Origin of the sequence: Aquabacterium humicola, assembly GCF_030167915.1 — a bacterium.
Lineage (GTDB): Bacteria > Pseudomonadota > Gammaproteobacteria > Burkholderiales > Burkholderiaceae_C > Pseudaquabacterium > Pseudaquabacterium humicola.
In genome coordinates this window covers 167,872-221,313 of record NZ_JARGNB010000008.1, presented here as the reverse complement: position 1 = coordinate 221,313, position 53,442 = coordinate 167,872, and the positions used below count along the sequence as shown (strand labels likewise).

Annotated in this window: 58 protein-coding genes (2 of these 58 cut by a window edge); 18 read left to right on the top strand and 40 right to left on the bottom strand. The window is 72.2% G+C overall.

The features are described from left to right. On the top strand, nt 1-1,215 hold the 3' portion of the coding sequence (locus P1K89_RS27965) for a D-amino acid dehydrogenase (protein ID WP_284619821.1). 39 nt of this gene lie to the left of the window's left edge; 1,215 of the gene's 1,254 nt are visible here — the last part of the coding sequence; the start codon falls outside the window, past its left edge; it ends in the stop codon at nt 1,213-1,215. Between the two features lie 39 nt (nt 1,216-1,254). Next, on the top strand, nt 1,255-1,857 hold the full coding sequence (locus tag P1K89_RS27960; RefSeq protein WP_284619820.1) for an NUDIX domain-containing protein: 603 nt from the start codon (nt 1,255-1,257) through the stop codon (nt 1,855-1,857). A 6-nt stretch (nt 1,858-1,863) separates the two neighbouring features. Here the strand turns inward: P1K89_RS27960 and P1K89_RS27955 are convergent, their stop codons facing one another. Both P1K89_RS27955 and P1K89_RS27950 read right to left on the bottom strand, forming a co-directional pair. Next, the gene (locus tag P1K89_RS27955; protein WP_284619819.1) at nt 1,864-2,112 is read right to left on the bottom strand and encodes a hypothetical protein; all 249 of its coding nucleotides are present in this window, start codon (nt 2,110-2,112) and stop codon (nt 1,864-1,866) included. Nucleotides 2,113-2,420: 308 nt separating this feature from the next. Next, nucleotides 2,421-2,615 (bottom strand): hypothetical protein, encoded by a 195-nt coding sequence (locus tag P1K89_RS27950; RefSeq protein ID WP_284619818.1) that lies wholly within the window; start codon nt 2,613-2,615, stop codon nt 2,421-2,423. Nucleotides 2,616-2,770: 155 nt separating this feature from the next. Between P1K89_RS27950 and P1K89_RS27945 the strand changes: the two genes are divergently transcribed. After that, a complete protein-coding gene (locus tag P1K89_RS27945) occupies nt 2,771-3,877 on the top strand; it encodes an NAD(P)/FAD-dependent oxidoreductase (RefSeq protein WP_284619817.1) in 1,107 nt (368 codons plus the stop codon). 28 nt (nt 3,878-3,905) lie between these two features. Here the strand turns inward: P1K89_RS27945 and P1K89_RS27940 are convergent, their stop codons facing one another. Then, nucleotides 3,906-4,541 (bottom strand): LysE/ArgO family amino acid transporter, encoded by a 636-nt coding sequence (locus P1K89_RS27940; RefSeq protein ID WP_284619816.1) that lies wholly within the window; start codon nt 4,539-4,541, stop codon nt 3,906-3,908. Between the two features lie 107 nt (nt 4,542-4,648). Between P1K89_RS27940 and P1K89_RS27935 the strand changes: the two genes are divergently transcribed. Next, nucleotides 4,649-5,101 (top strand): Lrp/AsnC family transcriptional regulator, encoded by a 453-nt coding sequence (locus P1K89_RS27935; protein ID WP_284619815.1) that lies wholly within the window; start codon nt 4,649-4,651, stop codon nt 5,099-5,101. A gap of 6 nt (nt 5,102-5,107) precedes the next feature. Here the strand turns inward: P1K89_RS27935 and P1K89_RS27930 are convergent, their stop codons facing one another. The 8 genes from P1K89_RS27930 to P1K89_RS27895 form a co-directional block, all read right to left on the bottom strand. Then, nucleotides 5,108-5,614, bottom strand: coding sequence for a response regulator (locus P1K89_RS27930; protein ID WP_284619814.1), 507 nt, complete (start codon nt 5,612-5,614; stop codon nt 5,108-5,110). 52 nt (nt 5,615-5,666) lie between these two features. Further along, nucleotides 5,667-6,125 (bottom strand): type II 3-dehydroquinate dehydratase, encoded by a 459-nt coding sequence (gene aroQ / locus P1K89_RS27925; RefSeq protein ID WP_284619813.1) that lies wholly within the window; start codon nt 6,123-6,125, stop codon nt 5,667-5,669. 128 nt (nt 6,126-6,253) lie between these two features. Then, on the bottom strand, nt 6,254-6,433 hold the full coding sequence (locus P1K89_RS27920; protein WP_284619812.1) for a hypothetical protein: 180 nt from the start codon (nt 6,431-6,433) through the stop codon (nt 6,254-6,256). 131 nt (nt 6,434-6,564) lie between these two features. Beyond that, nucleotides 6,565-8,268, bottom strand: a complete 1,704-nt coding sequence (locus tag P1K89_RS27915) for an MFS transporter (protein ID WP_284619811.1) — start codon at nt 8,266-8,268, stop codon at nt 6,565-6,567. A 296-nt stretch (nt 8,269-8,564) separates the two neighbouring features. Further along, nucleotides 8,565-9,209, bottom strand: a complete 645-nt coding sequence (locus tag P1K89_RS27910; RefSeq protein ID WP_284619810.1) for a 2-hydroxychromene-2-carboxylate isomerase — start codon at nt 9,207-9,209, stop codon at nt 8,565-8,567. Then, nucleotides 9,206-9,463: a DUF1289 domain-containing protein gene (locus P1K89_RS27905; RefSeq protein WP_284619809.1), complete on the bottom strand. Its 258-nt coding sequence runs from the start codon at nt 9,461-9,463 to the stop codon at nt 9,206-9,208. The genes P1K89_RS27910 and P1K89_RS27905 overlap by 4 nt, the downstream gene beginning before the upstream one ends. Next, nucleotides 9,460-9,951: a YbaK/EbsC family protein gene (locus P1K89_RS27900; RefSeq protein ID WP_284619808.1), complete on the bottom strand. Its 492-nt coding sequence runs from the start codon at nt 9,949-9,951 to the stop codon at nt 9,460-9,462. Before P1K89_RS27900 ends, P1K89_RS27905 begins: the two co-directional genes overlap by 4 nt. Further along, entirely contained in the window at nt 9,948-10,874 is a 927-nt protein-coding gene (locus tag P1K89_RS27895) for a hydroxymethylglutaryl-CoA lyase (RefSeq protein ID WP_284619807.1), read from the bottom strand. Before P1K89_RS27895 ends, P1K89_RS27900 begins: the two co-directional genes overlap by 4 nt. Nucleotides 10,875-11,081: 207 nt before the next feature. Between P1K89_RS27895 and P1K89_RS27890 the strand changes: the two genes are divergently transcribed. Next, the gene (locus P1K89_RS27890; protein ID WP_284619806.1) at nt 11,082-11,447 is read left to right on the top strand and encodes a hypothetical protein; all 366 of its coding nucleotides are present in this window, start codon (nt 11,082-11,084) and stop codon (nt 11,445-11,447) included. A gap of 61 nt (nt 11,448-11,508) precedes the next feature. Here P1K89_RS27890 and P1K89_RS27885 read toward each other — a convergent pair whose 3' ends face one another. From P1K89_RS27885 to P1K89_RS27850, 8 genes are all read right to left on the bottom strand, one after another. Then, nucleotides 11,509-13,533 (bottom strand): acetyl/propionyl/methylcrotonyl-CoA carboxylase subunit alpha, encoded by a 2,025-nt coding sequence (locus P1K89_RS27885; RefSeq protein WP_284619805.1) that lies wholly within the window; start codon nt 13,531-13,533, stop codon nt 11,509-11,511. Nucleotides 13,534-13,547: 14 nt separating this feature from the next. Further along, the gene (locus P1K89_RS27880) at nt 13,548-14,171 is read right to left on the bottom strand and encodes a DUF4126 domain-containing protein (protein ID WP_284619804.1); all 624 of its coding nucleotides are present in this window, start codon (nt 14,169-14,171) and stop codon (nt 13,548-13,550) included. Between the two features lie 72 nt (nt 14,172-14,243). Next, nucleotides 14,244-15,029, bottom strand: a complete 786-nt coding sequence (locus P1K89_RS27875) for an enoyl-CoA hydratase/isomerase family protein (RefSeq protein ID WP_284619803.1) — start codon at nt 15,027-15,029, stop codon at nt 14,244-14,246. 5 nt (nt 15,030-15,034) lie between these two features. Further along, nucleotides 15,035-15,925 (bottom strand): alpha/beta hydrolase family protein, encoded by an 891-nt coding sequence (locus tag P1K89_RS27870; RefSeq protein WP_284619802.1) that lies wholly within the window; start codon nt 15,923-15,925, stop codon nt 15,035-15,037. Further along, nucleotides 15,922-16,428: a DinB family protein gene (locus tag P1K89_RS27865; RefSeq protein ID WP_284619916.1), complete on the bottom strand. Its 507-nt coding sequence runs from the start codon at nt 16,426-16,428 to the stop codon at nt 15,922-15,924. Before P1K89_RS27865 ends, P1K89_RS27870 begins: the two co-directional genes overlap by 4 nt. 14 nt (nt 16,429-16,442) lie before the next feature. Then, nucleotides 16,443-17,378 (bottom strand): GNAT family N-acetyltransferase, encoded by a 936-nt coding sequence (locus tag P1K89_RS27860; RefSeq protein WP_284619801.1) that lies wholly within the window; start codon nt 17,376-17,378, stop codon nt 16,443-16,445. Nucleotides 17,379-17,402: 24 nt separating this feature from the next. Next, nucleotides 17,403-19,025, bottom strand: a complete 1,623-nt coding sequence (locus tag P1K89_RS27855; RefSeq protein ID WP_284619800.1) for a carboxyl transferase domain-containing protein — start codon at nt 19,023-19,025, stop codon at nt 17,403-17,405. Nucleotides 19,026-19,065: 40 nt separating this feature from the next. Further along, nucleotides 19,066-20,742, bottom strand: a complete 1,677-nt coding sequence (locus P1K89_RS27850; protein ID WP_284619799.1) for an AMP-binding protein — start codon at nt 20,740-20,742, stop codon at nt 19,066-19,068. A gap of 110 nt (nt 20,743-20,852) precedes the next feature. On the opposite strand from P1K89_RS27850, the gene P1K89_RS27845 reads away from it, so the two are divergent. Continuing rightward, complete coding sequence (locus P1K89_RS27845) at nt 20,853-21,929, top strand: AraC family transcriptional regulator (RefSeq protein WP_284619798.1); 1,077 nt, start codon at nt 20,853-20,855, stop codon at nt 21,927-21,929. A gap of 63 nt (nt 21,930-21,992) precedes the next feature. Continuing rightward, complete coding sequence (locus P1K89_RS27840; RefSeq protein ID WP_284619797.1) at nt 21,993-23,921, top strand: hypothetical protein; 1,929 nt, start codon at nt 21,993-21,995, stop codon at nt 23,919-23,921. Between the two features lie 15 nt (nt 23,922-23,936). On the opposite strand, the gene P1K89_RS27835 is transcribed toward P1K89_RS27840, so the two are convergent. The 4 genes from P1K89_RS27835 to P1K89_RS27820 all read right to left on the bottom strand — a co-directional run bounded on the left by P1K89_RS27835 (nt 23,937) and on the right by P1K89_RS27820 (nt 26,477). Continuing rightward, entirely contained in the window at nt 23,937-24,356 is a 420-nt protein-coding gene (locus P1K89_RS27835) for a hypothetical protein (RefSeq protein WP_284619796.1), read from the bottom strand. Between the two features lie 5 nt (nt 24,357-24,361). Continuing rightward, the gene (gene sodC / locus P1K89_RS27830) at nt 24,362-24,898 is read right to left on the bottom strand and encodes a superoxide dismutase [Cu-Zn] SodC (RefSeq protein WP_284619795.1); all 537 of its coding nucleotides are present in this window, start codon (nt 24,896-24,898) and stop codon (nt 24,362-24,364) included. Between the two features lie 80 nt (nt 24,899-24,978). After that, nucleotides 24,979-25,761, bottom strand: a complete 783-nt coding sequence (locus P1K89_RS27825) for an EcsC family protein (protein ID WP_284619794.1) — start codon at nt 25,759-25,761, stop codon at nt 24,979-24,981. Then, nucleotides 25,761-26,477 carry a glycine-rich domain-containing protein gene (locus P1K89_RS27820; RefSeq protein ID WP_284619793.1) on the bottom strand — a complete coding sequence of 239 codons (717 nt, stop codon included), beginning with the start codon at nt 26,475-26,477 and terminating at the stop codon, nt 25,761-25,763. The genes P1K89_RS27825 and P1K89_RS27820 overlap by 1 nt, the downstream gene beginning before the upstream one ends. Before the next feature lie 47 nt (nt 26,478-26,524). On the opposite strand from P1K89_RS27820, the gene P1K89_RS27815 reads away from it, so the two are divergent. Beyond that, complete coding sequence (locus P1K89_RS27815) at nt 26,525-27,343, top strand: DUF72 domain-containing protein (RefSeq protein ID WP_284619792.1); 819 nt, start codon at nt 26,525-26,527, stop codon at nt 27,341-27,343. Between the two features lie 34 nt (nt 27,344-27,377). Here P1K89_RS27815 and P1K89_RS27810 read toward each other — a convergent pair whose 3' ends face one another. The 5 genes from P1K89_RS27810 to P1K89_RS27790 all read right to left on the bottom strand — a co-directional run bounded on the left by P1K89_RS27810 (nt 27,378) and on the right by P1K89_RS27790 (nt 30,505). Beyond that, nucleotides 27,378-28,043: a glutathione S-transferase family protein gene (locus P1K89_RS27810; RefSeq protein WP_284619791.1), complete on the bottom strand. Its 666-nt coding sequence runs from the start codon at nt 28,041-28,043 to the stop codon at nt 27,378-27,380. Between the two features lie 8 nt (nt 28,044-28,051). Then, complete coding sequence (locus P1K89_RS27805) at nt 28,052-28,498, bottom strand: GNAT family N-acetyltransferase (RefSeq protein ID WP_350082279.1); 447 nt, start codon at nt 28,496-28,498, stop codon at nt 28,052-28,054. Between the two features lie 86 nt (nt 28,499-28,584). Beyond that, on the bottom strand, nt 28,585-29,007 hold the full coding sequence (locus tag P1K89_RS27800) for a nucleotide triphosphate diphosphatase NUDT15 (RefSeq protein WP_284619790.1): 423 nt from the start codon (nt 29,005-29,007) through the stop codon (nt 28,585-28,587). Then, entirely contained in the window at nt 29,004-29,918 is a 915-nt protein-coding gene (locus P1K89_RS27795) for a LysR substrate-binding domain-containing protein (protein WP_284619789.1), read from the bottom strand. The genes P1K89_RS27800 and P1K89_RS27795 overlap by 4 nt, the downstream gene beginning before the upstream one ends. A gap of 20 nt (nt 29,919-29,938) precedes the next feature. After that, nucleotides 29,939-30,505, bottom strand: a complete 567-nt coding sequence (locus tag P1K89_RS27790) for a hypothetical protein (RefSeq protein WP_284619788.1) — start codon at nt 30,503-30,505, stop codon at nt 29,939-29,941. On the opposite strand from P1K89_RS27790, the gene P1K89_RS27785 reads away from it, so the two are divergent. Then, nucleotides 30,504-31,523, top strand: coding sequence for a Gfo/Idh/MocA family protein (locus P1K89_RS27785; protein ID WP_284619787.1), 1,020 nt, complete (start codon nt 30,504-30,506; stop codon nt 31,521-31,523). The two genes, P1K89_RS27790 and P1K89_RS27785, sit on opposite strands and share 2 nt — an antisense overlap. 3 nt (nt 31,524-31,526) lie before the next feature. On the opposite strand, the gene P1K89_RS27780 is transcribed toward P1K89_RS27785, so the two are convergent. Continuing rightward, complete coding sequence (locus tag P1K89_RS27780; RefSeq protein ID WP_284619786.1) at nt 31,527-32,582, bottom strand: asparaginase; 1,056 nt, start codon at nt 32,580-32,582, stop codon at nt 31,527-31,529. 62 nt (nt 32,583-32,644) lie between these two features. On the opposite strand from P1K89_RS27780, the gene P1K89_RS27775 reads away from it, so the two are divergent. Beyond that, entirely contained in the window at nt 32,645-33,526 is an 882-nt protein-coding gene (locus tag P1K89_RS27775) for an EamA family transporter (RefSeq protein ID WP_284619785.1), read from the top strand. 12 nt (nt 33,527-33,538) lie between these two features. On the opposite strand, the gene P1K89_RS27770 is transcribed toward P1K89_RS27775, so the two are convergent. Next, a complete protein-coding gene (locus P1K89_RS27770) occupies nt 33,539-33,994 on the bottom strand; it encodes a hypothetical protein (protein ID WP_284619784.1) in 456 nt (151 codons plus the stop codon). A 156-nt stretch (nt 33,995-34,150) separates the two neighbouring features. Here P1K89_RS27770 and P1K89_RS27765 point away from each other — a divergent pair, with 156 nt between their 5' ends. From P1K89_RS27765 to P1K89_RS27745, 5 genes are all read left to right on the top strand, one after another. Then, the gene (locus P1K89_RS27765; protein ID WP_284619783.1) at nt 34,151-35,620 is read left to right on the top strand and encodes a sensor domain-containing diguanylate cyclase; all 1,470 of its coding nucleotides are present in this window, start codon (nt 34,151-34,153) and stop codon (nt 35,618-35,620) included. Nucleotides 35,621-35,633: 13 nt separating this feature from the next. Then, on the top strand, nt 35,634-36,440 hold the full coding sequence (locus P1K89_RS27760; protein ID WP_284619782.1) for a DUF429 domain-containing protein: 807 nt from the start codon (nt 35,634-35,636) through the stop codon (nt 36,438-36,440). 51 nt (nt 36,441-36,491) lie between these two features. Then, complete coding sequence (locus P1K89_RS27755) at nt 36,492-38,279, top strand: chorismate-binding protein (RefSeq protein WP_284619781.1); 1,788 nt, start codon at nt 36,492-36,494, stop codon at nt 38,277-38,279. 166 nt (nt 38,280-38,445) lie between these two features. Further along, complete coding sequence (locus P1K89_RS27750; RefSeq protein WP_284619780.1) at nt 38,446-38,667, top strand: CsbD family protein; 222 nt, start codon at nt 38,446-38,448, stop codon at nt 38,665-38,667. Next, entirely contained in the window at nt 38,649-39,383 is a 735-nt protein-coding gene (locus P1K89_RS27745) for a phosphatase PAP2 family protein (protein ID WP_284619779.1), read from the top strand. Before P1K89_RS27750 ends, P1K89_RS27745 begins: the two co-directional genes overlap by 19 nt. Before the next feature lie 10 nt (nt 39,384-39,393). Here the strand turns inward: P1K89_RS27745 and P1K89_RS27740 are convergent, their stop codons facing one another. The 4 genes from P1K89_RS27740 to P1K89_RS27725 all read right to left on the bottom strand — a co-directional run bounded on the left by P1K89_RS27740 (nt 39,394) and on the right by P1K89_RS27725 (nt 42,078). Continuing rightward, nucleotides 39,394-39,615 (bottom strand): hypothetical protein, encoded by a 222-nt coding sequence (locus P1K89_RS27740; RefSeq protein ID WP_284619778.1) that lies wholly within the window; start codon nt 39,613-39,615, stop codon nt 39,394-39,396. Then, nucleotides 39,612-40,427, bottom strand: coding sequence for a sensor histidine kinase (locus tag P1K89_RS27735; protein ID WP_284619777.1), 816 nt, complete (start codon nt 40,425-40,427; stop codon nt 39,612-39,614). The genes P1K89_RS27740 and P1K89_RS27735 overlap by 4 nt, the downstream gene beginning before the upstream one ends. Nucleotides 40,428-40,559: 132 nt before the next feature. Next, a complete protein-coding gene (locus tag P1K89_RS27730; protein WP_284619776.1) occupies nt 40,560-41,261 on the bottom strand; it encodes a VIT1/CCC1 transporter family protein in 702 nt (233 codons plus the stop codon). A 34-nt stretch (nt 41,262-41,295) separates the two neighbouring features. Further along, nucleotides 41,296-42,078 (bottom strand): Crp/Fnr family transcriptional regulator, encoded by a 783-nt coding sequence (locus P1K89_RS27725; RefSeq protein ID WP_284619775.1) that lies wholly within the window; start codon nt 42,076-42,078, stop codon nt 41,296-41,298. 189 nt (nt 42,079-42,267) lie between these two features. Between P1K89_RS27725 and P1K89_RS27720 the strand changes: the two genes are divergently transcribed. Both P1K89_RS27720 and P1K89_RS27715 read left to right on the top strand, forming a co-directional pair. Next, a complete protein-coding gene (locus tag P1K89_RS27720; RefSeq protein WP_284619774.1) occupies nt 42,268-44,829 on the top strand; it encodes a chemotaxis protein CheB in 2,562 nt (853 codons plus the stop codon). Nucleotides 44,830-44,873: 44 nt separating this feature from the next. Then, nucleotides 44,874-45,488, top strand: coding sequence for a PAS domain-containing protein (locus tag P1K89_RS27715; RefSeq protein ID WP_284619773.1), 615 nt, complete (start codon nt 44,874-44,876; stop codon nt 45,486-45,488). A 27-nt stretch (nt 45,489-45,515) separates the two neighbouring features. Here P1K89_RS27715 and bioF read toward each other — a convergent pair whose 3' ends face one another. The 5 genes from bioF to P1K89_RS27690 form a co-directional block, all read right to left on the bottom strand. After that, complete coding sequence (gene bioF, locus P1K89_RS27710; RefSeq protein ID WP_284619772.1) at nt 45,516-46,736, bottom strand: 8-amino-7-oxononanoate synthase; 1,221 nt, start codon at nt 46,734-46,736, stop codon at nt 45,516-45,518. After that, nucleotides 46,717-47,424, bottom strand: a complete 708-nt coding sequence (gene bioD / locus P1K89_RS27705; RefSeq protein ID WP_284619771.1) for a dethiobiotin synthase — start codon at nt 47,422-47,424, stop codon at nt 46,717-46,719. The genes bioF and bioD overlap by 20 nt, the downstream gene beginning before the upstream one ends. Before the next feature lie 4 nt (nt 47,425-47,428). Next, nucleotides 47,429-48,763 (bottom strand): adenosylmethionine--8-amino-7-oxononanoate transaminase, encoded by a 1,335-nt coding sequence (gene bioA / locus P1K89_RS27700; RefSeq protein ID WP_284619770.1) that lies wholly within the window; start codon nt 48,761-48,763, stop codon nt 47,429-47,431. A gap of 99 nt (nt 48,764-48,862) precedes the next feature. After that, nucleotides 48,863-51,166, bottom strand: a complete 2,304-nt coding sequence (locus P1K89_RS27695) for a M6 family metalloprotease domain-containing protein (RefSeq protein ID WP_284619769.1) — start codon at nt 51,164-51,166, stop codon at nt 48,863-48,865. Nucleotides 51,167-51,271: 105 nt separating this feature from the next. Next, the gene (locus P1K89_RS27690; protein ID WP_284619768.1) at nt 51,272-52,030 is read right to left on the bottom strand and encodes a hypothetical protein; all 759 of its coding nucleotides are present in this window, start codon (nt 52,028-52,030) and stop codon (nt 51,272-51,274) included. Between the two features lie 193 nt (nt 52,031-52,223). Here P1K89_RS27690 and P1K89_RS33400 point away from each other — a divergent pair, with 193 nt between their 5' ends. Next, the gene (locus tag P1K89_RS33400) at nt 52,224-52,625 is read left to right on the top strand and encodes a YkvA family protein (RefSeq protein WP_439898041.1); all 402 of its coding nucleotides are present in this window, start codon (nt 52,224-52,226) and stop codon (nt 52,623-52,625) included. Nucleotides 52,626-52,663: 38 nt separating this feature from the next. Here the strand turns inward: P1K89_RS33400 and P1K89_RS27680 are convergent, their stop codons facing one another. Then, nucleotides 52,664-53,442 carry the end of an ABC transporter substrate-binding protein gene (locus P1K89_RS27680; protein WP_284619767.1) on the bottom strand. 811 nt of this gene lie beyond the right edge of the window, so 779 of the gene's 1,590 nt are visible here — the last part of the coding sequence; its start codon lies off the right edge, out of view — the gene reads right to left on this strand; it ends in the stop codon at nt 52,664-52,666.

Genomic DNA, 53,442 nt, shown 5'->3' with positions numbered 1-53,442 from the left:
ACCGCCGCGTGGTACCTCGCGCGCGCCGGCCACGAGGTCGAGGTGATCGAGCGCGAGCGCGGGCCCGCGCTGCAGACCAGCTTCGCCAATGCCGGCGAGGTGTCGCCGGGCTACTCGGCACCCTGGGCCGGCCCCGGCGTTCCGGTCAAGGCGATCAAGTGGCTGCTGATGGAGCACAGCCCGCTGGTGATCAAGCCGATGCTCGACCCCGCGATGTGGCGCTGGGGCGCGGCGATGCTGCGCAACTGCACCGAGGCGCGCTATGCGATCAACAAGGCGCGCATGGTGCGCGTGGCCGAATACAGCCGCGACTGCATGAAGGCGCTGCGCGCCGAGACCGGCATCCGCTACGACGAGCGCATGCAGGGCACGCTGCAGCTCTTCCGCACGCAGCAGCAGCTCGACGGCACCGCGAAGGACATCGAGATCCTGAAGCAGTACGGCGTGCCGTACCAACTGCTCGACCGCGCCGGCTACCTGCAGTACGAGCCGGCGCTGGCCGAGCAGCAGCACAAGTTCGTCGGCGCGCTGCGCCTGCCCGGCGACGAGACGGGCGACTGCTTCGTCTTCACCAACGCGATCGCGCGCCTGGCGCAGGAGGCGGGCGTGCGGTTCCGCTTCGGCGTGCGGGTCAAGGCGCTGCAGCGCGACGGCGATGCGATCGGCGCGGTCGACACCGATGCCGGCGCCCTGCGCGCCGACCGCGTGCTGCTGGCCGCCGGCAGCTATTCCACCGGCCTGCTGAAGAGCCTGGGCGTGCGGCTGCAGGTCTACCCGGTCAAGGGTTTCTCGATCACCGTGCCGATCACCGATGCGGCGCACGCGCCCGAGTCGACGATCATGGACGAGACGCACAAGGTCGCGGTGACGCGCCTGGGCGACCGCATCCGCGTCGGCGGCACGGCGCAGCTGTCGGGCTTCGACCTGGCGCTCGACCCGCGGCGGCGCGAGACGCTGGAGTTCGTCGTCACCGATCTCTTCCCGCGTGGCGGCGACGTGCACCAGGCGACCTTCTGGACCGGCCTGCGGCCGATGACGCCCGACGGCACGCCGCTGATCGGCCCGTCGCCGATCAGGAACCTGTGGCTGGCCACCGGCCACGGCACGCTCGGCTGGACGATGGCTGCCGGCACCGGCGCGCTGCTGGCCGACTGGATGTCGGACCGCCGACCGGCGATCGATACCGAAGGGCTGACGCTGGCACGCTACGGCTGAGGCCGACCGCTTCTTTCAATCGTTAGGAGTCTTTCACCGATGAGTGTTTCCGATCGCCTGCGCGTCAAGGAGGTCCGGCTGCTGTCGGACCACTGGTCGACGCTGAAGACGACGACCTTCGACTGGCTGCGCAGCGACGGCCGCTGGCAGGAATGCCGGCGCGAGACCTACGACCGTGGCAACGGCGCCGTGCTGCTGCTGTACAGCCGCGAGCGCGGCACAGTGATCCTGACGAAGCAGTTCCGCTACCCGGTGTACGTCAACGGCCATGACGACCTGCTGATCGAGGCGCCGGCGGGCAAGCTCGACGACGCGACGCCCGAGGAGTGCATCCGCGCCGAGGCCGAGCAGGAGGTGGGCTTCCACGTGCGCACGCCGCGCAAGGTGTTCGAGGTCTACATGAGCCCGGGCTCGGTGACCGAGCGGCTGCACTTCTTCGTCGCCGAGTACGACCCCGGCGATCGCATCGGCTTGGGCGGCGGGCTCGAGCACGAGGGCGAGGACATCGAGGTGCTGGAGCTGACGCTCGACGACGCGCTGGCAATGGTCGCGCGCGGCGAGATCTGCGACGCGAAGACCATCATGCTGCTGCAGCACGCGGCGCTCGCCGGACTGGTGCCGACCGGCCGGCCGTCGCGCTGAAACGCGTCAGGTGCGCGGCGCGCGCTGGCCGACCACGAACACCTGCTGCGGCGCGCGCTGGCCCACCACCAGCACGCGCTGCGGCGTGACGTCGACCAGCGGCGCCGGCGCCTGCGCGATGTCCTCGGGCGCGGCCTGCTGCGTCTGGGCCAGCGTGCCGATGCCGGCCATCACCGCCAGCGTCATCGTCGTCGCGGCGCCGAAGGCGGCCAGGCGTTCCTGAAGGCGGGGCTGGGGGGCTTGGCGGCGGTTCATCATCGGCTCCTGGGTCTTCGGTGCGTTCGCTTGGGATGGTGTGACTCTAGGCAGCGCACCTTCACGCGGCCACCGGTTTGCGACGAGCCGCCGTGCCGCGGGGACCAACTGCAGCCGCGCCCGCCGGAGCGTGCGCAGCATCACGGACCAGCGCGGTCCGGTCCCGTGAACCGCCGGCACATTGCCGTGTCATTAACCTGTTATTGGCGTGCCTCACCGCACCGGAATGGCTCGCCGGCCCCAAAAAGAAAACGAGCCCCGCACGGCGGGGCTCGTTCACGAGGAGTCAGGAAGGGGCGGGGACGTGCTCAGCCTTGCGCACGCTTGCCGGTCACGACCACCACCTGCACCGGCGTCGGCACGGCTTCGGCCGTCTGCGCATCGGCATGCTGGTGGTCGGCGATCTGCGCCACGCTGCCCAGCACCGCCAGCGTCATCACTGCGGCCACGCCGAACGAGGCGGCTTGTTCGCGCAGGGTGGACAGGGAAAGGCGGCGGGTCATGGTGGGCTCCTGGGGGTGGTCAGTCAGTGGCGATGGTTGGACTCTAGGAAAAACCCTCCCCGGGTGCATCCGGATTGCGACGAGCCGCGTCCGGCGCGTGATGAACGGCGGGCCAAACGCGATGAGCTGCAGCGGCATCGCTAGGATCGGCGGCCATGGAGCAGGTCCAGAGCGTGGTGATCGGTGCCGGCGTGGTCGGGCTCGCGGTGGCGCGGGCGCTGGCGCAGTCGGGCCGCGAGGTGGTCGTGCTCGAGGCCGAGGAGCGCTTCGGCAGCGCCACCAGCGCGCGCAACAGCGAGGTGATCCACGCCGGCCTCTACTACCCGCCCGGCTCGGCGCGTGCGCGCCTGTGCGTGCGCGGCAAGGCGCTGCTCTATGACTTCTGCGACACCCACCAGGTCGGCCACCGCCGCTGCGGCAAGCTGATCGTCGCCACCGCACCGGACGAGCTGCCGGCGCTGCACGCGCTGCAGGCCCAGGCCGCGGCCAACGGCGTGCACGACCTGCGGTGGCTGTCGGCCGACGACGCGCGGGCGCTGGAGCCGGCGCTGGCCTGCCACGGCGCGCTGCTGTCGCCGTCGACCGGCATCGTCGACAGCCACGGGCTGATGCTGGCGCTGCTGGGGGAGGCCGAAGCGGCGGGCGCGATGCTGGCGCTGCGCTCGCCGATGCTGGCCGGCCGGGTAATGGCGGACGGCCTCGTGCTGGAGGTCGGCGGCGACACCGCGGCGACGCTGCTCGCGCGCGAAGTGATCAACTGCGCCGGACTGCAAGCGCCGGCACTGGCACGCGCGATCGACGGGCTCGATGCCCGCCACGTGCCGCGCGAGCACTTCGCGAAGGGCTGCTACTTCACGCTGGCCGGTCGCGCGCCGTTCTCGCGGCTGGTCTACCCGGCGCCCGGCGCGTCCGGCCATCTCGGCGTGCACCTGACGCTGGACCTCGGCGGCCAGGCGCGCTTCGGTCCCAGCTTCCGCTGGGTGGACCGCATCGACTACACGGTCGACCCGTCGGAGGCCGACGGTTTCTACGCCGCGGTGCGCCACTACTGGCCGGCGCTGCCCGACGGCGCGCTGCAGCCGGGCTACGCCGGCGTGCGGCCCAAGATCAGCGGGCCCGGCGAGCCGGCGGCCGACTTCCGCATCGACGGGCCCGAGCGCCACGGCATCGCCAGGCTGGTGAACCTGTTCGGCATCGAGTCGCCGGGGTTGACCTCGTGCCTGGCGATCGCCGAAGAGGTGGTTTCACGCCTGGCCCCTTAGGGCCTCCTTAGGACCTCCTTGGGGCCTGTCAACCCGGCAGCAGCCCCGCCCACTGCCAGAGCGCGAAGCCGGCGAGCAGCAGCGCGGAGGCCTGGTTGATGCGGCGGCGCCAGCGGCGGTCGAACCGTTCGCGCAGGCGGCCGACGGCGGTCGACAGGAACAGCCACCACAGCGCCGAGCCGACCAGCACGCCGGCGATCATCGGCCACGGCGAGCTGATCGCCAGCCGGCCCGACAGCGCGCCGAACACCGCGATGAAGGACAGGATGGTCGCCGGGTTCGACAAGGTCAGCACGAAGGTGCCGGCGAAGCAGCGCAGCAGGTCGCGGCCGGCGCCGGCATCGGCGGCGCGCTCGGCCACCGGCGCGCGCCAGGTGCGCCAGGCCAGCCACAGCAGGAAGGCGCCGCCGCCGAGCGCGAACCAGGTGCGCGCGCCGGTCAGCCAGGCGATCACCGCGCTGACGCCGAAGGCGCCGATCGCGCCGTAGACCGCATCGGCCACCGCCGCTCCCAGACCGGTCGCCAGACCGGCGGCCGGCCCGCGCGCCAGCGTGCGCTGGATCGTCAGCAGGCCGATCGGGCCGACCGGCGCGGCGATCGACAGGCCGATCAGCAGCGATTGCGCGAACAGCAGCAGCAGCGGGTCGAGGGGCATCGGCGTCATGGGCTGGGATTGTCCCGAGCGCGAGGGCGCGCGGCCCAGTGCGGATTTCCGGCGATGATTCCGGCGCGCCGTCGCTTTTGCGGCGCGATCCCGCATTCGCCGGAACGATGCCCGAGCCCTTTGCGATCGACGACAAGGCCTGGCGGCTGCTCGCCGCGCTGCAGGCCGACGGCCGCCAGCCGCTGAAGGCGCTGGCCGCCACGGCCGGCTTGTCGATCGCCGCGACCGCCGAGCGGCTGAAGCGCCTGCAGGATGCCGGCATCGTGCGCGGCGTGCATGCCGAGCTCGACGCGGCGGCGCTCGGCTGGGGCGTGCGCGCGATCGTCGGCATCACCGTGCTGCAGCCGCAGAAGCAGCCGCTGCTGGCCAAGCTGCGCGCGATGCCCGAGGTGATCGAGTGCCACCACGTGACGGGCGCCGACTCCTACCTGATGGACGTGTTCGCGCGCGACCTGCCGGACCTGGAACGCTTCCTCGCGTCGATCAACGGCTGGGGCGAGACCCGCACCTCGATCGTGCTGTCGACCCCGATCGCGCGACGCGCGCTGGCGCGGCCCTGACGGCCTTCAGCGCTGCGGAAGCCGCCGCGCCGGATCGGGCCGACGTCCGGTCAACGCGCGGCGCAGGCCGGCCTCGAACAGCTTCACGTCCAGCGGCTTGACCCAGTACTCGAAGGCTCCCAGGCTCATCGCCTTGATGATGTCCATCGACAGGCTGTCGCCGGTCAGGATGGTCACGCGCAGGCCGCGGTTGGCGATCTCGACGTTCAGTTGCCGCACGACCTCGAGGCCGGACATGTCCGGCAGGTGCATGTCGAGCAGCACGAAGTCGGGGTTCTCGCTGCGCGCCAGCCGCACGCCGTCGGCCCCGGTGCCGGCATGGATCAGGCGCACGCCCGGATGGCGCTGGGCCAGGATGCCTTCGACGAGCGCGACGTTCAGCGGCTCGTCTTCCACGTACAGCAGCGTGCCCTGCAATGCCGCGGGCGCCTCGTCGAGGCGTGGATCGGAACTGACCATGATGCGAACCCCCTTGAGATGCGCCGTCGCGACGCGCTGCAGTCGGCCGCTCACGCTCGCAGCATAGGCCGCTCGCCTGAATTGGCAAGCATCAAGGAGAGGTCGGTTACGAACGCGAACCAGCGGTCTTGCGCAGCAATCCTTCGATCGCCAGCACGTAACCGTCGATGCCGAATCCGACGACGATGCCGGCCGCGGCCGGCGACAGGTAGGAGTGGTGGCGGAAGGCCTCGCGCGCGTGCACGTTCGAGATGTGCACCTCGATCACCGGCACGCCGGAGCCCTTGATCGCGTCGTGCAGCGCGACCGAGGTGTGCGTGTAGGCGCCGGCGTTGAAGACCACGCCGGCCAGGCGCCCTTCGCGGTGGGCGATGCCGGCCTCGTGGATCCAGTCGATCAGCTGGCCCTCGTGGTTCGACTGCCGGCACTCCACCTGCGCGCCGCGGGCGGCACCGGCCTCGCGGCACAGCGCCTCGACGTCGGCCAGCGTGGCCGCGCCGTAGACGGCCGGCTCGCGCGTGCCGAGCAGGTTCAGGTTGGGGCCGTTGAGGACCAGGACGTTCATGCGGCGGATTCCCGAGTGCGGATGCAGGCGGGCATGGTACCGAAGCAGGCGGGCCCGCAGCCTGGCCGCCGGCGGCTGGCGGATGCCCCCGCGGCGGCGTGGCGCGAACGCCTGGGCGACTCAGCCGATCAGTTCGAGGCCGCCGATGCCGGCAGCGCCGCCGAGGCGGCCGACGCCGCGGGCTCGGCATGCGAGCCGGTCTCGACGCCGTGCTTCTCGCCGCCCATGTCGACGTTGCCGCCGGCCTTCTTCAGCACGACGAGGGCGACAGCGGCGAAGACGACGAAGGCGAGCAGCAGTTTCCACATGGCAGGGATTCCCGAGTTTCAAAAGTCAGAGGGTGGCGTGCGGACCCGGAGGGTGGGGGGCCCGCACGCCACCCTCCGAGGGGTGGCGCGGCCGCCTGGCCGAAGGCGCAGGCAGCCGGGGAATCGCCCGTTCAGTCGCGGGCGTAGATGTCGACGTCCTTGGTCTCGCGCACGAACAGCAGGCCGATCACGAAGCACACGCCGGCGATCACGATCGGGTACCACAGGCCGTGGTACATGTTGCCGTTGGCCGCCACCATCGCGAACGTGACCGACGGCAGCAGGCCGCCGAACCAGCCGTTGCCGATGTGGTATGGCAGGCTCATCGAGGTGTAGCGGATGCGGGTCGGGAACAGCTCCACCAGCATCGCCGCGATCGGGCCGTAGACCATCGTCACGTAGATCACCAGCACGGTCAGGATCGCGACGATGGACCACCACTGGCCGCCCATGAACTCGATCGGCTTGGCCTTCGGCGGGTAACCGGCGGCCTTCAGCGCTTCGGCGACCTCCTTCTTGAACGCGGCGATGGCCTTGCCCGACGCCTCGTCGAACTTGTGGCCGCCGGCGGTCGTCTGCGCGGTCGGCGGCGACAGTTCCTTCTCGCCGATCTTGATCGTCGTGGGCGTGCCGGCGGGGGCCGCGACGTTCTCGTAGCTGGCCGACGATTGCGTCAGCGCACGCTTGGCGATGTCGCAGGCGGAGGTGAAGTCCACTTCACGGGCGATCGGGCTGCCCTGGAACGAGCAGGTGGCCGGGTCCGCCTTCACGACGATCTGCGCGGCGGCCTGCGCCTTCGCGAGCTCGGGGTTGGCCGCGCCGGTCAGCGCCTTGAACAGCGGGAAGTAGGTCAGCACCGCCAGCAGCATGCCGGCCAGGATGATCGGCTTGCGGCCGATCTTGTCCGACAGCGTGCCGAAGACGACGAAGAACGGCGTGCCGATGACCAGCGACACCGCGACCAGGATGTTGGCGGTGGCCGGATCGACCTTCAGCACCGACGACAGGAAGAACAGCGCGTAGAACTGGCCCGTGTACCAGACCACGCCCTGGCCCATCACCAGGCCGAACAGCGCCAGCAGCACGAACTTCAGGTTCTTCCACTGGCCGAACGACTCGGACAGCGGCGCCTTCGAGACCTTGCCCTCTTCCTTCATCTTCTTGAAGGCGGGCGATTCGTTCATCGACAGCCGGATCCAGACGCTGATCGCCAGCAGCAGGATCGACGCGACGAACGGAATGCGCCAGCCCCACTCGCCGAAGGCCGCGTCACCCATCCAGGTGCGCACGCCCAGGATCACCATCAGCGACAGGAACAGGCCGAGCGTCGCGGTGGTCTGGATCCATGCGGTGTAGGCACCGCGCCGGCCCTGCGGCGCATGCTCGGCGACGTAGGTCGCGGCACCGCCGTACTCGCCGCCGAGCGCCAGGCCCTGCAGGATGCGCAGGCCGACCAGGATGATCGGCGCGGCGACGCCGATCGACGCGTAGCTGGGCAGGATGCCGACGATGAAGGTCGACAGGCCCATGATCAGGATGGTCACCAGGAAGGTGTACTTGCGGCCGATCATGTCGCCGAGGCGACCGAAGACCAGCGCGCCGAACGGCCGCACGATGAAACCGGCGGCGAACGCCAGCAGCGACGCGATGAACTGCGCGGTCGGGTCGAGCGCGGCGAAGAAGTGCTTGCCGATGAAAACGGCGAGCGAACCGTAGAGATAGAAGTCGTACCACTCGAACACGGTGCCGAGCGAGGAGGCGAAGATGACCTTCTTCTCCTCGCGCGTCATCGGCGCGGTGTGTGCGGCGACCTTGGTCGCGGCTGCATGGGCCATGGCGGATGTCTCCTGGTTGAGAGCCGAGCGCCACCAACCGGCGACGCGTGGGCCGCACGATGCGCGTCGGCTCTGACCAAGCTCTGACGCGGAGCCAACACTGCCTGACGCCACCCCAACGCAGGCTGACAAACCTGGGACCAACCCGCAGCGCGCCTTTCGTAATCCGGAATTCCAAGGGAAAACCCGCTCAGGGTCGGCCCGGACTCGGAGCCTGGGATAAACCCTAGGTGAGGGCGACGGCCGCGCAGCTGACGCGCAAAAGGCGCGTCAGCGACATCGCCCGCCGCGGATGCTCAGGCCGTGCGCTGCACGCCCGCGGGCGCGCGGCCGGCCTCGTCCCAGGCCGGGCCGTCGAACCACGGATCGCGCTGCAAGGCGGCACGCAGCATCGGCAGCGCGTCCTGCCCCCAGAAGGCGCGGCCGTCCGCCTCGAGCGTCGGCACGCCGAAGATGCCGCGCGCGACCGCCTCGTCGGTCGCCGCGCGCAGCTCGGCCTTGACCTCATCGCCGGCGGGATCGCGCACCGGTGCGACCGCGGCGGTCAACGCTGCCAGCGCCACCGTATCGTTCGGATCGGCGCCGCCGCCGCACCAGGCATGGCGGAACAGCAGCTCGACCACACGCCGGTTCGGTCGCCCGTCGGCGCTGGCCGCGACCGCCAGGCGCTGCAGCGCGAGCGGGTTGAACGGGTGCGGCTGCGGCCGCTGCAGCGTCGTGCCCTGGGCATGCGCGAGCCAGGCCACCTGCCGGTAGGTCCAGGCGCGCTTCGGGCCGATCTCCGCCGGCCCCTTCTGGCCCCAGGCCTTCAGCAGGCCGGCGAACAGCACCGGCCGGTAGTCGACGACGTAGCTGCAGCCTTCGAGCGCCTGCGGCAGGCGGTCGAAGGCCAGCCAGGCATACGGCGACACCACGTCGAACCAGAAGGTGATCGGGGTCATGGCTGCAGGCCACCGGAGGGCGGCAAGGCATCGGCGTCAGCGGGCGGCGTCGCGGCCACGCGCAGCATGCGCCACTGCCGCCGCCGCGCCGGCAGCAGCGCGAGCACCTCGCGCCGCAGCGGATCGTTCATCGCGCCCCAGGCGGCGATCTCGTCGATCGTGCGCAGGCAGCCTTCGCACCAGCCGGTGCCGGCATCCATGCGGCAGATGTTGACGCAGGGGCTCTTGACGGCGGACGCGGCGATCGGGATCACACGACCACCACGTCGGCCACCGGCGCGCCGGTCAGCGCGACCAGCTCGTCGGGCGCCAGCCGGAACACGCCGTTCGGATGGCCGGCCGCGGCCCAGATCTCGCCGAAGCGGAACAGGTCGCGATCGACCAGCACCACCGGCGGGTTGACATGGCCCACCGGCGCGACGCCGCCGATCGAGAAGCCGGTGCGCGCCTTGACGAACTCGGCATCCGCGCGGCCGATCGGGCCGACTTGCGCAGCCACCTTCTTCTCGTCGACGCGCCGGTCCCCCGAGGTCACCACCAGCACCGCGGCTTCGTCGGCCCGGCGCTTGAAGATCACGCTCTTCGCGATCTGGCCGACCTCGACCTGCAAGGCATCCGCCGCCTCGGCGCAGGTGCGCGCCGACACCTCCAGCCACAGCGGGGCATGCGGATGGCCGCGCTCGTTCAGCACCTGCGCGACGCGGCGAAACCCTTCGGGCCGTTCTTCTCCACCGAGGCTCATGCAAAAACCTTTCCCTGCTTGATCAACAACGCCTTGCCGGCGCGCGAGACCGGCGGGCGCCCCAGCACGTCCGAGATGAAGCCGCCGGCGGCGACCAGCTGCTGCAGATCGATGCCGGTCTCTAGCCCCAAGCCGTCGAGCATGAACACGATGTCCTCGGTCGCGACGTTGCCGGTCGCCCCCTTGGCGTACGGGCAGCCGCCGAGGCCGGCCACGCTGGCATCGAAGACCTGCAGCCCGACTTCGAGGCTGGCGTAGATGTTGGCCAGCGCCATGCCGTAGGTGTCATGGAAGTGCCCGCTCACCTCGGCGAGCGGGAAGTGCTTCAGCGCACGCTCCAGCACCGCCTGCACGCGCCGCGGCGTGCCGACGCCGATGGTGTCGGCGATGCCGCAGTGCTGCACGCCGATGGCCTTCATCAGCTTCACCACGTGCTCGACCTCGTCCGGCGTCACCTCGCCCTGGTACGGGCAGCCGAGCGCGCAGGAGATCGCCGAGCGCACCTTCAGGCCGGCCTCGCGCGCCGCGGCGACCACCGGGGCGAAGCGCTCGATGCTCTCCTCGATCGAGCAGTTGATGTTGCGCTGGCTGAAGGCCTGGCTGGCGGCGCCGAAGACGACGATCTCGTCCGGTCGCGTCGCCGCCCCACCGGCCAGCGCGGCCTGCAGGCCGACCATGTTCGGCACCAGCACCGAATGCCGCACGCCCGCCGGCCGCGGGATGGCGGCCATCACCTGCGCGTTGTCGGCCATCTGCGGCACCCACTTCGGGCTGACGTAGCTGGTGACCTCGATCTCGCGCAGGCCGGCGGCCTGCAGCCGCTTGACCAGCTCGACCTTGTGCTCGGTGGCCACCGGCTGCTTCTCGTTCTGCAGGCCGTCGCGCGGGCCGACATCGACCAGCGTCACGCGGGTGGGAAACATTTGGACATCCTTTCAGTGCTGTCGCCAACGCGACTTTCAAATCCAGAACCGCGACACGGAAAACCGGCGTGTCGTTACAGGAGCTTTCAAAAACGGCTCGACGGGCTGGCGGATAAGGGGGTGGCGGATGGCGCCGGGCCCGGGAGAATCCCGACCCGAACCCGCCGCTGCCACCGAAAGCCGTCCGTGTCGCAAAGCCCGAGCCCCTTGCAGATCGCCACGAAGATTCATTTCTACCTGATGCGGGAGCTGGGCCGAGGCATCGACGTCGAACAGATGCTCCAGCATCCCCGGTATGCGCGCGACGTGCTGCTGGTCTGCGATGCCTGCGCCGGCACCGAGCTGGCCGACCTGGCCAGCCAGTACCGCAAGGTCAGGGCGCTGTACCAGAGCCTCGAGGCCTCGCGCCCGACCGCCGCGCCGGGCCGCGCCCCGCACCCGACCGACTGGTCGCACAACACCACCGGCTTCGGCCTGTCGCGCCCGCTGGACGACGACGCCGTGCCGCCGGCAGCGGGTCCGGCCCCGTCGGGCGGCATGCGCCAGTGGCTGACGCGCTGGCGCCAGCGCTAGAACCCGGCGCAACCGGCCTCGCGAGGTCGCGGCGCCGCCCGCCAGGCGGCCGGCACCCCCGTCACGCCTGCAGCCGCAACAGCTCGCCACCCTCGGCCACCTGGTCGCCGACCGCGTAGAGCAGCTCCGCGACGACACCGTCGCGCGGCGCGGTCAGCGTGTGCTCCATCTTCATCGCTTCCATCACCGCGACCGGCTGGCCCTTGGCCACGGTGTCGCCGGCCTGCGTGAGGAAGGCGACCACCTTGCCCGGCATCGGCGCGGTCAGCCGGCCGCCCTCGCCGGCGGCTTCGCCGGCATGCGCGATGGCGTCGAACTCGTGCACCACCGCGCTGCCCTCGGCCGAGAACACCGCGACGCGTTCGCCGTGCACATGCACAGCAAGCTTCAGGCGCCGCAGGCCGAGCGTGATGTCGTGCTGGTCGTCGCCCACCGGCCGTGCGGTGAAGGCCCAGGCGCGCTCGCCGACCTCCAGCCGCAGCGCGCCATCGTGCAGCCGCGCCAGCGCCACCTCGTGGTGCTCGCCCGCATGCTCGATGTCGAAGTGGCGGCGCGCGCCGCCATGCAGGCGCCAGCCGTCGCGGCGTGACCAGGGGTCGGTTCCCGACAGCGACACCTCGTCCGCGAGCGCATGCGCGACGACACCCGCGGCGACGACCTCCAGCGCCAGTGGCGGCTGGTCCAGCAGCACCGCGCGCTCGCGCTCGATCAGCGCGGTGTCCAGGTCGGCCGTCGCGAAGGCTTGCGAGCGCACGACACGACGCAGGAAGGCGACGTTGGTCTGCAGCCCGACGATGCGCGTGGCCTCGAGCGCCGCATCCAGCCGCGCCAGCGCCTGCGCGCGGTTCTCGCCCCAGACGATCAGCTTGGCGATCATCGAGTCGTAGTACGGGCTGATCGCGTCGCCCTCGCGCACGCCGGCGTCGACGCGCACGGCCGCCGGATCATGGAAGGGCTCGGCATCGGCATTGCGGCGGAAGGCCACGTGCGCCGGCCAGCGCAGCACGTCGAGCGCGCCGGTCGCCGGGAGGAAGCCGGCATCGGGGTTCTCGGCGCAGATGCGGGCCTCGATCGCATGGCCCTGCATGCGCAGCTCGTCCTGCAGCTTCGGCAGGCGCTGGCCTGCCGCGACGCGCAGCTGCCACTCGACCAGGTCGGTGCCGGTGATGGCCTCGGTCACCGGGTGCTCGACCTGCAGCCGGGTGTTCATCTCCATGAAATAGAAGCGCAGGTCGCCGTCGTTGACTTCCTCGGCGATGAACTCGACCGTGCCGGCGCCGACATAACCCACCGCCTGAGCGGCCGCGACGGCCGCCGCGCCCATCTCGGCGCGGCGCGCGTCGCTCATGCCGGGCGCCGGCGCTTCTTCCAGCACCTTCTGGTGGCGGCGCTGCACCGAGCAGTCGCGCTCGAACAGGTAGACGCAGTGGCCGAGCGTGTCGGCGAAGACCTGGATCTCGATGTGGCGCGGGCGCGTGACATAACGCTCGACCAGCACGTGGTCGTCGCCGAAGCTGGCCTTGGCCTCGCGCTGGCACGAGGCCAGCGCGGCAACGAAGTCCTCGGGCCGGTCGACGCGGCGCATGCCCTTGCCACCGCCGCCGGCGCTGGCCTTGATCAGCACCGGATAGCCGATGCGCTCGGCCTGCCCGGCCAGGAAGCCGGGATCGTTGTTGTCGCCGTGGTAACCCGGCACCAGCGGCACGCCGGCCTTCTCCATCAGCGCCTTGGCGGCCGACTTGCTGCCCATTGCCGCGATCGCGTCGGCCGGCGGGCCGATGAAGGCGATGCCGGCCTCGGCGCAGTCGCGCGCGAAGTCCTCGTTCTCCGACAGGAAGCCGTAGCCCGGGTGCACCGCCTGCGCGCCGGTGGCCTGCGCGGCTTCCAGGATGCGCTCGGCGCGCAGGTAGCTGTCGCGCGGCGCCGGGCCGCCGATCAGCACCGCCTCGTCGCAGGCGGCGACGTGCTGGGCGTTCGCGTCGGCCTCGGAATACACCGCGACGGTGCGGATGCCCAGGCGCCGCGCGGTGGCCGCGACACGGCAGGCGATCTCGCCGCGGTTGGCAATCAGGATCTTGGTGAACATGCTTGTTGTCTCCATCACGCCACCGCGGCATCACCACCGAAGCGGCGCCGCAGCGAACGGATCAATGTCCTCAGGAACTTCATCAGCACGACGGTCAGCGTGACCATCAGCACCAGCGCGAGCGCGAGGCAGACGAAGAACACCACCGGGTGCTCGACCGCCAGCCACAACATCGCCGGCACCGCGAGGTCGCCCGCCAACGACAGCGCGACATTCGAGAACGGCTCGGGCGAGGTATTGGCCGCCGCACGCGTCGTCGTCTTCGCGACGTGGCTGGTCGCGGCCAGCGTGCCGCCGGCGAGCGCGGCGACCGTCGCCCACACCGCCTGGTCGCCGCCGAACACCGCGGCGGCCAGCGCCGCGCCGGCGGGAATGCGGATCACGGTGTGCACCGCGTCCCACAACGAATCGAGCGCCGGGATCTTGTCGGCGAAGAACTCGATCGCCAGCATCAGCCCGGCGGCGCCCAGCACCAGCGGGTGCTCGAGGATCTTCAGCCCCGCCGGCAGCGGCACCCAGCCGAGGAAGCCGGCGAGGCCGGTCAGGAAGACGACGGCGTAGAGCCGCAGCCCGCTGGCCCAGCCCAGCGCCGCGGCCAGCGCGACGAGGTGCGTGGTGTCCAGTGCATCGAGGCTCACTGGACTGCCCTCGGCACTGCGTGCTTCGGGATGAGCCCTTCGGAACGGCCGGGCGGGCTCATGCGCGCGTCCTCACGCCAGCTTCCACGCCGGATCGCGCTTGCCGAGGAAGGACTGCACGCCCTCCTTGCCCTCCGCGCTGGCCCGGATGTCGGCGATGCGGCGCGCGGTTTCGGCACGCAGCGCGTCGTCGATCGGCAGCCCGGCCAGGTCCTGCACCAGGCGCTTGCTGGCCTTCACCGCCTGCGGTCCGTTGGCCACCAGCGCGCCGACCACCGCGTCGACCTGGTCGTCCAGCGCCTCCAGCTGCACCGTCGCATGAACGAAGCCGATGCGCAGCGCCTCGTCGGCGCTGAAGCGCTCGGCGGTGATGAAGTAGCGCCGCGCCGCCTGTTCGCCCATGGCTCGCACGACGTAGGGGCCGATCGTTGCCGGCAGCAGGCCGAGCTTGGCTTCGCTGAGGCAGAAGGTGGCGCGTTCGGCGGCCACCAGCACGTCGCAGCAGGCCGCCAGGCCCAGGCCGCCGGCGAAGCAGTCGCCATGGATGCGGCCGACCACCGGCAGCGGGCAGCGGTAGATCGTCCACAGCATGTCGGCCAGCGCCTGCGCGTCGGCGCGGTTCTGCTCCCAGCTGAAGTCGGCCATCGCGCGCATCCAGTTCAGGTCGGCGCCGGCGCAGAACACCTTGCCGTGGCCGCCGAGCACGATGGCGCGCAGCGACGCATCGGCCCCCAGCGTCTCGAACGTGCTCTTCAGCTCGGCGATGACCTCGCTGTTGAAGGCGTTGCGCACCTCGGGACGGTTCAGGAACACCCGGGCGACGGGACCGTCGCGCGTGATGTCGAGGGTCGTGGACATGCTCGTCATTCCTTGATCTCGAAACCCTGCTTGCGCAGGAAGGCCGCGACCAGCGGCTGCCAGGCCGCCTGGTAGCTGCCCAGCAGCGGATGACCGTCGCGGCCCTGCGGCGGCAGCAGCACGAATTCGCCCATGCCGCCGGTGGCGGTGAACGCCTCGAACCAGCGGCGCGGGTAGTCGGCGCCGAAGTACTGGTCGTTCTCGGCGTAGACCCACAGCGTCGGCGAGCGCGCGGTCTCGCCGTAGCGCGCGAACAGGCGCTGCAGCAGCCGCGGCTGGCAGGGTTCGCCGGGCGCGCCGGCCGGGTTGCCGCCGCCACCGCCGGAGAAGTTGATCGCCGCGACCAGCCCGGCCGGCGCCTGCGCCGCGGCGGCGATCGAGGCGGCACCGCCGAAGGACTGGCCGGCGACGATCGCACGCTCCGGCGCGACGTCGGGCCGCGCCCGCATCGCGCTCAACACCGCCAGCGCCTGGTCGGCGGCCGCCGCGAAGCCCGGCAGATAGCGCGTGCGCTCGCAGCGGCCGGTGTCCTCGACGTCCTCGCCGCCGGTCTCGCCGTAGCCGATGCGCGTGGGCAGCGCAACGACGAAGCCCTGCTGCGCGAACCAGGCCGAGGCCTCGGGATAACGCGAGCGGCCCACGGCCGCGCGGCCGGCGACGGTCGGCGCGCGGCCGTGGTTCAGCACGACCACCGGGCGCGGCTGCGGGGTCTCGTCATCGACGAAGACGGTGACGACGATCGCCCGCGCGACCTTCTTGCCGTAGGCATCGGCAACCTCGACCGGCAGCTTGAAGTGCTCCTCGACCAGCTTGGCCCGCGCAGGCAGCGCGAAGGCGCCGATCGCCAACGCGGCCAGCAGCAGCGCGAACCCGCGGGCCGCGGCCGAACACTTCACGGCCGCGCCTCCGCCTGCAGCATCCACACCAGGTCGAGCTCGGGGCCCGGTTGGCCCATCGCGGTCAGCGCGGCGCTCAACTGGCCGCGGTGGTGCGTGCCGTGGTTGAAGACATGCGCCAGCGTCGCGGCGAAAGGCAGCGAGGTGGGCACGCCCTTGGTCGTGACGTAGTCGAGCCGGCCGGCGAAGCGCTCGTCGGCAAACCCTTCGATCAGCGGCGTCCAGGCCCGTGCGCCGTCGAGCAGCGCGGCGGCCAGTGCGGCGCGGTCGCTCTCGACCTCCTCGTCCAGGCGGCGCGCCGGCGACACGCCGCGCGCGAAGCGCTCGAACCAGATCAGCTGCTCGGCGACGCGCAGGTGGTTCAGCGTGCCGTGCACGCTCTTGAAGAACAGGCCGCAGTCGCGCCGGTAGTCGGCATCGGGCAGCGGCGCGATGTGCTGCGCCAGCAGCCGCTCGGTGGCCCAGGCGTTGTAGCGGGCCATCAGCAGCAGGTGCGCGCGCATCGGGTTGGCGGCGCTCACTTGAACGGCTCCTGCCGATAGGCGCCGATGGCCGCGGCGCTGCGCCAGGCCGGCGGCGCGATGGCGGTGGCCCAGGTCTCCTGCACGTCGGCGATGCGGCCCGCGGCGAAGCGCCACAGCGAGTGCGCGAAGTAGCGCTCGCCCGCCTGGTCGACCTGCACCAGCGAATGCACGCGGCCATCGGCCATCGGCGTCACCTCGTGCACGTGGATGGCCCAGCCTTCGGGATAGATCGCGTTGACGCGGATGATCGCGTCGGCGTCGTCCAGGTGTTCGCCGCTCGCCAGCCAGTGCATGTGCGCGGCGTCGGCAAACAGCGTGCGCGCATTCGCCCAGTCGCGCGCCTGGAACGAGGTCCACAGCGTGCGCACGATCGCCGCATGGTGCTCGGCATCGTCGTCGTGCGGCAGCGGCGGCTGGGCGCCCAGCGGCTTGATCATCACCAGGCTGCGGTAGTGCTTGCCCGCGCGCTGCAACCGCGCGACTTCGCGGTAACCCGCGCGTTCGTAGCGCTCGCGCAGGTGCGTCGCCGGCTCGGCGGTGTCGAGCGCGATGGCGCGGTGGCCCTGCGCGCGCGCCCAGTCTTCGCAGGCGGCCATCAGCCGCGCACCGAGCCCCTGCCCTTGCGCCGCCGGGTCGACCGCGAACTGGTTCAGGTGCGCGACGTCACGCCGGAAGAACCACGGCGAGACGCGGGCCTGCGGGTCGAGGTTGGGGTCGTGTGCGCCGCGCACGGTGACGGTGCCAAGCAAGATCTCGTCCTCGACGGCGACGAGACAGTGCCCGCCCGCGATGCGCTCGCGCGTGACCTGCACGCTCTGGTCGACCGCGGTGAAGTTCAGCCCCGCCGCGCCCAGCGGCGCGTAGGCGCGGTGCAGCAGCGAGGTCAGCGCCTCCAGCGAGTCGCCGTCGGCGAGCGGGCGGATGGTCAAGGCGGGCGCCATCGCAGTCGGCCGCTACATCCGGAACACGCCGAAGCGCGTCTCCGGGATCGGCGCGTTGAGGCTCGCCGACAGGCCCAGCGCGAGCACGCGGCGCGTATCGGTGGGGTCGATCACGCCGTCGTCCCACAGGCGCGCGCTGGCGTAGTACGGATGGCCCTGGCGCTCGTACTGCGCACGGATCGGCGCCTTGAAAGCCTCTTCCTCGTCGGCGCTCCACTGGCCGCCCTTCCCCTCGATGCCGTCGCGCTTGACGGTGGCCAGCACGCTCGCGGCCTGCTCGCCGCCCATCACGCTGATGCGCGCGTTCGGCCACATCCACAGGAAGCGCGGCGAGTACGCGCGGCCGCACATGCCGTAGTTGCCGGCGCCGAAGCTGCCGCCGATGATGATCGTGAACTTGGGCACCGCGGCGCAGGCCACCGCGGTCACCATCTTCGCGCCGGCGCGGGCGATGCCGTCGTTCTCGTACTTGCGGCCGACCATGAAGCCGGTGATGTTCTGCAGGAACACCAGCGGCACCTTGCGCTGGCAGCACAGCTCGATGAAGTGCGCGCCCTTGTTCGCGCTCTCGGCGAACAGGATGCCGTTGTTGGCGACGATGCCCACCGGCATGCCCTCGATGTGCGCGAAGCCGCAGACCAGCGTGGCGCCATAACGCGCCTTGAACTCGTGGAACTCGCTGCCGTCGACGACGCGGGCGATGATCTCGCGCACGTCGAAGGGCTTGCGGGTGTCGGTCGGCACGATGCCGAGCAGCTCGTCGGGCGAGTGTTTCGGCGGCCGCGGCGCCTGCAGCGGCACCGGCGCGTCCTTGCGCCAGTTCAGCTGCGCGATCGCCTGGCGCGCCAGCGCCAGCGCATGCAGGTCGTTCTCGGCCAGGTGGTCGGCCACGCCGGACAGGCGCGTGTGCACGTCGCCGCCGCCGAGGTCCTCGGCGCTGACCACCTCGCCGGTGGCGGCCTTCACCAGCGGCGGGCCGCCGAGGAAGATCGTGCCCTGGTTCTTGACGATGATGGTCTCGTCGCTCATCGCCGGCACGTAGGCGCCGCCGGCGGTGCACGAGCCCATCACCACCGCGATCTGCGGGATGCCCAGGCCGCTCAGGTTGGCCTGGTTGTAGAAGATGCGGCCGAAGTGCTCGCGGTCGGGGAATACGTCGTCCTGGTTCGGCAGGTTCGCGCCGCCGGAGTCGACAAGGTAGACGCAGGGCAGGCGGTTCTCGCGCGCGATCTCCTGCGCGCGCAGGTGCTTCTTCACGGTCAGCGGGTAGTAGGTGCCGCCCTTGACGGTCGCGTCGTTGCAGACGATCAGGCACTCGACGCCGGCGATGCGGCCGATGCCGGCGATCATGCCGGCGCAGGGCGCCGAGTCCTGGCCGTCCTTCTCGGGGTACATGCCGAAGGCGGCCAGCGGCGCGATCTCGAGGAAGGGCGTGTCCGGATCGAGCAGGCGCTCGACGCGCTCGCGCGGCAGCAGCTTGCCGCGCGCCAGGTGCTTGGCGCGCGCATCGGCGCCGCCGCCCTCGGCAATCTTCGCGAGCCTGGCGTTCAGGTCATCGACCAGTGCGCGCATCGCCGCGGCATTGGTCTTCCATTCCTCGCTGCGCGGGTTCAGCTTGGCTTCGAGCACGGACATGCGGTCTCCTGGTTCTTCTCGATCGGGCGGGCAAACCGCTTCACGCGGTGCGCGCGATGCTCAGCTTCAGCTCGTCGATCATCTGCTGGCGCATCACGAATTTCTGCGCCTTGCCGGTCACCGTCATCGGCATCTGCTCGACGAAGCGAATGTAGCGCGGCACCTTGTAGTGCGCGATCTGGCCGCGGCAGAACTCGCGGATGGCCTCTTCGGTCGGCGCGTGGCCGGGCTTGGGCACGATCCACGCGCAGACCTCCTCGCCGTACTTCGCATCCGGCACGCCGAAGACCTGCACCGTCTGCACCGCCGGGTGGCGGTACAGGAACTCCTCGATCTCGCGCGGGTAGACGTTCTCGCCGCCGCGGATCAGCATGTCCTTCACGCGGCCGACGATGTTGCCGTAACCCTCGGCATCGATGGTGGCCAGGTCGCCGGTGCGCATCCAGCCGTCGACGATCGCTTCGCGGGTGCGCTCGGCGTCGTCCCAGTAGCCCTGCATCACCGAGTAGCCGCGCACCCACAGCTCGCCCGGCGTGCCGACCGGCACCGTGCGGCCCTCGCCGTCGACCACCTTCGCTTCGAGGTGCGGCTGGATGCGGCCGACGGTGGAGACGCGGCGCTCCAGCGGATCGTCGGCCGCGCTCTGGAACGACACCGGCGAGGTCTCGGTCATGCCATAGGCGATGGTGATCTCGCGCAGGTGCATCTCGGCGATCACCCGCTTCATCGTCTCGATCGGGCACGGGCTGCCGGCCATGATTCCGGTGCGCAGGCACGTCAGGTCGACCCTTGCGAAGTCGGGATGGTCGAGCTCGGCGATGAACATCGTCGGCACGCCATGCAGCGCGGTGCAGCGTTCTTCGGCCACCGCCGCCAGCGTCGCGCCGGCGTCGAAGGCCTCGCCGGGGAAGACCATCGCCGCGCCGGTCGAGACGCAGGCCAGCACCGCCAGCACCATGCCGAAGCAGTGGTACAGCGGCACGGGGATGCAGAGCTTGTCGGCTTCGCTGAAGCGCATCGCCATCGCGATGAAGCGCGCGTTGTTGACCACGTTGTGGTGCGTCAGCGTCGCGCCCTTCGGATGGCCGGTGGTGCCGCTGGTGAACTGGATGTTGATCGGCTCGTGCGCATCGAGCGCCACCTCGGGCAGTGCGGCGGCGCGGCGCAGCAGCGCGCCGTAGTTCAGCATGCCGGGCGTGCGGTCGTCGCCCATGCGGATCACCGCCTGCAGCACCGGCAGCTTCGCGGCCTTCAGCGCGCCCGGTTCGCACGACGCCAGTTCCGGCGCCAGCGCCTGCAGCATGCCGAGGTAGTCCGAGCTCTTGAGCCGCTCGGCGGCGATCAGCGCGCGGCAGCCGGACTTGTTCAGCGCGTACTCCAGCTCGGCGAGCCGGTAGGCCGGGTTGACGTTGACCAGCACCAGCCCGAGCCGCGCGGTGGCGAACTGCGTGACCAGCCACTCGGCGCGGTTCGGCGACCAGATGCCGACGCGGTCGCCGTGGCGCAGGCCCAGGCCGTGCAGGCCGGCGGCCAGCGCGTCGACCTCGGCGGCGAACTCGGCCCAGGTCCAGCGGATGCCCTGCTCGCGGAACACCACGGCCGGACGATCCGCGAAGCGCGCCGCCGTGGCGGCCAGCAGCTGCGGGATCGTCGACGTGGACAAGGGGATGTCGTGGCGGCCGCGCACCTGCGCGAGCCCGTCGATCGGCAGAACCATGGCGGCGGCTTCCCGGAACGAGGTGAAGAGGCCGAGCATAGGGAGACGGCGGGCGCAGCGGGTGCCGAACGGGTTGCAAAACGTGCCAGCCGCCGCCAGACTCGCGGCGAATGCCCCGCGCCCCTGCCCCGCCGGCCGACGCCGGCACCCCGTCCCGTCGGCCGGCGTCGCCACGTGCGGCCCGTGCCGTCACGCCGATCGCCTTCGTCCGGGCGATCGGGCTGGCTTGCGAGCGCGCCGGCGTCGACCCCGCCGAGATCCTGGCGAAGGCGCAGATCGCGCCAGGCTTGCTCAAGCGAGCCGACGCGCGCATCAGCGCCGCGCAGATGGAAGCGGTGTCGGCGGCCGCGATGCAGCGGCTCGACGACGAAGCGCTCGGCTGGTTCTCGCGCCGGCTGCCCTGGGGCAGCTACGGCATGCTGGCGCGCGCGTCGATCAGCGCACCGGACCTCGGGCTGGCGCTCAAGCGCTGGTGCCGCCACCACGGGCTGCTGACCGACGACCTCGCGCTGACGCTGGAAGCGACGGCCGGGCGCGCGCGGCTGCGCATCACCGAGCGCCGGCCGCTCGATCCCGCGCTGCGCGAATTCTGCCTCGTCACCTTGCTGCGCAACGTGCACGGCGTCGCCAGCTGGCTGATCGATTCGCGGCTGCCGCTGGACGCGGTGCACTTCCCGTTCCCGGCGCCGCCGCATGCCACGGTCTACCCGATGCTGTACCCGGGGCCGGTGCACTTCGATGCCGCGGCGTGCGGCTTCGACTTCGATGCCCGCTACCTCGCGCTGCCCCTGAAGCGCGAGGAGCGCGCGCTGAACCAGATGCTGCAGCGCGCACTGCCGCTGACCGTGCTGCCCTACCGCCGCGACCGGCTGCAGGTGCAGCGCGTGCGCCAGTGGCTGCAGGCGCATCCGGACCGCGCGCACAGCGCCGCCTCGGTGGCCGCGGCGCTGCATGTGTCGGTGCGCACGCTGCACCGGCAGCTGGCCGACGAAGGCAGCAGCCTGCAGGCGCTGAAGGACGAGGCGCGCCGCGAGCGTGCGCTGGCGCTGCTGCAGCGCTCGCGCCGGCCGGTCAAGCAGGTGGCGCTGGCGGTGGGCTTCGCCAGCGAGAAGAGTTTCGCGCGGGCCTTCCGGCAGTGGACCGGCATGACGCCGAGCGAAGCGCGCGGCCAGGCCACCGCCGGCTGACGCCCGCACACCGGTGCCGTGCTTCGGTATAACGGCGCATCCGAGGCTGCCGAAGGACCCCCGATGCGCCTGCCGAGCTGGACCTCCTGCGCCCTCGCCGGCGCTCTCGGGCTGCCGCTGACCGCGCCCGCCGCGACCTGCGACGACGGCGGCTTCGTCGATGCAATCGCCGAGGCCGCCTGGGTCAACCTCGACGTCACGCCCGCGCAGGGCACGGCCGGCATCCGGGCCGCGCTGCTGCAGGCGCAGGCCTCGCTGGCGAACCAGCCGGTGCGCATCCGCCTCGCGCCCGGCTTCTACGCCGACAACACCGGCGCGGAGATCTACGCGCAGCGCCTGCAGCGCGGCGCCGCGAACCCGATCTGGCTGAAGGCCACGGACACGCGGCCGAATGCGACCCGCCTCGGCCACGGCATCAACCTGCTCGGCGTCTCGTACATCGCGATCGACGGCGTGACGATCGGGCCCGAAAGCGTCGGCGCGTGGAACGCCCAGACGGGCACCCATGCCGATCCGCAGCCGCTGCAGGCCGCGGCGGGCATCCACGTCGCCGGCGCCGCGATCGGCGCGCGCACCAGCGCCGTCGTCAACGGCCAGCTGAACGCCGCTGTCTATGGGCGTTATGAACCCTCGCACCACGTCCTCGTGCGCCGGGTCACGGTGCAGAACCTGTTCGACCACCACGAGCGCGACGGCGAGTCGAGCGAGAGCCTGTCGATGGACGGCATGAAGTTCAACCAGGTGCAGGACCTGTGGGTGCTCGACAGCCAGGTGAACCAGACCACGCGCCACGGCATCGACCTGGTCGGCGTGCACCGTGCGGCGATCTGCCGCAGCCTGATCGCGCACAGCGGGGGCGGACTCGGCATCGAGGCCAAGGGCGGCTCGATCGACGTGCTCTACGACAGCAACAGCTTCTACCGCGTGCGCCGCGTCGAGCTCGGCGGCGAGGACACCGACGCCACCTACTACTTCTCGGCGGACGGCCGCTGGGACTACGAGGCGCTGCGCACCGTCGCGCGCAACAACCTGATCGTCGATGCGCGCGAGTCGGCGCTGGAATTCAGCGGCTGCCAGGACTGCGCCGCGGTGGGCAATACCATCGTCTTCACGGCCGGCTACCAACCGCCGTCCGACGGCGGGGTCATCTTCGGCGGCGACGCGATCCGCCTGCACGACAGCCGCGTGCTCGGCGCGGCCGACGGCGCCGGCAGCGACTGCCAGTTCTGGGACGCGGCGCAGCAGGACTACGTGACCGTCGACCCCTGCTGGGGGGTCGGCGCCAACGCACCGGCGCCGGTCAACCGCGTGCTGCGCAGCGGCAACCTGTTGGTCGCGAACAACGTGTTCGCGTCGCTCGGCGGACACTTCGGGCGCGGCAGCGGGGGTGTCGTGCCCTGCCCGCTGAACATCACCGGCGGCACGGCCAGCCGCACGCACGATGCGAACTACTGGTGGAACGGCGGGCAGCTGCTGCCCGTCGACGGCTGCAGCGCGCTGAACGAAGGCAGCCGATCGAAGCTGCCGGGCAGCGGCGCGACGGCGGCGCCGGTGGCCGGCGGCGCGGTCGATGCGTCGGCGCTCGGCCGGCTCGGCGGCAGCGTGATCGCCGCGCTGCTGCCGACCGCCAGCGCACCGCTGGCCGGCATCGCGATGGCGGTGGCGCAGCAGGCGGCCTACGACCGGCTGGGCGCGCCGCGCGGGCTGGTGGTCGGCGCCATCGGCAGCGCCGGCGGCAGCGGCGGAGCCGACGCCCTCACCAGCGATCGCCTGTTCAACTTCGCCGAGCGCTTCTACCCCGAGTACTTCGCCGGCCACGCGATCAGCGGCCACGCGAGCGGCTACTACTACCGCTTCTACCCCGCGACCGCCACCTACATCGGCAGCCAGGGCGGCCGGCTCTACGTGCTGGGGCCGGCCTTCGGCAACCAGGTCACCGACCTGGGGCCGCTGGTGAACTGGCTGCCGGCGGCACAGGAGGCCGGGTTCTGAAAACCACGCCCTGCGTCAGGACTTGTCGATGCGCAGGTTGATGCGGTACTGGTCCAGCAGGATCGGCGTGGTGGTGACCGGGTACGGCTCGACGCCGACCAGGTTGACGCGGTAGCCGCGGTAGCTGGCCGTGCCCTTGTCGGGCGCCGTCGACAGCGACAGGCTCGCCGGCGCCTGGCCGTTCTGCACGATGCCGATGCGGGCGACCGCTTCGCCCGCCCAGACGCAGATCGCGGCGGCCGGGCAGCGCGAGTCGTCGACCGCGGTCAGCGTCAGGCTCAGGCCCTCGCTGGCGATCACCGCCGGGGCGCCCGACTGCAGGGTCACCGCGAACGGGCCGCTCGAGGGCTGCTGGTTCGGGCCGCTGTCGCCGCCGCCGCAGGCGACGAGCGCGACGCAAGACAGCGCCGCGGCCAGGATCTTCAGGGGCGCCATGATCTTCAGCTCCCGATCACGCCGCAGACCACGCGCGCCCCGCCGCCGCCGAGCGGCGCCGGGTGGTCGGCATGGTTGTCGCCGCCGGCGTGCACCATCAGCGAACGGTTGCGCACGTCGGCCAGCTTCAGCCGCGGCGCCAGCACCGGGTTGCCGGCTTCGCCGTTGGCCGCGACGTACAGCGCCGGCAGGTCGCCGAGGTGGCCGTCGCCCCAGGGTTCGCCATGGCGCTTGGTGCCGGCGGGGTCGAGGTGGCCGCCGGCGCCGAGCGCGGCGGTCGGCGACCCGCCGGCCGGGGTGGCCGGCGCGCAGGACGGGTTCTCGTGCACGTGGAAGCCGTGCAGGCCGGGCGCCAGGCCCTTCAGCGACGGGTAGAAGGCCAGGCCGTACGGGGTTTCGGCGATGCGCACGGTGCCGGCGGCGGCGCCGTTGCCGCTGGCATCGACCAGGTTCATCGTCACGGTGATCTCGGCGGACTGGGCGGCGCTCGCCAGGCCGGCCATCGTGGCCGCCAGCGCCAGCAGCGAACAGGCTCGTTTCATGGGTTCAGGTGTCGGGTTGTGACAGCGCCGGCGAGCATACCGCGGCCGGCATACCCCCGCTGCGCCAGTTTGTTGGCCGCTCACAATCGTTGATACGCTTCGCGCACCGCCTGCTCGCCATGGCGGCGCTCGAGCCGGCGCACGGTGAAGTGGCCGCGGCTGACGTCCTGGAAATGGTCGATGAACAGCAGGTTGATCAGCGCGCCGCCGGCCGCGCCGATGATCGGCACCGCCTGCGCCGCGGCCTTCTCCGACACCTGGATGTTGAAGCGCGTCGCGACGAGGCCGATCAGCCGCAGCAGCGCCGGCGCGCCGTCCTGCATCACGGCGTGCCTGAGCAGGTACTCGCCGGCCTCGCTGACGGCCTGCGCCAGCGCCGAGCGCATCGCGAAGTAGCCGGTCTCGCTGGCGTCGTCGCCGGCGGTCGGGCCGCCGAGCGCGAAGACCTCGATGCAGGCCAGCTTCGCCGGCAGCGTGTCCAGCGATTCGCCGTTGGCGCGCGCGATGTCGGCGATCGAGCGGCAGATGATGGTCGTCGACACCGGCAGCTCGAGGATCAGCGCCGGCAACCCGAAGGCGCCGCCGGCCGCGCCGCTGGCGGCGGCCGCCAGCTTGTGCCAGTTCGGCCGCGCCGGCGACGGCGCATGCGGCTGCATCGTCAGCAGCGCGCCCTTCAGCGAGGCCAGCAGCGCATCGCGCGTGGCCTGGCCGAGGCGATCGCGCCAGCCCACGGGCAGCAGCGCAAAACCGCGCTCGATCGGCGTGCCGAGCAGGTTCGCCGCCTTGGCCGCGATGCCGGGCGTTTCCAGCAACGCCTTCGCGGCGGCCAGCTCGGCCAGGTCCTCTTTCGACAATGCGCTCATCAGTCGCCTCCGCCGCTGCTGCAGCCGCCGCCGCTGCAACCGCCGTCGGACGAGCCGCCGTCGCTGCTGGCGGGGCTGCCGGGGCTGTCATCGCCGAAGCCGGCGGTGCCGCCATCGATGCTGTCGCTGTGGAAATCGGCCGCGCAGTGCGTCGTGCCGCTGGCGGCGGCCCCGTCGTCGAGCCGGCGCGGCCCCCTGCAATCGGGCACGTAGCGGAAGCCGCCGGCGATGCCCAGCTTGGTGTCCAGCGCGAACAGCAGCGGCAGCCGCAACGGCGCGCGCGGGTCGATGTGCTCCTCGTGGCACACATGCCACCAGCAGCGCCGCAGGCCGGCGTTGCGGTCGCGCTGCGGCCCCAGCACGATCGCCGGCGTGTGGTGCAGGAAGCGGCCGAAGGCGCGGCGGCAGAAGTCCTGGTAGGCCCGGGTGTAGAGGATGAACTCGTGCCACAGGTCGTCGGCCACCTGCGAGGGCATCGCCACCGGCGCCCGGCCGCTTTTCAGGCAGGCCAGGAAGAACTGCCGCAGGCCGTGTGCGACGAGCTGGCAGTCCTTCGGCGTCAGCTGCGGATGGTGCATGCGCAGCCGGTCGAACAGGCCCTTGGGCAGCACGAAGTCGCGGATGTGGGCCTGGCGGCGCAGCGCGCGCTGGCGCCGCCACAGCAGCGTGGTCGCGACCAGCGTCAGGGCCAGACCGATCAGCAGCACGGCATTCATCGTCGTTGGCAGCAGGCTAGCAGGAGCGCTTCGGTATTCTGCGGCCGATGAATACGCCCGCAAACCCAACCGCCGGCGGCATCCGCGTCGGTGTCGGCGGCTGGACCTTCGAACCCTGGCGCGACAACTTCTACCCGAAGGGCTGGCCGGCGAGCCGCGAGCTGGAATATGCCAGCCGCCACCTCACCGCGATCGAGATCAACGGCACCTACTACAGCACGCAGAAGCCGGCCACCTTCGCGAAGTGGCACGACGAAACCCCCGAGGGCTTCGTGTTCTCGCTGAAGGCCCACCGCCTGTCGACCAACCGGCGCGTGCTGGCCGAGGCCGGCGACTCGGTGCGCTTCTTCGTCAACAGCGGCATCGCCGAGCTGCGCAGCAAGCTGGGCCCCATCGTCTGGCAGTTCGCGCCGACCAAACGTTTCGACGCCGCCGACTTCGAGGCCTTCCTGAAGCTGCTGCCGGCCGAAGTGAGCGGCCGCCCGCTGCGCCACGCGATGGACGTGCGGCACGAGAGCTTCCGCTGCGCCGAGTACCTGGCGCTGGCGCGCCGTTACGGCGTGGCCACGGTGTTCACCGATGCCGACGATTACCCGCCGATCCCCGACCTGACCGGCGACTTCGTCTACACCCGCATGATGCGCACCGAATCGAGCCAGCCCGAGGGCTGCGCGCCCGAGGTCTTCCCGCCGCTCGCGGCCTGCGCCCGGCGCTGGCGCGACGGCGGCGAGCCCGAGGGCCTGCCGCGCATCGAGCCGGCACCGGCCGCGCACGCCGCGCCGCGCGACGTCTTCATGTTCTTCATCAGCGGCGCCAAGGAGAAGGCGCCGGCCGCGGCGATGGCGCTGATCCGCGCGCTCGGCTGATCGCCCCGCGCCTGGACGCGCCTTCACGGCTGCTTCAGGCCAGCGGCGCCGGTGTCAGCGGCTGGCCCTGCTCGATTGCTGCGCGGTCCTGCGCGGCGAGCGCACGCTGGAAGCCGTCGCGCGCCTGCAGCCGCTGCCAGTAGGCGGCCACCGCCGGCGTGAACTGCGGCGCCAGGTCCAGGAAGCCGGCGAGCATCAGCGCGTAGCCCACCGAGATGTCGGCCGCGGTGAAGCGACCGGCGCACAACCACTCGGCCGCTTCGAGCCGCGGCTGCAGCGTGCGCAGCCGCGCGAGGAACCACTTCGTGTAGTCGTCGGCCACCTGCGGCTGCTTGCGCTCGTCGGGCTCGAAGCGACGGTAGCGCAGCACCAGCGTCTGCGGGAAGGTCAGCGTCGCCTCGCCGAAGTGCAGCAGGTTCAGGTAGTCGGCGCGCGCCGGCTCGTCGATCGCCACGTCGAGCGCGCGCGGAGAGTGGCGTTCGGCCAGGTACTGGCAGATCGCGGCCGACTCGCTCATGCGGGTGTCGCCGTCGAAGAAGGCCGGCACGGTGCCGAGCGGGTTGTGCTCGAAGTAGCGCTTGTCCCGTGCCCGCGGCGGGAAGGGCCAGATGCGCAGGTCGTAGGGCAGGCGCAGTTCCTCCAGCAGCCACAGCGGGCGGAAGGAACGGGCGCTGATGCAGTGGTGCAGCGTGATCGACATGGGGGAATTCAGGCGTCGTCGTCGAGGTAGCCGCGCTCGAAGGCGCCGGCCGGATCCTCGAAGATGGCCATCGCGGTGCGCATGCGGCGGAAGCCGAACTTGCGGTAGAAGGGCTCGCGGCCCGGCACCGCGTAGAGGATGATCTTGCGGTGCCCCTTCGAGCGCTCGACCAGCGTGCCGACGAGCTGCTTGCCCAGGCCCGAGCCCTGGTGGCTGGGCATCACCGCGATGTCGCAGAGGTAGGAACAGTCGACGCCGTCGCTCAAGGCGCGACCCGCGCCGACCAGCCGGCCGCCGTCGCGCACGAAGCAGCGGATGCGGCTGTTGCCGAAGGCCTCGCGCAGCCAGTCGGCGCTCTTGTTGCCCAGCGGCGCCGCGCGGTACAGCGCGGACAGTTCTTCCCAGTCGACATCGTCGAGGCGGTCGGACCAGACGAGTGGCATGTCGAGCGGCACGTCGCATCTCCCAGCATGATGGAGGAGCCGAAGCCTAGCGCGCTTCCCGCGCCCGGCTCATTCGCCGCGGCAGAGCGCGCACCAGCTCAGGCGCCCGGTGGCTGCCAGCCGCTGTCCACCAGGTTCGCCAGCGGCGCGAACAGCGGCCGCGGCAGCGCGTGCCAGTCGAACCACTGCCAGCCCTCGCACTTGTGCGGCTCCAGCACCTGCGGCTCGCCGGCCACGTCGTGCGCCAGCAGGAACAGCGTCAGGTAGTGGCGCCGCGGCGTCGTGAAGACGTCGCTGGTGTACGGCCCGCGCTCGAAGCGCGTGGCGACGAGGCCGGTCTCCTCGGCGAGCTCCCGGGCGGCGCAGGCCTCGATGGTCTCGCCGAATTCCAGGTGGCCGCCCGGCAGCGCCCAGTCGCCGGCGCCGTGCGCGCCGCGGCGCCGGCCCAGCAGCACGCGGCCACCGCGCTGCACCAGCACGCCGATGCCGACCTGCACCGCGTCGTTCTGCGTCGTCGTCATCCGTTCTCCCCGTCATCTCTCAAGGCCTCGATCAGCGCCTGCACCGCGCGCGGCCGTGGCTGCAGCAGGCGCGCAAGCACCTGCAGCTGGAGCCGCGCCCAGGCTTCGTCGAGCGGCCGCCGCACGAAGCGGCGCGAACCGGCGTACGCCGCCGCGGCGCTGGCCGGCACGATGGTCAGCCCGAGGCCGGCCTCGACCATGCGGCACGCGCCGTCGAAGCTGTTGACACTGACGGCCAGCGCCAGCGGCCGGCCCAGCGCCGCGGCGCGTTCCTGCAGCAGCCCGTCCAGCGCGCCGCCGGCCTGCAGGCCGACCAGCGGATGCGCGAGCAGCTCGGCCAGCCGCAGCCGCGGCCGCGCGGCCAGCGCATGGCCGGCCGGCAGCACGACCAGCAGCTCGTCGGCGGCGAACGGCCAGGCTTGCAGCCCCGCCGGCGGCGGCGCCGGCGCGACCGCGATGCCGACATCGGCGCGGTCGTCCTCGCAGGCGGCGATCACCTCGGCGCTGGTGCGCTCCTGCAGCGCGATCTGCAGCAGCGGGAACGCGGCGCGCAGGGCCTGCAGCCGCTCGGGCAGGCGGCCGATCACGGCCGACGCGTTGACCGCCAGCCGCAAGGTGCCGGCGACCGCGCCCGACAGCGCCTGCACCTCGCGCGCCAGCGCCTGCAGGTCGCGCTCCAGCGCCTCGCCGCGCGCGAGCACCAGCGCGCCGGCGTCGGTCGTCCGCACGCCACGCGCGGAACGGATCAGCAGCGGCGCACCGAGCGCACGTTCCAGCTCGGCCAGGCGCCGGCTCAGCGCGGAGGCGGCGATGTGCTCGCGCCCGGCGGCCCGGGCGATCGATCCGGCCTGCACCGTGCGCACGAACAGGTGCAGGCTGTAGGGATCGAGGCGGTGCGGCGCGGCGGTCATCGGAAGCGGCCCAGCGCCGGTCAGCGCGCAGCGGACGCCGCCGGCGGCGGCGGATGCTGACGCACGAAGTCAGCGGCCATCTCGCGGGCCAGCGCGTCGGGCGCCAGGCGATCGAAGCTGCGCAGGTCCAGCGTCATGTCGCGCTGCGTGCTGAAGTCGGGCTCGCCGATCGCCAGCAGCGCGCCGTCGCCGGCGAGGTTGCGCACGCGCCGGATCGGGTGGCCGCGCAGGCGCACGACCAGCGTGCGCGCCGCGTCGTCGGCGAAGATCGTCGTCTCCAGCACGCGGTCGCAGCCGGCATCCTGCGCGCGGTCGAGGATGGACGTGGCGTTGGCCGGCATGTCGCGCGACTCCACCGGCAGCGGCAGCCGCACGACGCGCAGCCCCGCCTCCTGCAGCCGCCCGGCCACCTGCGCATTGAAGCGGTTGTTGAGCTGGTTCCACGCGGTATTGGCCTCGTGGTCCGACAGCGACAGGTTGCGGCCGTGGCCGACGACCACCGTGCACGCGGGCTCGGACGCGACGCCCGGCCCTGCCGCCAACGCCGACAGCACCGCCAGCATCGGGAACGACACAATCGCGCGCATGGCTGAACATTTTGCATGGGGCCTGATCGGCCCCGGCCGCATCGCGCAGCGCTTCGCCGACGCGGTGCAGCGGCTGCCCGACAGCCGGCTGGCGGTGGTGCAGGGCCGCGACCTGGCACGCGCGACGGCGTTTGCCCGCACCTGGCAACGCCCGGACAAGGCGCCGGTGCGCGCCACCGGGTCGATCGCCGCGCTGCTGGCCGAGCCGGGGCTGGACGCGGTCTACATCGCGACGCCGCATGCCTTCCATGCCGGTGCGATCCAGTCGTGCCTCGAGGCCGGCGTGCCCGTGCTGTGCGAGAAGCCGCTGGTGACGGATGCGGCCACCGCGCAGCGCCTCGCGGATCTGGCGCGCGAGCGCGGCGTCTTCCTGATGGAAGCGCTCTGGACCCGCTTCCTGCCCGCGTACGCGCAGGCGGGGCGCTGGCTGCGCGAGGGTGCGATCGGCCCGCTGCGCGCGCTGCAGTCGAGCTTCTGCTTTGACACCCCCTACGACCCGACGTCGCGCACGCACGACCCCGCGCAGGCCGGCGGCGCGCTGCTGGACATCGGCATCTACAACCTCAGCGCCACCCGCTGGGCGCTGCGCGAGGCGCGGTTCGCCATCGACGAAGCGCCGGCGATGCATGTGCATGCGCTGAAGAGCCCGAGCGGCGTCGACCAGCGCCTGTCGGTGCTGCTGGGCTTCGCCGACGGCCTCGCCTCGCAGTTCGTCTGCGGCTTCGACGGCCACGCCGACAACGGCTTGCGCCTCTTCGGCCGCGACGGCGTCATCCACTTCCCCGAGCGCTTCTGGGAGGCGCAGCGGGTGGTGCTGCAGCGCGGCGACGATGCCCCGGTGGGGGTCGACGCGCCGTTCGGCCTCAACGGCTTCGAGTACGAGGTGATCGACGCGATGCAGTGCATCCGCGCCGGGCGGCTGCAGAGCGAGGTGATGCCGCTGGCCGAAACGATCGCGACGCTGCGCTGGATGGATGCGATCCGCGCGCAGGCGGGCGTTCGCTACCCGTTCGAGTGAGCGTCAGCGCGCCAGCGCCGCCCGCAGGCCTTCGCTCGCCCGCAGCGCGCCGACCTCGATGCCGTTCCAGTTCTTCAGCACCACGTCGCTCAGGTCGCGCAGGAAGTGGCGCTCGCCGTCGTCCAGCGGCAGCAGCGCCTCGATCACCGCGGCCATCGTCACCTCGACGGCACGGGCGGTATTGCCGTCGTCCATCTTGATCGCGACACCCAGGCCGAGCCCGGGCAGCGCGGCGCAGTAGACGCCTTCGGCGCCGACCTTGCAGAACACCCGTTCGCCGAAGCGCTCCATCACGCGGGTGTCGAAGCGGCCGCTGCCGGAGACGAAGAAGGGCGCGCGGGCGACTGCCTGGCGCAGCCGGCGCGCGGCTGACGCGTGGCCAGCCGACAGGCCCTGGCCGGTGCCGATGCGCGCGAAGGCCAGCGCCAGCGCGCGCAGCGGGACCGCGTACGTGGGGATCGAGCAGCCGTCGGTGCCGACCGGCGCGTTGGACAGGTCGGCGCCGGTGGTCGCTTGCAGCGCGGCAGTGACCTCGCGCATCACCGGATGGTCCGGCTTCACATAACCCTTCAGGTACGCGGCCGGCTCGGTGCCGGCGGCCCGCGCCATCAGGCAGCCGACGCAGGCGAAGCCCGCGTGTTTGCCGGAGCAGTTGTTGTGCAGCGCGCTCGGCTGCAAGCCGGCGGCGGCCAGCGCACGCATCGCCGGTTCGTCGTAGGGCCAGTGTGCGCCGCATTCGAGCGCGCCGGCGTCGAGGCCGGCCTTCGCCAGCATCGAACGTGCGGTCTCGGCATGGCGCGGCTCGCCGCGGTGCGAGGCGCAGGCCAGCGCGAGTTCCTCGTCCGTCAGGCCGAGCGCCTCGGCCGCGCCGCTGGCCACCAGCGGCAGTGCCTGCAGCACCTTGACCGCCGAGCGCGGGAAGATCGGCCGGTGAATGTCGCCCAGGGAAGCGCGCACGGCGCCCCCGGCATCGACGACCGCCAGCGCGCCGCGGTGGAAGGATTCGACCGCGCCGCCGCGCAGCACGTGGACCAGGTCGGGGTTCGTCGTGAAGCTCATGCGCGCACTGTAGTGCGCGTCGGCAAGGCAACAGTGCTGCGCCGCGCCACGACAATCGCCCGATGCCCTTGTCCGCCCTCGCGCTGGTGCTGGTCGCCGCGCTGCTGCACGCCGCCTGGAACATCGTCGCGAAGAAGATCAACGCCGGCCCGCACTTCCCGCTGCTGTGTTCCGTCTTCATCCTGGTGCTGTGGGCGCCGCTGGGGCTGTGGCTGGCCTGGGACGCGGTGCCGCGCTGGGGCGCGCTGGAATGGGGCTTGATGACGGCCAGCGCCTTCGTGCACTGGTGGTATTTCCGCACGCTGCTGGCCGGCTACCGGGCGGCGGACCTGACGGTGGTCTACCCGGTCGCGCGCGGCACCGGGCCGCTGGTGGCGAGCTTCGGCGCCGCGCTGCTGCTGGGCGAGACGCTGGGCGCGCAGGGCATCGCCGGCGTGCTGGGCATCACCACGGGCGTGTTCCTCATCGCCGGCGGGCCGGCGCTGTGGAGCGCGGCCCACGATCCCGCGCAGCGCCAGCGCGTGCGCGCGGGCCTGGCCTGGGGCGGTGCCACCGGCGTGCTGATCGCCGGCTACACGGTGATCGATGGCTACGCGGTGAAGGTGGCGCTGGTCTCGCCGATCCTCGTCGACTGGATGAACAACGTGCTGCGCATCCCGCTCCAGCTGCCCGAGGCCTGGACCGACCGCGCCGGCGTGGCGAACGAATGGCGCACCCGCTGGCGCGGCGCGCTGCTGCTGGCTGCGATCAGCCCGGTCGGCTACGTGCTGGTGCTGTACGCGGCGCAGCAGGCCCCGCTGTCGCACGTGGCGCCGGCGCGCGAGGTGTCGATGCTGTTCGCCGCGCTGATCGGCGGCCGGCTGCTCGGCGAAACCGACCGCGGCCTGCGGCTGCTGGGCGCGGCCTGCATCGCCGGCGGGGTGATCGCGCTGGCGTTGGCGTAGCCGGATCGCCGGTCAGGGGGCTTCGCTCTGCAGGCATAGGCGCCGGCCGCCGACCTCGAAGCGGTAGCGTCCGCGGCTGGTGCGTTCGATGCGCAGCGGGCCGTCGCGTTCGGCCAGGCGCCGCTGCAGCAGCAGCAGGCGCACGTCGACGTTGTCCTTGACCTCGGGCAGGCCGAGCTCGCCGGCGGCCAGGCGCAGCTCGCGCGTCGTGAAGTGTGCTTCGGCCCGTTCGGCCTGGCGGCGCGCCAGCTTCCAGAAGATCGCGCCGGCGACACCCTTGATCAGGTACTCGCCATCGACGAAGACGCTGCGGTCGCGCGGGAAGTAGCGCACCTGCAGCGGGGCGGCCGCCGGCGCGGGCGCCGGCGTGGCCGGCCGCACGGGCAGGCGCAACTGCCAGTCCGGCGCCGCCAGGCGCGTGCTGATCGGCGGATGGGCGTGGTGGAAGAAGATCGGCAGCGGGTTCATGTTGCACAGTGTGCTCGGCGGTGGCGCGGCCGTCATGGCCCGGATGGGCCACAGGGGGTGTGATCCGGCCGCGGCCACGGACGCCGGCGAGCCGTCCCCGCCGCGCGGCGCCGTGCGAGACTGACGGCCCCCGATCCCGTCACGCTGCGCGCCGCCATGTCCACCACCCCTGCCCCGCTGAACGACCAGGCCCTGGCGCAGATGTTCGAGCTGGCGCCGGTGTCGCTGTGGCTGGAGGACTTCAGCGGCGTCAAGCGCCTGTTCGACCGCTGGCGCGCCGAGGGCGTGCAGGACCTGCGCCACTTCCTGCGCGCCGACCGGGCCCGCGTGCGCGAATGCACGCGCGAGATCCAGGTGCTGCAGGTCAACCGGCGCACGCTGGAGCTGTTCGGCGCCCAGGACCTCGACCAGCTGCTCGGCGGCCTCGACCGCGTGTTCCGCGACGACATGCTGGACCGCCACGTCGAGGAACTGGTGCAGCTGTGGAGCGGCGCGCTGGCCTATGCCAGCGACACGGTGAACTACACGCTCGACGGCCGGCGCCTGGACATCGCGCTGCAGGTGCGCGTGCTGCCGGGCCATGAGCAGGACTGGGGCCGCGTGCTGCTGTCGCTGGAGGACCAGTCCTCGCGCGAGCAGGCGCGCCGCGCGCTCGAACGCAGCCAGCGCTACGCGCAGGGCCTGTTCGAGCACTCGCCGGTGTCGCTGTGGGTCGAGGACTTCAGCGCCGTCAAGCGCCTGATCGACGAGCTGCGCGAGCGCGGCATCACCGACTTCCGCGTCTTCACCGACGTGCACCCGGAGTTCGTCGAGCGCTGCATGGCCGAGATCCGGGTGATCGACGTCAACCGGCAGACCCTCTCGATGTTCCGCGCGCCCGACAAGGCCACGCTGCTCAAGCGCCTGCCCGACGTCTTCCGCGACGAGATGCGGCGACCCTTCACCGAGCAGCTGATCGAGCTGTGGGAGGGCAAGCTCTTCCAGCAGCGCGAGACGGTGAACTACGCGCTCGACGGCGAGCTGCTGCACGTGCACCTGCAGTTCGCGGTGCTGCCGGGGCACGAGGACGACTGGTCGCTGGTGCAGGTGTCGCTGACCGACATCACCGCGCGCAAGAAGGCCGAGAGCTACCTCGAGTTCCTCGGCAAGCACGACGCGCTGACCAAGCTGCGCAACCGCTCGTTCTTCGACGACGAGCTGAACCGGCTGGAGCGCAAGGGCGTGCAGCCGGTGGCGCTGGTGGTGATCGACCTCAATGGGCTGAAGCAGGTCAACGACGAGCGCGGCCACCGCGCCGGCGACGCGCTGCTGCGCCGCGCCGGCGAGGTGCTGGGCAAGGCGGTCGAGGCGCCGGCCACCGCGGCGCGCATCGGCGGCGACGAGTTCGTGCTGCTGGTGCCCGGCGGCGACCAGCATGCGGCCGACGCGCTGGTGGCGCAGGTGCACGAGCTGGTCGAGCTGAACAACCAGTTTCACAGCGGCGATCCGCTGGCGCTGTCGGTCGGCACCGCGGTGTCCGAGCCCGGCGAGCGGCTGGAGGCCGCGCTGCACCGTGCCGACAAGCTGATGTACGCGCAGAAGAAGGCCTTCCACGCCACCGCCGAGAACGATCGCCGCCATTCCTGAGCCGCACGCCCTGATGCTGATCGGCGTCGATTTCTCCAGCACGCCGACGCAGCGCAAGCCGGTGGTCGTGGCCGTCGGCCTCGTCCGCGGCGCGGTCGTGCAACTGCAGCGGCTGGAGCGCTTCGCGACGCATGGCGCGTTCGCCGCGTGGCTCGATGCGCAGCCCGCGTGGACCGGCGGCTTCGACCTGCCGTTCGGGCTGCCGCGCGAGCTGGTCGAGACCCTCGGCTGGCCGACCGGCTGGTCCGCCTGCATCGATCATTACGCCCGAATGACGCGGCCGGCGATCCGCGAGGCCTTCGTCGCCTTCTGCGATGCGCGGCCGGTGGGCGGCAAGTTCGCGCACCGGGCCTGCGACGGGCCGGCCGGTTCCAGCCCGTCGATGAAGTGGATCAATCCGCCGGTGGCCTGGATGCTGCACGCCGGCGTGCCGCTGCTGCGCGGCGTCGGCGCCGCCTTCCCGGCGCACGAGGCCGTGGCGGCCGACGCGCCGCGCATCGCGCTGGAGGCCTACCCCGGCCTGCTCGCGCGCGAGCTGATCGGGCGGCGCCCGTACAAGAGCGACGAGGCGGCCAAGCAGACCGCCGAGCGGCTGATCGCGCGCAAGGACCTCGTCGAGGCGCTGGAGCAGGGCCGCACGCGCCTGGCGCTGCGGCTGAACCTCACGCCGGCGCAGCACGCCGCGCTGATCGACGATGCGAGCGGCGACGCGCTGGACGCCGCGCTGTGCCTGGTGCAGGCCGCCTGGGGCCAGGCCCGGCCGGGCTGGGGGCTGCCGGCGAACGTCGATCCGCTCGAAGGCTGGATCGTCTCCGCCTGAGCCTCGCGCTCAGCGGCCGCCCCGTGGCCAGGCCCTAGACTGCGCGCCCTCATGCCGTCTCCCGAAGCCCCCCTGCACGCCTTGATCGACTTCGCCGATCCGGCGCTGCACTGCGCGTTCGGCGCGCCGCTGCGCGTGCACGCGGCCCACAGGCTGGGCGACGTGCGCCACGTGCTCGACGCGGTGGCGGACGAGGCCGCGCAGGGCCGTTGGTGCGTCGGCTACCTGCGCTACGAAGCCGCGCCGGCCTTCGACCGCGCGCTGGTGACGCATCCGCACGATCCGGCCGACGGTCCGCTGGCCTGGTTCGGCGTGCACGAGACCGCGCTGCCGCTGCCCGCGCCGCTAGGCGACGGCGCACGCATCGACTGGGGCACGCTGCCGCCGCGCGCGCGCTTCGATGCCGACATCGCCGCGATCCTCGAGGCGATCGCCGCCGGCGCGCTCTACCAGGTCAACCACACCGCCACCGTGCATGGCCGGCTGCGCGAAGGGAATGCCCGCGCGCTGTTCGACGCGCTGCGCCGCGCGCAGCCGCGCGCCTTCGCCGCCTTCATCGATGCCGGCGGCGAGCAGGTCCTGTCGGCCTCGCCCGAGCTCTTCTTCCACTGGGCCGATCGCCGCCTGGAAGCGCGGCCGATGAAGGGCACGGCCGCGCGCGGCGCGACGGCGGACGAGGACGCGGCCAACGCCGCGGCGCTGCGCGCATCGGAGAAGGAACGCGCCGAGAACCTGATGATCGTCGACCTGATCCGCAACGACCTCTCGCACGTCGCCGAGCTGCACTCGGTGCGCGTGCCGCAGCTCTTCGCGCTGCAGGCCTGGCCGACGGTGTGGCAGATGAGCTCGGTGGTCGAGGCGCGCACGCGGCCCGGCATCACGCTGGCCGACGTCTTCGCCGCGCTGTTCCCCTGCGGCTCGGTGACCGGCGCGCCGAAGGTGCAGGCGATGCGTTTGATCCGCCGCCTGGAGCCGGGGCCGCGCGGGGTGTACTGCGGCGCGGTCGGTGTCGTGCAGCCCGGCGGCGCGGCGACCTTCAACGTGCCGATCCGCACCGTGCGCCTCGCCGGCGACCGCGCCAGCTGCGGCCTCGGCAGCGGCATCACCGCCGATGCGCGCGCCGACGGCGAGTGGCGCGAATGGGCGACCAAACGTGGCTTCGTCGAACGCGCGAGCGAGCCGTTCCGGTTGCTGGAGACGATGCGGCTCGAGGGCGGTGCATGGCGCGAGCGCGCGGCGCACGTCGCGCGGCTTCAGCGCGCGGCGGTGCACTTCGGCTTCGCCTTCGATGCGGCGCTCGTGCAGGCCGCGCTCGATGCGCTCGCCGCCACGCACCGCCAGGGCACATGGCGCGTGCGGCTGCTGCTGGACGTCGCCGGCACGCCATCGCTCGAAGCGTTCGCGCATGCGGACCACGCCGGCCCGCCGCCGCGCGTGCAGCTGGCCGACGCGCCGATCGCGACCAGCGAGTTCGTGCGCTTCAAGACCACGCGGCGCGCGCACTACGAGCGCTTCGCGCCGCGCGAGGCCGACGTCTTCGACACGCTGCTGTGGAACGACGCCGGCGAGCTCACCGAGTTCACCCGCGGCAACGTCTGCGTGCAGCGCGCCGACGGCACGTGGGTCACGCCGCCGCTGCGCTGCGGCCTGCTCGACGGCATCGGCCGCGCCGCGGCGCTGCGCGGCGGCCGGGTCCGCGAAGCAGTGGTGCGCTTGGATGAGCTGCCGCAGGCGCGGGCGCTCGCCTTCGTCAACAGCCTGCGCGGCTGGCTGCCGGTGACGCCGGCGTGGCCCTGGTCCGCGCACGCGGCGATGCGCGAGATCGCCTCAGACGTTTGACGGCGCGGCGTCCATCGGGACGCGTGCTGCGTTCGCTTGCGCACAGAACGATCGCCCGCGCTGCGTCCCAATGCACGGCAGTGCCCGCGCCGCCATGCACCCTCGCGGCGGCCTCGCGGGCGGACGTGGGCGCCGTGCCCATCCACCGACGCGAAGGACGCATGTCATGAACTGGGATCGCATCAAGGGGAACTGGAAGCAGGTCACGGGCAAGGTGAAGTCGGAATGGGGCAAGCTGACCGACGACGACATCGATGTCGTGGCCGGGCACCGCGAACAGCTCGCCGGCAAGATCCAGGAGCGCTACGGCCTGGCCAAGGAAGAGGTCGAGAAGCAGCTGGCCGCGTGGGAAAACAAGGCCACCGATTCGTGGTTCACGAAGCGTTGACCGGCCGCCACGCCATCGCCGAGCCGGCACCGCGATGGCGGGCGGCGTTGTCGCGACGCCTGCGCTGCCTGTTCCTGCCGAAGCTGTTCTGCATCACCGCGTTCATCGCGGTGTTCTTCGTCGCCTACTTCCGCCTGCTCCAGCACCCGACCTCCCTGGCGACGGTCATGCCGCTGACGGCGCTCGACGCGCTGATCCCCTTCCAGCCCGCGATGCTCGTGGCGTATGTGTCGCTGTGGTTCTATGTCGGCATCGCGCCGGGCCTGCTGCCGACGCTGCGCCAGCTGCGGTCCTACGCCCTCTGGGCGGCGGGCCTCGGCGTGACCGGCCTGGGCATCTTCCTCTGCTGGCCGACCGTCGTGCCGCCGCAGGCGGCCGAGCTCGCGGGCGGGTCCGCGCTGCGGCTGCTCAGAGGCATGGATGCCGCGGGCAACGCGTGCCCGTCGATGCACGTCGCGTTCGCGCTGTTCACGGCGGCGTGGATCGACCAGGTCCTGAAGGCGTCCGCGGCCCCGCTCACGCTGCGCGGCATCAACCTCGCGTGGGTCCTGGCCATCGTCTGGTCGACCGTGGCGATTCGCCAGCACGTGGTTCTCGACGTGCTGGCCGGCGCTCTCCTGGGCGCATCGTTCGCCGTGGTTTCACTGCGCCTGCGCCCGCCGGCCGACCGCGCCGGCGCGGGCCAAGGTCGCACCGAGATGGCCGTCCGGCCCTGAGGGAGACTGCTCAACGCTTGCGGTCGCCGAAGACGAGCAGCAGGCCGCCGATCACGATGGCCCCGACGCCCGCCCACACCGGCACGTTGACGGTCTCGCGCTCCTTCACCGACAACTCGATCGGCCCGAGCTTGGCCTTGTGGGTGTCCTTGGTGTAGCTGAAGCTGCCGTAGGCCAGCCCCAGCGCGCCGGCGACGATCAACACGATGGCCACGATCCGGATGCCGTTCATCTCGATTCCTCCTGTGCGACCGTCCGCGGCGGGCCTGCGAACGGGAGCGTGATCGTGAAGCAGCTGCCCAGCCCGGGTCCGGCGCTGCGCGCAATGACCTGGCCGCCGTGCGCCTGCACCAGCTCGCGCACCACCGACAGGCCGATGCCGAGTCCGGCGCCGTTGAAGCCGACGGCCGTGTCCACCTGCACGAACGGCTCGAAGACGCGGCCGAGGGCCTCCGCCGCGATGCCGATGCCGTCGTCGCAGACGCTCACCTCGACGCCGTCGGGCATCAGGGCCGCGCAGAGCACGATGCGGCCGCCGGGCGGGGTGTACTTGCACGCGTTGTCGAGCAGGTTGTCGAAGACCTGCACCAGCCGCTCCGGATCGCCGCTGAGGGGCAGCGGCCCGGCCGGCACCCGCACCTCCAGGTGCTGCGCATGGGCGGCCATGCGGGGCCGGCAGTCCGCCACGCAGCGCGCCAGGATGGTGGCCACGTCCAGCGGGCGGCACGCCAGCCGAAGCTTGCCGTTCCTGGCGCGCGAGACGTCCAGCAGGTCGCCGATCAGCCCCGACAGGTGGTCGACCTGCTGCTCGATGGTGAAGCGCAATCGGGTCAGGCGCTTGGCGTCGACCCGGGCGGCGTCGATCTGCGCCGCGGCCAGACGCAGCGGCAGCAAGCCATTGCGCAGCTCGTGCGCCACCAGCGAGAGGATGTCGACCGACGGCGCGCGCGCGCTCTCCGGTTCAGCAGCCTCCGACGGGAGGGGTCGATGCAGCACGCTGAATGCGCCGCCGCTTCGCCTGTCGTCCAACGGGAGCGATCGCATGGGACCTCCGTGCAGCACCCCAGGGTGCCCTTCGGCGCAATATGACCGCACCGCCGTCCGGCGCCTGTGCGGTGGCGAACACAGCTGCGGCCCGCAGGCGTCACCCGCGGGTCGTTCTTGCGCCGGCGCAAGCTACGCCACCGCGCCGAACAGCATCCCCGCGCCGGCGGTGACGGCCATTGCCAGCGCACCCCAGAAGGTGACGCGGGACGCGCTCGCCAGCACCCCGGCATTGCCGGCCTTGGCGGCCACCGCCCCCAGCAGCGCCAGGAACCCGAGCGAGGTGACCGACACCCAGGCCTGCAGGCCCGGCCCGCGCACGAGGGCCGTCACCCCCAGCGGCAGGGCGGCACCGACCGCAAAGCTGGCGGCGGAGGCCAGCGCGGCCTGCAGCGGGCGCGCGCTGAGCGTCTCGGAGATCCCGAGCTCGTCGCGCGCGTGCGCGCCGAGCGCGTCATGCGCCATCAGCTGGCCCGCCACCTGCGCCGCGAGCGCGGGGTCGAGGCCGCGGGCGACGTAGATGGCCGACAGCTCGCGCAGCTCGGCGTCCGGGTCCCTGTCGAGCTCGGTGCGCTCACGCGACAGGTCGGCCTTCTCGGTGTCGGCCTGCGAATGCACCGAGACGTATTCGCCGGCGGCCATCGACATCGCGCCGGCGACCAGGCCCGCGACACCGGTCACCAGGATGTTGTCGTGGCTGGCACCGGCCGCCACCACCCCCAGGACGAGGCTGGCCGTCGAGACGATGCCGTCGTTGGCGCCGAGCACCGCGGCCCGCAGCCAGCCGATCCGGTCGGTGCGGTGGCGTTCGAAATGATGGAGGGTCGATCGCATCGGTGACGGTGGCGGCCCGCGCGGCTGCGCACGCTCAGGCGTGAACGCGCCCGCGGGCGCGCCGCGGCTCGGCCGCCATGGTGTCGGTGGGCGGCGCGGGCGCTCGCCGCGGCGGTGGCAGCAGCCGGTCGTACTCGCGCCGGACCACTTCATAACACTCGCAGGCCGCGCGCTCCAGGCCGGCCCGGTCCAGGATGCGGATGTGCCCGCGGCCATACCGGATCAGGCCCGCGTCCTGCAGCTGCAGCGCCGCCTGCGTCACGCTTTCGCGGCGCACGCCGATCAGGGTGCCCAGGGTTTCCTGCGTCAGGTCGAGCGTGTCGCTGACGCTGCGGTCGTGCGTCATCAGCAGGCAGCGGCAGAGCTGCTGGCCGATGGTGTGGTGGCGGTTGCACACGCTGGTCTGGGCGGTCTGGGTGATCTGCGCCTGCAGGCCGCGCAGCAGCAGCCGGGTGACGTCGGCGCTGCGGGTGAACTCTTCGCTGATCGCCTGCGCACCGATCCGGAACCCTTCGCCGGCACGGCGCACGACGGCCCGGCCGCACGTCGATTCGCCGCCGAGCAGCAGCGCCGCGCCGACCAGGCCCTCGCGACCGACGACGGCGGTTTCGGTCGACGCGCCATCGGCCTCGATGTACATCAGCGAGACGATGGCCGTGGTCGGAAAGTAGGCGTGGGACGGCGCGACACCCGCGTCGTACAGGACCTGGTCGCGGCGCAGCATGACCGGTTCCAGCCGGGCCAGCCAGCGCTCGCGGTCGGCCTGCGGCAGCGCAGCGAGCAGGCGGTTCCCCTGCACGTCGGCGGTCATGGTCATGGCAGTCTCCCTGGAACCGGTCAGGCCTGCGTCCTTGTACCGCCGGCCAGCGCGGGCTGACTGATTTTGATCAGTCGCGGCGCTTTCCGGCCCAACCCCTCTGCTGCCATGGGGGTCGAGGCCAGCTCGCTGGTCCGTCGCATCGGTGCGCCCGACCTGGGCGGCGCGGTTTGGGTCCCATACTCGCGCATGGGCAGTCCAGCGAACGGCGGCCGGCAGGGCGCCGGCGCCGAATCTCCCCGCATCGTCGGTCTCGGCGCGTCTGCCGGCGGGCTGGAGCCGCTGGAGCTGTTCCTGGCCCAGGTGCCGGCCGCCAGCGGGCTCGCGTACATCGTCGTGCAGCACATGGACCCGACGCACAAGGCGATGCTCGGCGAACTGCTGCAGCGGGCGACGCCGATGCCCGTGCGCGAGGCCACGCAGGCCCTGCGCATCGAGCCGGACCGGGTGTACGTGATTCCGCCGAATGCCGAGCTCACCGTCGCCGGCGGCCTGCTTCAGCTGGCCGACCCGATGCAACCGCGCGGCATGCGGCTGCCGGTCGATGTGCTGTTCGCCTCGCTCGCGCGCGACCAGGGCGAGCGGGCCATCGGCGTGGTGCTGTCCGGCATGGGCTCCGACGGGACCCTGGGCCTGCAGGCGATCAAGACGCAGGGTGGCCTGACCCTGGCGCAGCAGCCCGAGACGGCCCAGTTCGACTCGATGCCAAGCAAGGCCATCGCCGCCGGCTGCGTGGACATCGTCGCCCCCGCCGGCGAGCTGCCCGGGCGCATCCTGGGCGTGGTCGGGTTGGGCATCCCGGCAACGACCCGGCCGGCGGACGGCGAGGCCTCCGACCACGCCCCGCTGGCCACGATCCTCGGGCTGCTGCACCAGCGCAGCAAGCGCGACCTGACGTCCTACAAGTCCAGCACCCTGGTCCGGCGCATCGAACGCCGCATGGCCGTGCACGGCCTGGCCACGATGGCCGACTACGAGGCGTTCCTGCGCGAGAACCCGCAGGAGCTCGACCTGCTGTTCAAGGAACTGCTGATCGGCGTGACGTCCTTCTTCCGCGACGCGGCCGCGTGGAAGGAGCTCGGCGACATCGCGCTGCCCCAGCTGCTGGAGCGCCGTGCCGCCGAGGACCGCCCCTTGCGCGCCTGGGTGGCAGGTTGTTCGACCGGCGAGGAGGCCTATTCGCTGGCGATGGTGTTCAAGGAGGCCGCCGAATCGCAGCCCGAGCACCGCCACCGCACGCTGCAGATCTTTGCCACCGACCTCAGCGCCGATGCCATCGCCGTGGCCCGGCGGGGCGTTTATCCGGCGTCGATCGCCAACGACGTGTCGCCCGAGCGCCTGGAGCGCTTCTTCAGCGCGCGCGAGGGCGAATTCCTGGTCGACAAGGGCCTGCGCGAGATGGTGCTGTTCGCGCAGCACGACGTGATCCTCGATCCGCCCTTCACGCGGCTGGACATCCTGTCGTGCCGCAACCTGCTGATCTACTTCGGCCCGCCGCTGCAGCAGCGGCTGATGCCGCTCTTCCACTACTGCCTGAACCCGGGCGGCCTGCTGCTGCTCGGCAGCTCGGAGACGATCGGGCGCTCGCAGGCCCTGTTCAGGCCCGTGCAGCCCAAGGCGCGGCTGTACTGGCGCAGCGACAATGGCCTGGGCGCCAACGCGCTGCACTTCCCCGTCCATCGCCGCTCACCGCTGCCCACGAAGGCGCAGGAGTCCGACGTGCCCCTCTCGAGCGCCCCTCCCACGAACCTGCAGGCGCTCGCCGACGAGCTGCTGCTGCAGGCGTACTCGCCGCCGGCCGTGCTGGTCAACGACAGCGGCGACATCGTCTACATCAGCGGGCGCACGGGCAAGTACCTCGAGCCGGCCGCAGGCAAGGCCAACTGGAACATCCACGTCATGGCGCGCCCGGGCATCCGGGCGCAGCTGGCGGTGGCCCTGCGCACCGCCCTGCACGAGAACAGGGTCGTCGAGCTGCACGGCCTGCGGCTCGAAGGACAGGCGCAGGCCGAGGTGGTGGACGTGACCGTGCAGGGGCTCCAGGAGCCCAAGGCGCTCAGGGGCATGGCGATGATCGTCTTTCGCGACGTGCCCGCGTCGCCGCCGGCGCGCCGGCGACGCAAAGGCGCGGCGGGCGCGAGCGACCCCGCGCTCGACAACGCGCTGATCCGCGCCCAGGAGGAGATCCGCGCGCTGCGCCAGGAGATGCACGCGTCGCAGGAGGAGCTGCAGGCCGCGAACGAGGAGCTGCAGTCGACCAACGAGGAGCTGCAGTCGGCCAACGAGGAGCTGACCACCTCCAAGGAGGAAGCGCAGTCGATGAACGAGGAACTGCAGACGATCAACAACGAGCTGCAGTCCAAGCTCGACGATCTCGCGCTGGCCCAGAGCGACATGCAGAACCTGCTGAACAGCACCGACATCGCCACGCTGTTCCTGGACAACGACCTCAACGTGCGCCGCTTCACCGACCGCACCACCCGCGTCATCCACCTGCGCGAGGGCGACATCGGCCGGCCGCTCAGCGACCTGGCCACCACGCTGATCTATCCGCAGCTCTGCGCCGACGCGAAGGAGACGCTGCGCACGCTGGCGTTCTCGGAGAAGGAGATCACCACCAACGACGGGCGCTGGTACTCCGTGCGCATCATGCCCTACCGCACCCTGGCCAACGTGATCCAGGGCGCGGTGATCACCTTCGTCGACATCACGACCGCGAAGGAACTCGAGTCGCGCCTGCGCAAGGCGTAGAGTCGGCATCGGCCGGCGCCCTGGCGCCGAGCGAGACCACGCCCATGCCGAAGACTCCTCCAACAGCGGCTCCGCCGGACCTGCGCGAGCGCGCCGTTTCCCGGCTGACCGGCGATGGCCGGAACGCGCACGGCAGCGCGTCGCAGGCCCTGGCCGTGCTCTACGAGCTGGCCTCGTCGCCGTCGACGGCGGCCGACGCGCTCGCCCTGCTGCACGAACTGCAGGTGCACCAGGTCGAGCTCGACCTGCAGACGGAGGAATTGCGGGGCGCGCGCTCGGAGCTGGAGGCGGCGCTGAGCCGGCAGATCCAGCTGTACGAGTCGGCGCCGGTCGGCTGCTTCACCATCGATGCCGGCGGTGCGCTGCTCGAGCTCAACCTGACCGGCGCCGCGCTGCTGGGCGGCGAGCGCGACGGCTTGCTCGGGCAGTCGCTGTACGCCTTCCTCGCGCCTGACAGTGCCCTCGCGCTGCGCGCCGCGCTGACGCCCGCGAGCGAGGGCCGCCCCGCGCCCCGCGCGCTGCGGCTGACGCGGAACGGGGAAGCGCCGCGTGCGGTCTACGCGACGGTGGCCGCCGACCCGGCCAGCCGGGCCTTCCTGGTCGCCTGGATGGACGCCGGCCCGGACGACCGGGCGCCGGCCCGCGCGCCGAACCGCTGATCCGGACCCCCGCTGCGCCGCCTGATCTCAGGCGGGCAGGCCGCGGCCGCGCAGCGCGGGGCTGCGCGCGATGGTGTGCAGCGCCTCGGCGAGCCGGTCGACGTCCTCGTCGCGGTGCACCGCGCTCAAGGTGATGCGCAGCCGCGCGCTGCCCTCGGGCACCGTCGGCGGGCGGATCGCCGGCACCCAGAGGCCGCGTTCGCGCAAGGCCTCCATCACCGCCAGCGCCTCGCGGTTGCCGCCGATCACCAGCGGCTGGATCGGCGTCGGCGACTCGGTGAGCGACCACGGCAGGCCGGCGAGGCCGTTCTTCAGGCGCGCGATCAGCGAGCGCAGCCGCTCGCGCCGCCAGTCCTCGGCCTCGGCGAGCCTCAGGCTCGCGCGCAGGGCCTGCGCCAGCGGCGCCGGCGCGGCGGTGGCGAAGATGTAGCTGCGGGTCTTCTGCAGCAGCCACTCGATCAGCGTCTCGTCGCCGGCGACGAACGCGCCGGCCACCCCGAGCGCCTTGCCGAGCGTGGCCATGTAGAGCACGCGGCGCGAGGCGGCCGCGCCGGTGAGTCCCGCCGCCGCGAGCGCGCCGCGCCCCTGCGGGCCCAGCACGCCGAAGCCGTGCGCATCGTCGATCAGCAGCAGCGCATCGTGGCGCTCGCACAGCGCGAGGAGCGCACGCAGGTCGGCGACGTCGCCGTCCATGCTGAACACCGCGTCGCTGATCACCAGCTGCCGGCGCGCGGGCTTCGCGGCCAGCGCCGCGTCCAGCGCAGCGAGGTCGGCATGCGGGTAGCGGTGGATGCTCGCGCGGGCGAGCCGCGCGCCGTCGATCAGGCAGGCATGGTTCAGCGCGTCCGAATGCAGCGCGTCGCCGGCGCCGACCAGCGCCGGCACGATGCCGATGTTGGTGCCGTACCCGGCGTAGAAGTACAGCGCGCGCGGCAGGCCGGTGAAGGCCGCGAGCTCCCGCTCCAGTTCGGCGTTGGCGACCGAATGGCCGCTGACCAGCGGCGACGCGCCCGAGCCGACGCCTGCCTCGCGCGCGCCCGCGCACAGCGCGTCGACCAGCGCCGGATGCCCGGCGAGCCCCAGGTAGTCGTTGCTGCAGAACGCCAGCAGTTCTTCGCCGTCGACGATCAGCCGCGTGCTGCTGGCCTCGGCCGGCGCCGCCGGCTGCACTACGCGGCGGCGGCGGCGCAGGCCGGCGGCATCGAGCTCGGCCAGGCGGGTGTCGAAGTCATCGAGCCAGGAAGTCATCGATCTGGGTCTCGTCGAGTGGCAGGGGGCGGGCGGCGGGCGCACCGTCCGGCCGATGGGGCACGTCGGCCCACAGCGGCGCGGGCAGGCGGCGGCGCAAGGTCGCGACGTTCTCATCGCCGCACAGCATGTCCGGGTCGATCCGGTTGGCAACCCAGCCGGCGAGCACCAGGCCGCGCGCGGCGATGGCCTCGGCGGTCAGCAGCGCGTGGTTCAGGCAGCCCAGGCGCATGCCGACCACCAGCAGCAGCGGCAGGCCGAGCGCGACGGCCAGGTCACCGCCGGTGGCCGTGTCGGACAGCGGCACCAGCAGGCCACCGGCCCCTTCGACGACCACCACGTCGGCCTGCGCGGCCAGCGCGTGATAACTCGCGATCAGCGCGTCGAGCTCGATGCGCCGGCCGGCCCGTTCGGCCGCCAGGTGCGGCGACAGCGGCTCGGGCAGCAGCACCGGGTTGTCCAGCGCCGCGGGCACGGTGATCGTCGACGCGGCCCGCAGCGCCAGCGCGTCCTCGCTGGCCCAGCCGTCGCCCGCAATGCCGGGATGCGGGATCGCGCCGGCGGCCACCGGCTTCATGCCGACCACCCGCGCGCGCCGGCGCGCGAACGCGCGCAGCAGGCCGGCCGCGACCAGCGTCTTGCCGACACCGGTGTCGGTGCCGACGACGAAGAGTCCGCGGGCCGTCATCGCCTCAGCTTTCGGCCAGCGTCGCGTCGAGCGCCGCCAGCGAGCCGCGCGCGAGGTGCTCGATGCCCTCGTCGTCGATCACGTACGGCGGCATCGCGTACATCGTCGCGCCGATCGGCCGCAGCAGCAGGCCGTGCTCCAGCGCGTGGCGGTGGTAGCGGCGCGAGAAGTCGGCCGGTGCATCGGCGACGTCCCAGGCCCACACCATGCCCAGGCGCCGCGCATGGCGCACGCGCGCATGCGCGTTCAACGGCGCGAAGGCGGCATCGAGGCGTTGCGCGGTCTGCACGTTGCGCTCCAGCGCCTGCGTCGATTCGAAGAGGTCCAGCACCGCCAGCGCCGCGCGGCAGGCGAGCGGGTTGCCGGTGTAGGAATGCGAGTGCAGGAAGCCGCGCGCGACGTGATCGTCGTAGAAGGCCTCGTAGACCGCGTCGGTGCACAGCACGGCCGACAAGGGCAGCGTGCCGCCGGTGAGGCCCTTGGACAGGCAGATCAGGTCCGGGCGGATGCCGGCCTGCTGGTGCGCGAACAGCGTGCCGGTGCGGCCGAAGCCGGTGGCGATCTCGTCGACCACCAGGTGCACTTCGTAGCGATCGCACAGGGCGCGCGCCCGGCGCAGGTACTCGGGGTGATGCATGGCCATGCCGGCGGCGCACTGGATCAAGGGCTCGACGATCAGCGCGGCGGTGTCGGCATGGTGCTCGTCGAGCCAGGTTTCCAGCACCGCGGCCGCGCGCAGCGCGACGTCGCGCGCGGTCTCGCCAGGCTCGGCCCCGCGTGCATCGGGACTCGCCACCGTCGCCGCCAGCCGCACCAGCGGGGCATAGGCTTCGCGGAACAGCGCGATGTCGGTGACCGCCAGCGCGCCGACGGTCTCGCCGTGGTAGCCCCCGGCCAGCCCGACGAAGCGGCACTTGCCCGGCCGCCCGCGGTTGCGCCAGTGGTGCGCGCTCATCTTCAGCGCGATCTCGGTGGCCGACGCCCCGTCGCTGCCGTAGAACGCGTGACCCAGGCCGGTCAATGCGCCCAGGCGCTCGGACAGCTCGACCACCGGCGCATGCGTGCAGCCGGCCAGCATCACATGGTCCAGCGTGTGCAACTGCTCGACCAGCGCGTCGCGGATGGCCGGGTGGTTGTGGCCGAAGAGGTTGACCCACCATGAGCTGAGACCATCCAGGACCCGCCGGCCTTCGTGGTCGAAGAGCCACGCGCCCTCCGCGCGCGCGACCGGCAGCAGCGGCTGGCCTTGTTCGTGCAGCTTCATCTGCGTGCAGGGGTGCCACACCGCACGCAGGCTGCGCGCGCGCCATTCGGCGTTGGGGCCGCGGTCGTGATTCATGCGATGACGGGGCGCGGCCGGCGCGCTGATCGAGGACAGTGGGGACCGCGGAATTCTGACAGCGCGGCCGTCACCCCCGCGTCCCCGGCATCGCGAACCTCAGGCCGACGGCTTCAGCACCAGCTTCCACGCGTTGAGCTTGCCGACGTCCAGCTTCGCGAGGTCGGCGATGCGCAGCACCCAGTCGCCGGCCATCGGCTGGCCAGCCAGCGCGGCGAGCGCCGGCGTCGTCGCCGCGGTGTAGGTCTTGACGATGTTGTCGGTGGCGCCGCCGCTGCCTTCGTGCAGCATCACCTCCGTGCCCGCCGGCGAGCGCAGCAGCACGCGCAGGTCGCCGATGAAGCTGTGGGCGATGTCCAGCGCCAGTTCCACCGCGCCCACCGCGCCGGCGGCGTCGGTGTGCAGGCTGCGCTGGATGCCCACCGCGTCGTCGTCCGGAATGTGCGTGCCGGGCGCTTCCTGCAGGATCACCGGGCCGGCCGGCAGCACGGCCGGCGTGAACGCCAGCGACCAGCGGTTGAGCCGGCCGGTGTCCGCCGGCGCGAGGTCCTGCACCGTCAGCCGCCAGGCGCCCTGAGCATTGCGGCCGCGCCACGCGGCCAGCGCCGGCAGGGTCGCCTCGTCGAATAGCAGCTTCAGGTCGTCGGCGCTGCCGCCCACGCCCTTCGGATGCAGCACGAGGGTTTCGCCCCACGGCGCCATCAGCCGCACGCGCAGGTCGCCGCGGTAGGAGTGGCTGATGTCGACGCCGATCGTCAGCCCGGCGAAGACCAGCGACTCGGCGACCTCGATGATGTCGGTGATGCCGGTGCCCTGGTTGTCGGGGATCGCGCGGTCCGGCGTCGAGACCTTGAGCAGGCCCTGCGGCGGCGGCACGACGGCGTCGCCGAGCGCGACGCGGAAGCTCACCTGGGCGCCGGGCGCCGAGATCGTGTGGATGTCCAGCTTCGAGGTGCTGCCGTCCCACCACTTGCTCGACGGCACGGTGGCATCGGCGAAGCGCTGGCTGCCCTGGCCGAACAGGTCGGTGGCGTCGCCGAGCCCGCCGCGCTGGCGTTCGAGCGCGAACGCGCCGTCGGCCTGCTCCAGCGACAGCTCGTAGTGGCTGGCCGGCGTCATCTGCTCGTTGCTGTTGTCGCCGGTCTCATCGACGTGCCAGATCGCGAGGCCGGCGTCCGGCAGCGCGGCATCGCGGCCGGCCTTCGCCCGGTTCTCGACCAGGAAGTACTCGTCGGCGTTCTTCGCGTACATCGCGAAGTGATTTGTGCCGGCGGCCAGCGCCAGCTGCTGGCCATGCTCGAGGTTCGTGACGCTGCCGGCCCAGCCCGACAGGCGCTTCAGGTAGGCCGAGATCTGCGGCGGGTTGCGCTCGTCGGCGTTGCCACCCGCACACATCAGGCAATAGGCGCCGACGCCGCTGGACTCGTAGCCGTAGTCGTACAGGTCCGGGTAGTCGCACAGCATGTGGCCGTTCTCGTGGCAGAAGGTGCCGAGCGTCAGCTGCTGGCTCATGTCGGTGAACTGGTAGTCGAAGGCCGCGCGCCCGGGCGCCAGCGGCACCGCGGTGGCCAGGTGCCAGGCATGCGGCCACAGGCCCTCGGCCCAGTTGTTGACGACCTCGCCGGCGTAGTAGACGTTCAGCGCGTAGACCAGGCCCGCCGAATCGGGCGTCAGCATCGAGAAGTCGAAGCCCTGCGCCTTCAGGTGGTTCAGCGCCTCGACGATCAGCTGCCGCGCCCGAACGCCCTGCTCGATCGCCGGGTCGGTGTAGAAGGACTTCGGCTGCAACGCGCGGTAGTAGGGCGCGACGATGTTGCTGTAGCGGCAGCGGCCGAGCGAGTTGTCGAGGAAGTAGTCGCGCACCGAGCCGCGGTTGCCGAAGCCGGCATAGCCGGGCTGGTTGCAGAAGCGGTCGACCTCCTCGCGCGGGATCGCGCCGGGCTCGTCGGCGAAGTCGATCAACAGGCACAGGCCGGTGAAGTCGCCCACCGTCGCGCGCTGCGGCGGCGCGAACACCGGGCCGCCCGCCGCGGCCAGCGCACGCATCGCGCGGCGCTGGGCCTTGCGCTCCTCGCGGCGCTGGTCGCAGCGCCGGCCGCCCAGGCGCAGCGTGCCCTCGATGCCACGCGCATGCGCGGCGTCGCGGCGGATGCGCAGGCCGCGCGGCACCGCGGCCGCGGCGCCGTCGAGGTGGCCGCGCGGTCCCGGCGCGGGCTCCAGCCGATCGCCGTCGGCCGACAGGCGCGCGATCTCGTAGAAGCCGGTCTGCGGGTTGCGGGTGACGGTGAAGCCATCCTCGGTCTCGAACACCGCGTAGTGCTGGTCGCCCCAGCCGCGCAGGCGGATCGTGCTGCCGTCCGGCTGCGTGAAGGTGAAGGGCTTGCCGCTGAAAGGGGTCGACATGGTGGGATCCTCCCGGGCGCGCCACGGCGCCTGGCAGCCTCAACACTAGGCGCCCGCGTGGGCGGGCGCCATCGTCATTGCAGGGGAGGCCGCGTCCCTAGGCTGTCAGATCCGCGGCGGCTGCACGCCCGGCGTCAGCGGCGCACGCAGCCGCAGGCGACGGCTGCGGCGATGGCCGGGGTGGCCGGGCTGACCGCGGGGCGGCTCGGATGCATGCGCCTGGTCCGGGGCGGCGTGATGCTCGTGTTGGCGCCAGTGGTGGTGCCCGTGGCGGTACTCGCGGCGCCGCCGATGCGCATGGCGCCGCCGCTGCGCCACCAGGACGCCCGCCGCGATCGCCACGAGCACCCCCAGCAGCAGCGGCCACGGCAGCGGCGCGGCGAGCGCCTTCAGCAGGTCGCGGTTCGGTGCCTGGTTCAGCACGTCGATCGCCATGTCGACCAGCAGCGGCGCATCGCTGGCGGACGGCGGCCGCGGCGCGAACAGCGCAGGGTCCACCGGCGCACCGAGCCGCTGCCCTTCCGCCAGCACGAGGCGCTGCAGGCCCTCCAGCGGCAGCTCGTCGAGCGGACCGTCGACGGGCGTGGCGGCCGCCGGTGGCGCCGCGCCGAGCAGGACGCCGATGGCCTGGGCGGTGGCCGGTGCCGCGTCGTCGTCGGGCATGGACGGCTTGGCCGCCGTGGCCGGCGCGGCGACGGCGGCGTCGCCTGCCGGCACGTCCGCGGTCTGGACCCAGGGTTCCCCGAGCGCCGGCATCGCCGCAGCGATCAGCAGCACCGTGACCAGCGCCAAGGCCTGGCGGCGATGACCAGGCGATGCATCGCGCAATGATTGCGACACATCGACACGATTGACTGTTGGCATGTGACTCCCCCGCGCCCCTTATTTCGACAAGGCGTCAGGCGCACGTCGCCCGTACAGCAAATCGTCCGGTTGCTTTGAAGATTAGGCCCGGCAGCGGGCGTCGCGCCAATGTGGAACTAGGGGGAGAGCGTCGGAGTCCCGTCGAGGCGCCTGGCGCGGCGCCCGCGCGCCGCTGGCCTATCCTTGCCGCGACATGAGCGCCCTCACCCGCTGGACCCGCCGCCTCAACACCGTGCACCTGCGCGTGCGCCTGCTCGCGCTGTGGAAGCTGATGCGGCACCGCGACACGCCGCGGCTGCCGAAGTTCATCGCGCTGCTGGTGCTGGCCTACGCGCTGAGCCCGATCGACCTGATCCCGGATTTCATCCCCGTGCTCGGGCTGCTCGACGACCTGCTGCTGCTGCCGCTGGGCATCGCGCTGGCGGTAAGGTTCACGCCGCCGCACCTGTGGCAGGCGCGGCTGGCCGAGGCCGAGGCCAGCCAGGAGAAGCTGCCGAAGTGGCTGTGGGGCGCGCTGCTGGTCGTCGCGCTGTGGCTGCTGATCGTGCTGGGCATCGGCGCCGCGCTGCTGTATGCGGCGGGCGGCGCGCTGTAGCGCCGCACCGCGTCACGCCCCCCTCGGCGTTCGCGCGATCAGGGCTGCGACATGCGCACGAAGCGCAGCTCGATCGCGTCGTTCGGCCACTGCACCACCTTCACCGACTTCGCCATCGCCCAGTTCAGCGAGCGCCGGTACAGCGGGATGTAGGGCAGCTCGTCGCTGATCATGCGCAGCGCGACGCCGACGCGCGCGCGCCGCTTGGTGAGGTCCGGTTCCGTGCGCACCGAGTCGATCAGCTCGTCGAGCTTCGGGTTGCTGTAGCGGCCGGCGTTGAAGGTGCCGGCGCCGGCGCCGTCCCAGGTGCGGAACAGCGCGTTCAAGGTCGCCCAGGGGTCGATCGCCGGGGTCCAGCCGAACTCGACGAAGCTGGCGCTGGCCTGGCTCAGCTTGGGGAAGAACTGGTTGGTCGGCGACGCGCGCAGCGTCGCGCGGATGCCGACCTGGTTGAGCATCGCGGTGGCCGCCTGGCACACGGCCTCGCGGTAGGCGACGTTGACGCAGTCCAGCGTCACACCGAAGCCCTTCGGGTAGCCGGCCTGCGCCAGCAGCGCCCGGGCCTTCGCCGGGTCGTAGGGAATGCGCTTGTCGATGTCGGCGACGTAGCCGTCGACCAGCGGCGAGATGAACGAGCCGGTCGGCGTGGCCTGCCCGCGCAGCACCTTCTGCACGATCAGCTCGACGTTCAGCGCATGCGCGATGGCCTGGCGCACGCGCTTGTCCTTGAACGGGTTGCGGTCCTTGACGTCGCCGTGCAGCAGCTCGTCGCGCGCCTGGTCGAAGGTGAAGTACTGCGTGCCGATGTCGGTGACCG

What these genes read in the sequence shown, in the direction of transcription:
- P1K89_RS27960 (WP_284619820.1), top strand. Translation starts at nt 1,255, where the DNA reads ATGAGTGTTTCCGATCGCCTGCGCGTCAAGGAGGTCCGGCTGCTGTCG.
- P1K89_RS27955 (WP_284619819.1), bottom strand. Translation starts at nt 2,112, where the DNA reads ATGAACCGCCGCCAAGCCCCCCAGCCCCGCCTTCAGGAACGCCTGGCC.
- P1K89_RS27950 (WP_284619818.1), bottom strand. Translation starts at nt 2,615, where the DNA reads ATGACCCGCCGCCTTTCCCTGTCCACCCTGCGCGAACAAGCCGCCTCG.
- P1K89_RS27945 (WP_284619817.1), top strand. Translation starts at nt 2,771, where the DNA reads ATGGAGCAGGTCCAGAGCGTGGTGATCGGTGCCGGCGTGGTCGGGCTC.
- P1K89_RS27940 (WP_284619816.1), bottom strand. Translation starts at nt 4,541, where the DNA reads ATGACGCCGATGCCCCTCGACCCGCTGCTGCTGCTGTTCGCGCAATCG.
- P1K89_RS27935 (WP_284619815.1), top strand. Translation starts at nt 4,649, where the DNA reads ATGCCCGAGCCCTTTGCGATCGACGACAAGGCCTGGCGGCTGCTCGCC.
- aroQ (WP_284619813.1), bottom strand. Translation starts at nt 6,125, where the DNA reads ATGAACGTCCTGGTCCTCAACGGCCCCAACCTGAACCTGCTCGGCACG.
- P1K89_RS27920 (WP_284619812.1), bottom strand. Translation starts at nt 6,433, where the DNA reads ATGTGGAAACTGCTGCTCGCCTTCGTCGTCTTCGCCGCTGTCGCCCTC.
- P1K89_RS27915 (WP_284619811.1), bottom strand. Translation starts at nt 8,268, where the DNA reads ATGGCCCATGCAGCCGCGACCAAGGTCGCCGCACACACCGCGCCGATG.
- P1K89_RS27910 (WP_284619810.1), bottom strand. Translation starts at nt 9,209, where the DNA reads ATGACCCCGATCACCTTCTGGTTCGACGTGGTGTCGCCGTATGCCTGG.
- P1K89_RS27900 (WP_284619808.1), bottom strand. Translation starts at nt 9,951, where the DNA reads ATGAGCCTCGGTGGAGAAGAACGGCCCGAAGGGTTTCGCCGCGTCGCG.
- P1K89_RS27895 (WP_284619807.1), bottom strand. Translation starts at nt 10,874, where the DNA reads ATGTTTCCCACCCGCGTGACGCTGGTCGATGTCGGCCCGCGCGACGGC.
- P1K89_RS27885 (WP_284619805.1), bottom strand. Translation starts at nt 13,533, where the DNA reads ATGTTCACCAAGATCCTGATTGCCAACCGCGGCGAGATCGCCTGCCGT.
- P1K89_RS27875 (WP_284619803.1), bottom strand. Translation starts at nt 15,029, where the DNA reads ATGTCCACGACCCTCGACATCACGCGCGACGGTCCCGTCGCCCGGGTG.
- P1K89_RS27865 (WP_284619916.1), bottom strand. Translation starts at nt 16,428, where the DNA reads ATGCGCGCGCACCTGCTGCTGATGGCCCGCTACAACGCCTGGGCCACC.
- P1K89_RS27855 (WP_284619800.1), bottom strand. Translation starts at nt 19,025, where the DNA reads ATGTCCGTGCTCGAAGCCAAGCTGAACCCGCGCAGCGAGGAATGGAAG.
- P1K89_RS27850 (WP_284619799.1), bottom strand. Translation starts at nt 20,742, where the DNA reads ATGGTTCTGCCGATCGACGGGCTCGCGCAGGTGCGCGGCCGCCACGAC.
- P1K89_RS27845 (WP_284619798.1), top strand. Translation starts at nt 20,853, where the DNA reads ATGCCCCGCGCCCCTGCCCCGCCGGCCGACGCCGGCACCCCGTCCCGT.
- P1K89_RS27840 (WP_284619797.1), top strand. Translation starts at nt 21,993, where the DNA reads ATGCGCCTGCCGAGCTGGACCTCCTGCGCCCTCGCCGGCGCTCTCGGG.
- P1K89_RS27835 (WP_284619796.1), bottom strand. Translation starts at nt 24,356, where the DNA reads ATGGCGCCCCTGAAGATCCTGGCCGCGGCGCTGTCTTGCGTCGCGCTC.
- sodC (WP_284619795.1), bottom strand. Translation starts at nt 24,898, where the DNA reads ATGAAACGAGCCTGTTCGCTGCTGGCGCTGGCGGCCACGATGGCCGGC.
- P1K89_RS27825 (WP_284619794.1), bottom strand. Translation starts at nt 25,761, where the DNA reads ATGAGCGCATTGTCGAAAGAGGACCTGGCCGAGCTGGCCGCCGCGAAG.
- P1K89_RS27820 (WP_284619793.1), bottom strand. Translation starts at nt 26,477, where the DNA reads ATGAATGCCGTGCTGCTGATCGGTCTGGCCCTGACGCTGGTCGCGACC.
- P1K89_RS27815 (WP_284619792.1), top strand. Translation starts at nt 26,525, where the DNA reads ATGAATACGCCCGCAAACCCAACCGCCGGCGGCATCCGCGTCGGTGTC.
- P1K89_RS27810 (WP_284619791.1), bottom strand. Translation starts at nt 28,043, where the DNA reads ATGTCGATCACGCTGCACCACTGCATCAGCGCCCGTTCCTTCCGCCCG.
- P1K89_RS27800 (WP_284619790.1), bottom strand. Translation starts at nt 29,007, where the DNA reads ATGACGACGACGCAGAACGACGCGGTGCAGGTCGGCATCGGCGTGCTG.
- P1K89_RS27795 (WP_284619789.1), bottom strand. Translation starts at nt 29,918, where the DNA reads ATGACCGCCGCGCCGCACCGCCTCGATCCCTACAGCCTGCACCTGTTC.
- P1K89_RS27785 (WP_284619787.1), top strand. Translation starts at nt 30,504, where the DNA reads ATGGCTGAACATTTTGCATGGGGCCTGATCGGCCCCGGCCGCATCGCG.
- P1K89_RS27790 (WP_284619788.1), bottom strand. Translation starts at nt 30,505, where the DNA reads ATGCGCGCGATTGTGTCGTTCCCGATGCTGGCGGTGCTGTCGGCGTTG.
- P1K89_RS27780 (WP_284619786.1), bottom strand. Translation starts at nt 32,582, where the DNA reads ATGAGCTTCACGACGAACCCCGACCTGGTCCACGTGCTGCGCGGCGGC.
- P1K89_RS27775 (WP_284619785.1), top strand. Translation starts at nt 32,645, where the DNA reads ATGCCCTTGTCCGCCCTCGCGCTGGTGCTGGTCGCCGCGCTGCTGCAC.
- P1K89_RS27770 (WP_284619784.1), bottom strand. Translation starts at nt 33,994, where the DNA reads ATGAACCCGCTGCCGATCTTCTTCCACCACGCCCATCCGCCGATCAGC.
- P1K89_RS27765 (WP_284619783.1), top strand. Translation starts at nt 34,151, where the DNA reads ATGTCCACCACCCCTGCCCCGCTGAACGACCAGGCCCTGGCGCAGATG.
- P1K89_RS27760 (WP_284619782.1), top strand. Translation starts at nt 35,634, where the DNA reads ATGCTGATCGGCGTCGATTTCTCCAGCACGCCGACGCAGCGCAAGCCG.
- P1K89_RS27755 (WP_284619781.1), top strand. Translation starts at nt 36,492, where the DNA reads ATGCCGTCTCCCGAAGCCCCCCTGCACGCCTTGATCGACTTCGCCGAT.
- P1K89_RS27750 (WP_284619780.1), top strand. Translation starts at nt 38,446, where the DNA reads ATGAACTGGGATCGCATCAAGGGGAACTGGAAGCAGGTCACGGGCAAG.
- P1K89_RS27740 (WP_284619778.1), bottom strand. Translation starts at nt 39,615, where the DNA reads ATGAACGGCATCCGGATCGTGGCCATCGTGTTGATCGTCGCCGGCGCG.
- P1K89_RS27735 (WP_284619777.1), bottom strand. Translation starts at nt 40,427, where the DNA reads ATGCGATCGCTCCCGTTGGACGACAGGCGAAGCGGCGGCGCATTCAGC.
- P1K89_RS27730 (WP_284619776.1), bottom strand. Translation starts at nt 41,261, where the DNA reads ATGCGATCGACCCTCCATCATTTCGAACGCCACCGCACCGACCGGATC.
- P1K89_RS27725 (WP_284619775.1), bottom strand. Translation starts at nt 42,078, where the DNA reads ATGACCATGACCGCCGACGTGCAGGGGAACCGCCTGCTCGCTGCGCTG.
- P1K89_RS27720 (WP_284619774.1), top strand. Translation starts at nt 42,268, where the DNA reads ATGGGCAGTCCAGCGAACGGCGGCCGGCAGGGCGCCGGCGCCGAATCT.
- P1K89_RS27715 (WP_284619773.1), top strand. Translation starts at nt 44,874, where the DNA reads ATGCCGAAGACTCCTCCAACAGCGGCTCCGCCGGACCTGCGCGAGCGC.
- bioF (WP_284619772.1), bottom strand. Translation starts at nt 46,736, where the DNA reads ATGACTTCCTGGCTCGATGACTTCGACACCCGCCTGGCCGAGCTCGAT.
- bioD (WP_284619771.1), bottom strand. Translation starts at nt 47,424, where the DNA reads ATGACGGCCCGCGGACTCTTCGTCGTCGGCACCGACACCGGTGTCGGC.
- bioA (WP_284619770.1), bottom strand. Translation starts at nt 48,763, where the DNA reads ATGAATCACGACCGCGGCCCCAACGCCGAATGGCGCGCGCGCAGCCTG.
- P1K89_RS27695 (WP_284619769.1), bottom strand. Translation starts at nt 51,166, where the DNA reads ATGTCGACCCCTTTCAGCGGCAAGCCCTTCACCTTCACGCAGCCGGAC.
- P1K89_RS27690 (WP_284619768.1), bottom strand. Translation starts at nt 52,030, where the DNA reads ATGCCAACAGTCAATCGTGTCGATGTGTCGCAATCATTGCGCGATGCA.
- P1K89_RS33400 (WP_439898041.1), top strand. Translation starts at nt 52,224, where the DNA reads ATGAGCGCCCTCACCCGCTGGACCCGCCGCCTCAACACCGTGCACCTG.